Below are 56,861 nucleotides of genomic sequence, written 5' to 3'. Positions count from 1 at the left end.
CGGCTACCGCGCCTGGGAGAAGGAGGGCAGGACCCCCTCGTACCCCTTCGGGCACGGCCTCGGCTACACCGACTGGACGTACGAGTCCATCGAGGCCGAGGGCACGACCGTCACCGTCCGCGTCCGCAACACCGGTGAGCGGACCGGGCGCGAGGTCGTCCAGGTCTACCTCGCCCCCGCGGAACCCGGCACGGAGCGGCCCGCCCAGGTGCTGGCCGGCTTCGCCGGGGTCGAGGCCGCGCCCGGCGAGAGCGTCGAGGCCGTCGTGGAAATCCCGCGCCGCGCCTTCGAGATCTGGGACACCGCCACGGACGCCTGGGCGTTTGTGAAGGGTTCGTACGAGATTCGGGCAGGCCGTTCCCTCACGGACCGCCGCCTGCGCACGATCATCGAGGCGTGAACGACGCGCCCTCCTTCGGCCGGCCCCGGTCCGGAACCTGACCTCCGGACCGGGGCTCGCCGGTACTCCCGGCGGCGTCCTCCGCGACCCCGCCCTCCGTGCCCCTGTTCCCCGGGGCGGTGCACCTAGGGCCGTACGGAGAACCCGTACACCGTCGCGGACCGGTACACCCCGCCCGGCCGCAGCTCGGTGCTCGGGAAGGCCGGCCGGTTCGGGGAGTCGGGGAAGTGCTGGGTCTCCAGCGCGATGCCGTCGTTGGGCGCGAACGGGCCGCCCAGGTGGTCGGCGGTGTAGAACTGTAGACCCGGTTCGGTGGTCGCGACCCTCAGCACCCGCCCGGACGCCGGGTCGTACAGCTCGGCGACCTCCACGGGAGCGTCGCTGACCCCCTTGTCGAGCACGTAGTTGTGGTCGTAGCCCGCTCCGGTCTTGCGGGGCTCGCGGAAGTCGAAGCGGGTGCCCTCGACCGGGTCGAGTTCCCCGGTCGGGACGAGGTTCCCGTCCACCCGGGTCAACCGCGAGGCGTCGAGCCGCAGTTCGTGTCCCAGCGCGCTGCCGGAGCCGGCGAGGTTCCAGTACGTGTGGTTCGTCAGGTTCACCACGGTCGGCGCGTCGGTGACCGCCTCGTAGGCGATCCGCAGCGCGCCCCGCTCGTCGAGCGTGTACGTCGCCGAGACCTCCAGACGGCCCGGGAAGCCCTCCTCGCCGTCCGGGCTGACCCGGGAGAGCCGGACGCCGTGTTCGACCGGCTCCGCATCCCACACGCGCTTGTCGAAGCCGCCGTCCCCGCCGTGCAGCGAGTTGGGCCCGTTGTTCGGCTCCAGGCGGTACGTCGTCCCGTCCAGGGAGAAGCGCGCACCCCCGATGCGGTTCGCGTACCGCCCGACCAGCGCGCCGAGATACGGCTCGGGATGGGCCGTGTAACCCTCCAGGGCGGAGAAGCCCAGGGTCACGTCCGCGGCCCGCCCGTCCCGGTCCGGCACCTCGGCCGACTGCACGATCCCGCCGTACGTCAGCACGCGCACCCGGACCCCGGCGCGCTCCAGCGTCCAGCGGTGGACCCGGGTGCCGTCGGAAAGTGTGCCGAAAAGTTCACTCATGAGGGAAACCCTAGGTCACGGGGTTGCGTGCCGTGACCGTCCGGTAGGCGATCTCCGCGAGCCGGGCCTGTCCGTCCCTGCTCGGGTGGAACCAGTCCCAGTGGCTCAACTGGTCCGTGCCGAAGCGGTAGTCGAAGACCGCGTTCCCGTCGAAGCGGCAGCGCCGGTCCTTGGCGCACACCTCGCGCAGCACCTGGTTGTACGCCTTCACCCGGTCCTGCACCTGCCCCCGCCTGAGGGTCGCCGCCGATCCCAGTGAGTCCGCGTCGCCGAGCATCGAGGGGCAGATGCCCAGCTTCCACACCTGCTTGCCCAGCGGATTGCCGCGCCCCTCGGACCAGAGCCGCTTCAGGTCCGGCACGCTCGACACGTACACCTGGGTCCTGGGCAGAGCGCGGCGCAGCGTGCCCATCGCCTTCCGGAACTCCGCGCGGAAGTCGGCGACGGGCGTCATCGCCGAGGCGGAGGAGCGGCAGGCGTCGTTGGCGCCCGCCATCACCGTGACCAGCTCCGGCCTCCGGGCCGCCGCCTGTTCCATCTGGCCGGGAAGGTCGGCCATCCGCGCGCCGGTCACCGCGTAGTTCCAGCTCCGCTCGGCCGCCCCGGCCGTGCCGAGCAGCCGTACCGCGAGACTGTCGACCCGGGGATCGCTGCCGGTCGCCCACGAGACCTCGGGGCAGTCGGACAGCACGCTGCACGCGTCGAAACCGCGCGTGATGGAGTCGCCGACCGCCGCCATGGAGTCCGGGCTGCGGTCCCAGACCGGCGTGGGCCTCGGGGACGGCCGGGCCCCCGCCGTCCCGCCGGTCGCCGGGGAGCCGCCGCCGGCGTCGCACGCGGCGGTGCCCAGGAGAGCCGCCGCGGCGGTGGCGGCGAGGACGGCCCGCCAACGGTGGCTGCGATTCCGCATCCCCTGGTCTCCTCGTTCGTTGTACAGGGTTGGTCGGCACCGTTACCCGCGGTCGGTCGCACCACGTCGTACACGGCCGGTCGTACCGCGTTTCCGCGGCGCGGCCGACCTCGTCCGGGTGGCGGACCCGGACCCCCGGCAGGGGAGTCCGGACACGTCCCGCCGGGTGAAACCTCGGCGGTTCACGGCGCTTGGACCGACGGTACGTCACACTCCTTGCGCCGCCGCAGGGTAGCCTCGCCACGTGGCCGCCCTGCCACTGCCGTTCCGCTAAGTTACAAGATGTCTCGCTCTGTCCGGAGGCCCCAGTGACGACACGTGGAGTTCTCTACGTGCACTCCGCGCCCCGCGCGTTGTGTCCGCATGTCGAGTGGGCGGTCGCGGGGGTGCTCGGCACGCGCGTGAACCTCGACTGGATCCGGCAGCCCGCCGCGCCCGGCACCTGGAGATCCGAGTTCTCCTTCAAGGGCGAGGCCGGCACCGCCTCCAAACTGGCCTCCGCGCTGCGCGGCTGGCACCTGCTGCGCTTCGAGGTCACCGCCGAGCCCTGCCCCACCGCCGAGGGCGAGCGCTACAGCTGCACCCCCGAACTCGGCATCTTCCACGCGGTCACCGGGATCCACGGCGACATCCTCATCCCCGAGGACCGTCTGCGCGCGGCCCTGCTGCGCTCCCAGCGCGGCGAGAGCGACCTGGAGGCCGATCTCGCCAAGCTCCTCGGCAAGCCCTGGGACGACGAGCTGGAGCCCTTCCGCTACGCGGGCGAGGGCGCCCCGGTCCGCTGGCTGCACCAGGTGGTGTGACCCGCGTGACCCGCGCGGTGTGACACCCCGTCGGCACCGCCCGGACCACCGCCGAAGCACCCACGCACTGTGGCCCGTACCCCTGCGATCAGGGGTACGGGCCACAGCTCGTACGGAGGGGAACCGGCGTCAGACGGTACGGAACGCCAGGACCACGTTGTGCCCGCCGAAGCCGAACGAGTCGTTCAGCGCGGCGATACGGCCCTCGACGGGCAGCTTGCGGGGCTCACCGCGGACGATGTCGGCGGCCGCCTCGGCCTCGGGGTCGAGGTTCTCCACGTTGATGGTCGGCGGGGCGAGCCGGTGGTACAGCGCGAGCACGGCCGCGACCGACTCGACACCGCCGGCGCCACCGAGGAGGTGACCGGTCATCGACTTGGTGGCGGAGACCGCGAAGTGGTCGGCCTCGTCGCCGAACACCTTGCGCAGCGCCTTCAGCTCGGCCACGTCACCGGCAGGCGTCGAGGTGGCGTGCGCGTTCACGTGCATGATCTCGGCCGGGTCCAGATCCGTGCTGTCGAGCAGGTTCTGCAGGGCGTGCGAGATGCCGCGGCCCTCGGGCTCCGGCTGCACGATGTCGTGCGCGTCGGCCGAGATGCCCTGGCCGACCGCCTCGGCGTACACCCGGGCACCGCGCGCGGCGGCGTGCTCGGCGGACTCCAGGACGACGACGCCGGCGCCCTCGCCGAGGACGAAGCCGTCACGGGCGACGTCGTAGGGGCGCGAGGCACCCTCGGGGTCGTCGTTGTTCTTGGACATCGCCATCATGTTGCCGAACGCGGCGATGGGGAGCGGGTGGATGGCCGCCTCGGTGCCACCGGCGACGACGACGTCGGCGCGGCCCGTGCGGATCATCTCGATGGCGTAGCCGATGGCCTCGGCGCCGGAGGCGCAGGCGGAGACCGGGGTGTGCACACCGGCGCGGGCGCCCACGGCGAGGCCCACGTTGGCGGACGGACCGTTCGGCATCAGCATCGGAACGGTGTGCGGGGAGACACGGCGTACGCCCTTCTCCTTCAGCACGTCGTACTGGTCGAGCAGGGTCGTCACACCACCGATGCCGGAGGCGATGACCGTGCCCAGCCGGTCGGGGTCGACGCTGGGGTCCTCGCCGGCCTTGTCGGTGAAACCGGCGTCGGCCCAGGCCTCCTTGGCCGCGATCAGCGCGAACTGCGCCGAGCGGTCCAGTCGGCGGGCCTGCGGGCGGGGGATGACCTCGCCCGGCTCCACGGCGATCTGCGCCGCGATACGGACTGCCTGGTCGGCGGCCCATTCCTGCTCGAGAGGGCGGACGCCGGAACGTCCGGCGAGCAGACCCTCCCAGGTAGAGGCTGCGTCGCCACCCAGCGGTGTGGTTGCGCCGATACCGGTGACGACCACGGTGCGATTGGTCGGGCTCACGGGAATTCTTTCTCCAACGGATTACGAGGATTCAGCGGCGCCACCGCCGGGTGGCGGGGCATCAGCCCGGGAGAACCGGGGCGCAGGGCCCCGGCGGACCCGGACGGTCGGCCCAGGTGATCGGAAGATCAGGCCTGGTGCTTGAGGATGTAGGCGGTCGCGTCGCCGACGGTCTTGAGGTTCTTGACGTCGTCGTCCGGGATCTTGACGTCGAAGCGCTCTTCGGCGGCGACGACGACCTCGACCATGGACAGCGAGTCGACGTCCAGGTCGTCGGTGAAGGACTTGTCCAGCTGGACGTCCTCGGTGGGGATCCCGGCGATCTCGTTGACGATCTCGGCGAGACCTTCGACGATCTCTTCCTGAGTGGCGGCCATGTCAGGCGCTCCTTCGGTGTGTTTCCAGAGGGGTGGCGATTTTCCGTACGGACCGGATGATCCGGTACGGAGTGCCTAGGGGAGGGTAACGACCGTCGCGGCGTACACGAGACCCGCCCCGAAGCCGATGACGAGCGCGGTGTCGCCGCTCTTCGCCTCACCGGTCGCCAGGAGCCGCTCCATCGCGAGCGGGATCGAGGCGGCCGAGGTGTTGCCGGTGGTGCGCACATCACGCGCGACCGTGACGTGCCCCGGCAGTTTCAGCGTCTTCACCATCGAGTCGATGATCCGCTCGTTGGCCTGGTGGGGAATGAAGACATCCAGGTCGTCCGGGCTGATCCCGGCCGCGTCCAGCGCCTGCTGAGCGACCTTCGCCATCTCGAACACGGCCCAGCGGAACACCGCCTGGCCCTCCTGCGTGATGGCAGGGAACTTGATCTCGCCCTTGGAGTCGAGCGGAAGCTGGGAGACGTCACCGATCTTGAACCGGTCCCACGGAACGGTCTGCTTGATCGTGCCGGCCTTGTCGCCCTCGCTGCCCCAGACGGTGGGGCCGATGTGCGGCTCCTCGGAGGGACCCACGACGACCGCGCCCGCGCCGTCGCCGAACAGGAAGGCCGTCGCGCGGTCCTCCAGGTCGGTGAGGTCGCTCAGCCGCTCCACGCCGATGACGAGGACGTACTCCGCCGAACCCTCGACGACCATGCCCTTGGCGAGCGTCAGGCCGTAGCCGAAGCCCGCGCAGCCGGCCGAGATGTCGAAGGCCGCGGCCTTGTTCGTGCCGAGCTTGTCGGCGATCTCGGTGGCGATGGCCGGGGTCTGGCTGAAGTGCGACACGGTGGAGACCACCACGGCGCCGATCTGGTCGGCGCTGATCCCGGCGTCGGCGATGGCCTTGCCGGACGCCTCGATGGACATCGCGGCGACGGTCTCCTCGTCGGAGGCCCAGTGCCGGGTCTCGATGCCTGAGCGCGAACGGATCCACTCGTCGGACGAGTCGATCGTCTCCAGGATCACCTCGTTGGGCACCACCCGGACGGGGCGGTAGCCGCCGACGCCGAGGATGCGCGCGAACGGAGCGCCCTTGGGTGCCTTGATCTTCGACATGCTCGGGCTCCTCAGGCCGCGCCGTGCTCGGCGATGAGCTCGCGAGCCGCGTCCAGGTCGTCGGGGGTCTTCAGGGCCAGGGTCGTGACGCCGGGCAGCGCGCGCTTGGCCAGACCGGTCAGCGTGCCGCCGGGGCACACCTCGATCAGCGCGGTCGCGCCGAGCTCCCGGAAGGTCTCCATGCACAGGTCCCAGCGGACCGGGTTGGCGACCTGGCCGACCAGGCGCGAGACGACGTCGGCGCCGGAGGCGACGGCCTGGCCGTCACGGTTCGAGACGTACGTGACCGCGGGATCCGCGGGAGCCAGGTCCTCGGCGGCCTTCGCCAGCGCGTCGACCGCGGGGCCCATGTGGTGGGTGTGGAACGCGCCCGCCACCTTCAGGGCCACGACCCGCCGGACGCCCTCGGGCTTGTCCGCCTCCAGGGCGGCCAGCTGCTCCAGCGTGCCGGCGGCCACGATCTGGCCGGCGCCGTTCACGTTCGCCGGGGTCAGCCCCAGCTTCTCCAGGTGCGCGACCGTCGTGTCGTGGTCCCCGCCCAGCAGCGCCGACATGCCGGTCTGCGTGATGGTGGCGGCCTCGGCCATCGCGAGGCCGCGCTTGCGCACGAGGGTCAGCGCGGCGGTGTCGTCGAGCACTCCCGCGAACGCGGCGGCGGTGATCTCACCGACGCTGTGTCCGGCGACGGCGCCGGGGGTCACGTCACCGAGTGCCGCGGCGGACAGCAGGCCGGCGGCGACCAGGAGGGGCTGCGCCACGGCCGTGTCACGGATCGCGTCCGCGTCGGCCTGCGTGCCGTAGTGGGCAAGGTCCAGCCCGATGGCGTCCGACCACGCGGCGAGGCGTTCGGCGGCACCGGGGAGGTCGAGCCAAGGAGTCAGGAAGCCGGGCGTCTGAGCGCCCTGGCCGGGAGCGACGAGTACGAGCACTCTCACACTCTCTCTTGGGGACGGCCACGGCCGCCCGTGGGGACAGGGACGAAGAACACGAGGGGGAATTGTAGGTCCCCGACAAAAGCCTATGTTTGTGGATCGCCGTCGGCCAGACGCCCCAGGATCAGTGCGATCCGCAGCGTGAACGCCGACCGGACATCCGAGGGCGACCAACCGGTGACGTCAGTCACACGTCGGAGCCGGTAGCGCACGGTGTTGGGATGGACGAACAGCATCCGTGCGGCTCCTTCGAGGCTGCTCGCCTGTTCCAGGTAGACGCTGAGCGTCTCCAGGAGCGCCGAGCCCGCCTCCTCCAGCGGTCTGTAGATCTCCTCCACCAACTGCTCACGGGCGGACGGGTCTCCGGCGATCGCGCGCTCCGGCAGGAGATCGTCCGCCAGAACCGGGCGAGGGGCGTCCTGCCAGGCGAAACACGCCTTCAGTCCGGCCGCCGCGGCCTGCGCGGACCGGGTCGCGGCCAGCAGGTCGGGCACGATCGGCCCGGCGACGACCGATCCGGCGGCGAACGGGCCGATCAGCGACTTGGCGACGGCGAGCGGGTTGTCGCTGCCGCCCGCGATCACGACCAGCCGGTCCCCGAGCACCCCCGTCAGCACCTGGAGCTTGGCGTGCCGGGCGGCCCGCCGGATCGCCTCGACCGTCAGTTCGCTGTCACCGTCGGGCGCCGTGCCCAGCACCACGCAGACGTGTTCGGGGGAGTTCCAGCCGAGCGCGGCGGCCCGGGAGACGGCGCCCTCGTCGGCCTCGCCGGAGAGCACCGCGTTCACCACGAGCGACTCCAGCCGGGCGTCCCAGGCACCGCGTGCCTCCGCCGCCTGCGCGTACACCTGGGCGGTGGCGAAGGCGATCTCGCGGGCGTAGACCAGGAGCGCCTCGCGCAGCACGGACTCGTCGCCGGGTGCCGCCACCTCGTCGATGGCCGATTCCATGACCTCGATTGTCGTCCGCACCATCTCCACCGTCTGGCGCAGCGTGATAGCCCTGGTCAGCTCGCGTGGCGCGGTGCCGAAGACATCGGTGGAGATGGCCTGCGGCGCGTCCGGGTGCCGGAACCACTCCGTGAAGGCCGCGATACCGGCCTGGGCGACCAGCCCGATCCACGACCGGTTCTCCGGTGGCATGGCCCGGTACCACGGCAGTGTCTCGTCCATCCGCGTGATGGCCTGGGCGGCGAGACTGCCGGCCGACTTCTCCAGCCGCTTGAGGGTCGCGGTGTGCGAGTCGACGTCGTGCGCGGGGCGCTCGGTGTTGCTGGCTTCGGGTTCGGACACGGGACAAGACTGCCTTATCCGGATGTGGCCGTGCGGCGGCGGGTCGCAAGTAAGAGGGGAGCGCCCGCCGGGCCGGAGCTACCGTGGTGGGGTGATGGACGTCCGCCGCGCCGACGAGCGCTACCGCGGAGGGGACCCGGCGGCCGGGATCTCCTCGCTCCACGCCTTCTCCTTCGGCCCGCACTACGACCCCGACAACCTCCGCTTCGGCGCGGTGATCGCCTGCAACGAGGAGCGGCTCGCCCCCGGCGCGGGCTTCGACGAGCACCCGCACAGCCACACCGAGATCGTCACCTGGGTGGTGGAGGGCGAGCTGACCCATCGGGACTCGGCGGGCAACGAGTCGGTGCTGCGCCACGGGGACGTCCAGCGGCTGAGTTCGGCGGGCGGCGTCCGCCACGTCGAGCGCAACGACGGCGAGCTGCCGCTGGTCTTCGTCCAGATGTGGCTGGCGCCGGTGGAGCCGGGCGGCGACCCCGCCTACGAGACGGTCCGCGGCATCGCGGACTCCACCCCGTACGCCGTGCCCGAGGCGGGGGCCATGCTCCACGTGCGCCGGCTGACGGCGGGCGAGCGCACCGCCGTCCCCGACGCGCCCCACGTCTACGTCCACGTCGTGCGCGGTGAGGTCCGGCTGGACGGCGTGGAACTGGGGGAGGGGGACGCGGCCCGGATCACGGACGCCAAGGACCTGGAACTGGCCGCGGGCGCCCCGGCGGAGCTGCTGGTGTGGGAGATGTCGGTCGGCTGAACCCGGACCGCGGCCCCGTGCGACAGGGGCCGGTCCCGCGCCGTCCGGGTCAGGAGGCCAGGCCGGCCAGCACCGCGTCCGTGAACGGGGTCCACGCCTCGATCGCCCAGGGGCCGAAGGGGCGGTCGGTGAGCGCGACGCAGGCGGCGCCCGCGACCGGGTCGACCCACAGGAACGTACCGGCCTGCCCGAAGTGGCCGAAGGTGCGCGGGGAGGACGAGGTTCCCGTCCAGTGGGGCGACTTGGAGTCGCGGATCTCGAAGCCGAGCCCCCAGTCGTTGGGGTTCTGGTGGCCGTAGCCCGGCAGGACGCCCTTGGTGCCGGGGTACTGGACGGTCATCGCCTCCGCGACCGTGCGCGGGTCGAGCAGCCGCGGCGCCTGGAGCTCGGCGGCGAAGCGGACGAGGTCGTCCACGGTCGAGACGCCGTCCTTCGCGGGCGATCCGTCCAGCGTCGTCGCGGTCATGCCGAGGGGCTCGAGGACCGCCTGGCGCAGGTACTCCGCGAAGGGCATGTCCGCCGCCTTGGCGATGTGGTCCCCGAGCACCTCGAAGCCGGCGTTGGAGTACAGCCGCCGCTCCCCGGGCGTGAAGGTCGCCCGGTGCTCGTCGAAGGCCAGGCCCGAGGTGTGCGCGAGCAGATGACGGACCGTCGAACCGGGGGGCCCGGCGGGTTCGTCGAGCTCGATCGCCCCCTCCTCGTACGCGACGAGCGCGGCGTACGCGGCGAGCGGCTTGGTGACGGAGGCCAGCGCGAACCGGTGCCCGCCCGGCCCGTGCGAGCCGGCCACGGTGCCGTCCGCGCGGACGACCGCGGCGGCGGCGGTGGGGACGGGCCAGTTCGAGATCAGCGCCAGGCTCTGCGAGGACATGCCCCGAGCCTAAGCGGACCGGAAGGTCAGCCGCATCGAGGGGTCGGGCTTGCGGACGAACCCGAGGGCCGCGTAGAGCGGCTCGGCCTCGGCGGACGCGTTGAGGTCGACCTGGGCGACACCGTGCTCGCGGAACCAGCCGAGGAGCGCCTCCATGCAGGCACGGGCGTAGCCGCGGCGCCGGGCGTCCGGATCGGTGGCGACGCTGAAGACGTACCCGACCGTGCCGTGCGGATTGTCCGCCCGCCCGATCCGGTACTCGACCGTCCCGGCGACGAGCGCCGCGAGGGCCCCGGGGCGGTCCGGGTGGTCGATCACGAAGGCGGCGAAGGAACCCTCGGGACCGGAGAGCCTCGCGCGTACGGTGGGCAGCGACGCGGCGTGCCACGCGCTGGAGGAGCCCGCTTCGAAGACCGAGTCGATCATCACCTGGCGCAGGCGCAGCAGTTCGGAGGCGTCCTCGGGTGTGGCACGGCGCACGAGATTCATGTTCCGCACGGTAACCAGCGCCTCCCGGCCATGTCCCGGCGTTTTCGGCCGGTTCGGCTTGCCTGGAGTGCACTCCAGGGTTTTAGCGTGGAGGGCATGACGGTGATGGAGACGACAGCCGAGGCCACCGGGACCGATATCTGCGTCGCCCCTCCCGAGCGGGAGCAGCGACGCCCGGACGGACGGGACAACTACACGATCAGCGAGGTCGTCGCCTTCACCGGCCTCACCGCGCACACCCTGCGCTGGTACGAGCGCATCGGGCTGATGCCGCACATCGACCGCTCGCACACCGGTCAGCGCCGCTACAGCAACCGCGACCTGGACTGGCTGGGCCTGGTCGGCAAGCTCCGGCTCACGGGGATGCCGGTCGCCGACATGGTCCGCTACGCGGAGATGGTGCGCGCCGGCGATCACACCTACCTGGAGCGCTACGAACTCCTGGAGGCGACCCGCCGGGACGTCCGGTCCCGGATCGCGGAGCTCCAGGACACCCTGGCCGTGCTCGACCGGAAGATCGACTTCTACGGGGACGCGGGCCGCGCCCTCGCGTCGGAGCGGTCCTAGAGCCGGACAGGCCCCGGCGGCTCCCGGCCGGATCGGGGGCCGGGCGGGGGCCGCGTCCCCGGGCCGGGCAGGCGGGGGTGTCCGCGGGCCGCGCCGTACCCCTACAGCTGGGCGAGCAGTTCCGCCTTCTTGACGGAGAACTCCTCGTCCGTGACGAGCCCGGCCTCGTGCAGTTCCCCGAGGTGCCGGATCCGGTCGGCGATGTCGGCCGGGTCGCGGTGCGGCGCCGGGGCCGCGACCGCCGGCGCGGGACTCGCGGAGCGCGTGGCGGCGAGCACGGCCGCCGCGAACGGCAGCGACTCGTGGACGGGCCCGTACCCGAGCCCGAAGACGACCGCTGCCGGGTCCTGGTCGGCCTGGGCGGGGTGCGCCGGCGCGGGATCGCGCCGCAGCAGCCGCAGATGGCCCTCGAGCACCTCGGGGGAGCGCCACTCGACCCCGCACAGCGCGGAGACGGGGAAGCTCTGGTCGCCGGCCTTCCACTTCGCCGAGGACGCGCCCGTCCAGAACCAGCGGAAGGACACCGTCCTGCCGTCGAAGGTGGCCTTCCCGTCGTAGGCCTTGAAGGACAGCGGTCCCTCGGGCGGCTTCACGAGGAAGCGCTCGGCGGGCTCCTCGTCCGCGGTGAGCTGTCCGCGCAGTTCGTCCGCGTAGTACTCGGCGAGCGTCTCGCGGTCGGCCGGCAGCACCAGCCGATAGGGGTCGCACCCCTCCTTGAGCTGTCCCGCGGCCGCTTCCATCAGCGGATCGGCGCCGGGTCTCGGCACCGCACGCAGAACGACCGTGCCTCGCTTCCCGGGCGTCAGCGTCACCGCCGAGATCGCCTCCAGGGGGATTCGGCGTTCGCCGAGCGCCTGGAACAGCTTCGGTGTGCGGATCCCCCGTTCGAAGCGGATGAGCACGGAGTCTGACTCGAACTCCCAGGCGGCATGAAAACCGGCCAGTACGTCACCCATGCGGGCCATCGTATGCGGCACGCAAGCCTCCGTCGCCTCTCTGTGCGGACCGCAGTTTTTCGTCCTCTACGCGCGTCAGGCCGACGCACCGGCGGACAAACCCGTCCGGCATGCGTCATCGTCGTGCGCGCAGCGGACGGCACGGTACGCGCCGATCCCGATCTCCGCGAAGTTACGGAGACTCTCCGTGCCCGGCTCGAAGTAGCCGGCGTGCCCCTTCGCCCCCTCGGCGGACAGCACACGTGCGCCGAACCCCTTCGACACCGGGTCCGCGCCGTGCCCGAGGCCGCCGACCTCCATGTGCGGCACGTCCTGGATCCAGTCGTCCGCGTCGCGCATCGCCCAGACCCGGGCGGTGGTGCCCAGGTTCGCCGCGTTCGACGCCCGCATGCCGGGACTGCCCGCCACCGCTATGTCGGAGACCCGGGAGGGCAGCGAAGAGGCGGCCACCCCGCACAGGACCGAGCCGTAGCTGTGGCAGTACAGCGCCACCTCCGCGCTTCCCGGCAGCGCCCGCACCAGCGCGTTCAGCCGCACCGCGCCCTCCGCCGCGCGCATGGCGGTGGCCGAGTCGATGCCGAGGCCGCTGGGCGTCGTGTAGTCGGCCCACGCGATCACGGCCGTACGCGTGCCGGGGTCCGCCGAGCGTTCCGCCCTGTACAGCGAGTCCGCCATGCCCACGGGCGCCGAGTACTGCTTGTACGTGCGCTGGAAGGTGAGCAGGTCGGTGTCGACACCGGGGACCACGACCGAGACGCGGCGGGCCGTGTCGAGGTCGCCGAAGACCTCGGCGACCCGGCCCGAGCCGTTGGGGTCGAAGGCGAGGATCTTGCGGCTCTTGCGCAGCAGGGCTTCGTAGCGGTGCATCCGGCGGCCCGCGTCGTGCTGGCCGAGCGCGGACAGCCGGTTGTCGTGCATGCGCCGACGCTCGACCGTGCGCTCGTGCTTCAGCGCGAGACGGTTCGCCGCGTAACGCAGGGTCACCGGTGCCCCGTTCATGTTGCCGACCGCGAGCGGATAGCGGCGGGCGAGCTCGGAGCGCTGCCCCGCGTCGAGCGTGGTGAAGAAACGGGCCAGCAGCTCCGGATCCGAGTCCGGGTCGGGCAGCTTGTGCCCGGTGATGCTGCCGTGCTCCCACGCGGAGCGGGACGCCTGGAGCGGGGAGGGTGCCCGGTGGCTGTGGAGCGCGGTCCAGCCACTGGTGGCCAGCATCACGAACACCACGGCCAGCGCGAGCAGTGCGCGCCAGACGTTGAGTTGGGGGGTGGTGTCGAAGGAAGTCACTGAGAGGACACCCTAGGAGAAGTGAGGAGCCTCCCGTTAAACGAGTGAGAGGGATCACGTTTCCGATGGGGTAATTGGGGCAAACCGGGTTCAGTTTGAGTTAAATAGTGACGCTGTGTACGGGCATTTCTGCTATGTGTGTGCGATATGTGACGCTCCGTGCGGGGGCGTTGTGATTCCGCGGGCTCTTCGCGGAACGTCTCGCGCGGGTGTCGTCCCTGACAACGAGCGCGGGCGTGCGCGGGGTTCCGCGCTCGGGCGCGCGCCGGGTGCCGGGTGCCGGGCGGAGGTCTCCCGGGGCGGCGCGGCGCCACGAGGCGTCACCGGGCCGTCACCGCGGCGCGGTGCCCCACTTCTCCGCCAACGCGGGCCCCACGTGGTCGAGGTAGGTCGCGGTCAGCTCGCGGATCGCCGCGACGCTGGTGTCCTCTCCGGCGCCCCACAGCCGTCCCGTCACCCGCATCACCCCGCCGAACACCGCGACCGCGATGCGCGGGCGCGGGTCCGTGTCCACGTCGAGGCCCTCGCGTTCGGCGATGAGCCGGGCGATCTCCTCCTCGATCTCCTCCGAGCGGCGCAGGTGCACGGCGAGCAGCGCGGGGGTCGATTCGATCAATCGGTAGGTGCGCATGTGCAGTTCGATCGGCACCACCTCCTCGATCGCCTCGCCGATGGTGTCCCAGCTCTCCAGGACCGCGCGGCGCAGCGCCTCCAACGGGGCCTCGTGGGGCGGTCGTTCGCGCACCGCCGCGATGAAGTGCGACTCGGTGAGCCGTTGCAGGAACAGGGCGGCGTCCTCCTTGCCGGCGAAGTAGCGGAAGAAGGTGCGCTGGGAGACGTCGACGGCCCCGGCGATCTCGTCGACGGTGGTCCGCTCGTACCCCTGCGAGACGAACAGCTCGAGGGCGGCCCGCAGCAGCGCGTTCCGGGTGCGCCGCTTCTTGCGCTCCCGCAGCCCGGGGCGCGGCGCGGCGGGCTCCGCGGCCGCCGCCGTGCCGGCCGACGGCTCCGTCCCGTGGGCCGCCGACGCCGGTGCCGCCGTCGACGTACCGGCCGTGCCCGTCGTGTCCACCGTTTCCGTCATGGTGTCGTGATCTCTCCCAACCGAACTGTTCGCCCAGTTCAGCCTATCTGTGAGTGACGTGACAGTGACCGACTTGTGAATCGGTTTGTCAATTGTCAGCGGCTGTCACTAGCCTCGAAAAATGACTAGTCAGACCACCATCGACAAGACGGACCCGGGGGACAAGACTCCGGTCTCCCCGTCGAGCCAGGCTCCGTCCACGGGCCTGCGCGGCCACCCGTGGTTCACCCTCATCACCGTGGCCGTCGGGGTCATGATGGTGGCCCTGGACGGCACCATCGTGGCCATCGCCAACCCGGCCATCGCCAAGGACCTCGGCGCGACCTTCGCCGACGTCCAGTGGATCACCAACGCCTACTTCCTGGCCCTCGCGGTCTCCCTCATCACCGCGGGCAAGCTCGGTGACCGCTTCGGCCACCGGCAGACCTTCCTGATCGGCGTGGTCGGCTTCGCCGCCGCCTCCGGTGCGATCGGCCTGTCGCACAGCATCGCCCTCGTGGTCACCTTCCGCGTCTTCCAGGGCCTGTTCGGCGCGCTGCTCATGCCGGCCGCGCTCGGCCTGCTGCGCGCGACCTTCCCGGCCGAGAAGCTGAACATGGCGATCGGCATCTGGGGCATGGTCATCGGCGCCTCCACCGCGGGCGGCCCGATCCTCGGCGGTCTGCTCGTCCAGCACGTGAGCTGGCAGTCGGTGTTCTTCATCAACGTGCCGGTCGGCCTGATCGCCCTCACCCTGGGCCTGCTGATCCTGCTGGACCACCGCGCCGAGAACGCCCCGCGCTCCTTCGACCTCCTCGGCATCGTGCTGCTGTCCGGCGCGATGTTCTGCCTGGTGTGGGCCCTGATCAAGGCTCCGGCCTGGGGCTGGGGCGACGGCAGGACCTGGCTCTTCATCGGCCTGTCGGTCCTGGGCTTCGCGGCGTTCTCCTTCTGGGAGACGCGGGTGAAGGAACCGCTGATCCCGCTCGGCCTCTTCCGCTCCGTCCCGCTCTCGGCGGGTGTGGTGCTGATGGTGCTCATGGCCATCGCCTTCATGGGCGGCCTGTTCTTCGTGACGTTCTACCTCCAGAACGTGCACGGCATGAGCCCGGTCGACGCGGGCCTGCACCTGCTTCCGCTCACCGGCATGATGATCGTCGGCTCCCCGCTCGCGGGTCTGGCCATCACCAAGCTCGGCCCGCGCATCCCGCTCGCGAGCGGCATGGCGGCCACCGCGATCGCCATGTACGGCATGTCGACGCTGGAGGCGGACACCTCCAGCGGTCTGATGTCCGTCTGGTTCGCCCTCCTCGGCTTCGGTCTCGCGCCGGTCATGGTCGGCGCCACCGAGGTCATCGTCGGCAACGCCCCGATGGAGCTCTCCGGTGTCGCGGGCGGTCTCCAGCAGGCCGCCATGCAGATCGGCGGCAGCCTCGGTACGGCCGTCCTGGGCGCCGTGATGGCCTCCAAGGTCGACAGCGACCTCGGCGGCAACTGGACCGCCGCCAAGCTGCCGCCGCTCACCCCGGCCCAGCTCGACCAGGCCTCCGAGGCGGTCCAGGTCGGCGCCGCCCCGGTCACCAAGGAGACCCCGGCCGCGATCGCCGCGCAGATCACCGACGTCGCCCACGAGACCTTCATCTCCGGCATGAGCCTCGCCTGCCTCGTCGCCGCGGGTGTCGCCGTCGTGGCCGTCTTCGTCGCGCTGCTCACCAAGCGGGGCGAGAACGCGGAGGCCGGCGCGGGCGTCGGTCACATCTGACGGACCCGCGGACCCGCCGCCCGCAGACCCGCCCGTACGCGGGCGGTCTGCGGGCGTGGAACGGGGGTACCCGGTCATCGACCCGAACCGACCGCGAGGTCACGGGAGTTCAGGAGTTGATGATGGCGGGCTTCGGAAACGGTACGCGCAGGTACCCCCGTTCACGTGGCCGTACAGGCTCACGGACCGGGCCGGACAGCGCGACCCTGGGGATCATCGGCACCGTGTGCGCGGTGGCCGGCTTCTTCACGCTGGGCATCGTCCTCGGGCCGGCCGCGATGGTCTGCGGATGGCTCGCCATGGGCCGCCGCTGGACCGGATCGGGTCCGGTGCCGGCGCTGATCGCCCTGGTGCTGGGAGCAATCGACACCCTCCTGGCGGTCGTCTGGCTGGCGGGCGGCGCGGGCAACGGCCTGCTCTGACCCGGCCGGACCGGTACCGGACGAGGGCCCGTGTGCCGCCTCGCGGCGCGCGGGCCCACCGGTCCGTACGGGAGGTCCCGCCGTCCCCGGCCCACGGCTCGCCCCCGGACCGGGGCTCCCGGGCCAGGCCGGGGGGTGTTCCTCCGGCCCCGCCGGCAGGGGACGCGGCAGGATCCCCTGGCCGCCGGTCAGGGCGGTGACCTCGGCCCGCAGGGCCCGCACCTCCGCCGCGAGCGCCTCGATCGCCGCGGTCTGCCTCCGCTCCTCCACGTCGTCCTTCTCGAACCGCGAGATGAACCAGGCGGCGATGTTCGCGGTGACCACACCGAGGAGGGCGATCCCGGAGAGCATCAGGCCGACCGCGAGGACCCGGCCCATCCCCGTCGTCGGGGCGTGATCGCCGTACCCCACGGTCGTCATCGTCGTGAACGACCACCACACCGCGTCACCCAGCGTCTTGATGTTCCCGTTGGGTGAGTCCCGCTCCACCGACAGCACGGCGAGCGAACCGAACATCAGCAGGCCGACCACCGCGCCCCCCACGTAGGTCGTCAGCCGGATCTGCGAGGCCATCCGGGCGCGCCGGCCCACCAGCATCAGCGTGGAGACGAGCCGCAGCAGCCGCAGCGGCTGAAGGATCGGCAGGATCACGGCACACAGGTCCAGCCAGTGGCCGCGGACGAAGGACCGGCGTTGCGGGGCGAGGGCGAGCCGGACGAGATAGTCGACGGCGAAGGCCCCCCACACGACCCACTCCACCAGCGTGCAGGTCAGCGTCACCGGACGGCCCGCGTCGCTGTCCACGATCGGCACGGCGTACCCGAGGGCGAACGCCACCGCGAGGACGAGCAGGGGCCGCTGGGTGCGCAGCTCCCAACGGGCCTGGGCGGATTCTTCGCTCATGCCCGCATCGTAGGGAGAAAACGCACGGGGGGCGGCGGGCTCACGCCCCGCCGCCCCCCGTCGCTCCTGTCCGCCGTTACGCGTCGCCGCCCGCGGGCCCCGGGTCGGCCGCCCGCACGTCGAGCAGCTGGTAGCGGTCGACGGCCTGCTTGAGCACCGACCGGTCCACCTTGCCCTCACGGGCCAGTTCGGTCAGCACGGCGACCACGATCGACTGCGCGTCGATGTGGAAGAAGCGCCGGGCCGCGCCGCGGGTGTCCGCGAAGCCGAAGCCGTCCGCGCCGAGGGACTGGTAGGTGCCGGGCACCCACCGGGCGATCTGGTCGGGAACCGATCGCATCCAGTCGGAGACGGCCACGAACGGGCCCTGGGCGGAGGACAGCTTCTGCGTCACGTACGGGACGCGCTGCTCCTCCTCGGGGTGCAGCAGGTTGTGCCGCTCCACCTCGACGGCCTCGCGCCGCAGCTCGTTCCAGGAGGTGGCCGACCAGACGTCGGCCCTGACGTCCCACTCCTCGGCGAGGATCTTCTGCGCCTCCAGGGCCCAGGTGACGCCGATGCCGGAGGCCATGATCTGCGCGGGGATCGTGCCCGAGGTGCCCTCGCTGAAGCGGTACAGGCCCTTCAGGATGCCCTCGGCGTCCACGTTCTCCGGCTCGGCCGGGTGCTGGAGCGGCTCGTTGTAGACGGTGAGGTAGTAGAAGACGTCCTCGCCGTGCGGGTGCTCCTCGGACGAGCCGTACATGCGGCGCAGACCGTCCTGGACGATGTGGGCGATCTCGAAGCCGAACGCCGGGTCGTAGGCGATGCAGCCCGGGTTCGTGGAGGCCAGCAGCTGGGAGTGGCCGTCCGCGTGCTGGAGACCCTCACCGGTCAGCGTCGTCCGCCCGGCGGTCGCGCCCAGGACGAAACCGCGCGCCAACTGGTCGGCCATCTGCCAGAACTGGTCACCCGTTCGCTGGAAACCGAACATCGAGTAGAAGACGTAGACCGGGATGAGCGGCTCGCCATGGGTGGCGTACGCCGAACCCGCGGCGATCAGCGAGGCCGTGCAGCCCGCCTCCGAGATGCCGTCGTGCAGCATCTGGCCGGTCGGCGACTCCTTGTAGGCGAGCAGCAGTTCGCGGTCCACCGACTCGTACTGCTGGCCGAGCGGGTTGTAGATCTTCGCGCTCGGGAAGAACGAGTCCATGCCGAACGTGCGGTACTCGTCGGGCGCGATCAGCACGAACCGCTTGCCGATCTCCTTGTCCCGCATGAGGTCCTTGAGCAGCCGCACGAACGCCATGGTCGTGGCGATGGACTGCTGGCCCGAGCCCTTCTTCACGGTCGCGTACGTCTTGTCGTCGGGCAGGGCCAGGGGCTTCGACCGCACGACGCGCGTCGGCACGTACCCGCCGAGGCCCTTGCGGCGGTCGTGCATGTACTGGATCTCCTCCGAGTTCCGGCCCGGGTGGTAGTACGGCGGCGCGCCGTCCTCCAGCTCCTTGTCGGAGATCGGCAGGTGCAGCCGGTCGCGGAACCCCTTCAGGTCGGCGACCGTCAGCTTCTTCATCTGGTGCGTGGCGTTGCGGCCCTCGAAGTTCGGGCCGAGCGTCCAGCCCTTGACCGTCTGCGCCAGGATCACCGTCGGCTGGCCCGCGTGCGCCTTGGCCGCCGAGAACGCCGCGAAGATCTTCTTGTGGTCGTGACCGCCGCGCCCCAGGTGCAGGATCTGGTCGTCGGTCATGTTCTCGACCATCGCGCGCAGCCGGTGGTCGTCCCCGAAGAAGTGCTCGCGGATGTACGCGCCCGTCTCCGTGGCGTACGTCTGGAACTGGCCGTCCGGCGTGGTGTTCAGCCGGTTGACGAGCACGCCGTCGCGGTCCTGCGCGAGCAGCGGGTCCCAGGTGCGGTCCCAGACCAGCTTGATGACGTTCCAGCCGGCGCCCCGGAACTGCGACTCCAGCTCCTGGATGATCTTGCCGTTGCCGCGGACGGGGCCGTCGAGGCGCTGGAGGTTGCAGTTCACGACGAAGGTCAGGTTGTCCAGGCCCTCGCGCGCGGCGATCGACAGCTGGCCGAGCGACTCCGGCTCGTCCATCTCGCCGTCGCCGAGGAACGCCCAGACGTGCGACCTGGAGGTGTCCGCGATGCCGCGCGCCTCCATGTAGCGGTTCATCCGCGCCTGGAAGATCGCGCCGAGCGGGCCGAGGCCCATCGACACCGTGGGGAACTCCCAGAAGTCCGGCATCAGCCGCGGGTGCGGGTACGAGGACAGTCCGTGGGGCGCCTTCGACTTCTCCTGGCGGAACGCGTCGAGCTGCTGCTCGGAGAGCCGGTCGAGGAGGAACGCGCGGGCGTAGATGCCCGGGGAGGCGTGCCCCTGGAAGAAGATCTGGTCGCCGCCGTCGCCCTCGTCCTTGCCCCGGAAGAAGTGGTTGAAGCCGACGTCGTAGAGCGAGGCGGAGGAGGCGAAGGTCGCGATGTGGCCGCCCACGCCGATGCCGGGGCGCTGCGCCCTGGAGACCATCACGGCGGCGTTCCAGCGGGTCGCGTTGAGGATCCTGCGCTCGATCTCCTCGTTGCCCGGGAAGAACGGCTCGTCCTTGGTGGCGATCGTGTTGACGTAGTCCGTGCTGCGCATCTCGGGCACGGCCACGCGCTTCTCACGGGCCCGCTCGATGAGCCGCAGCATCAGATAGCGGGCCCGTTCGCGGCCGCGCTCGTCCACGGCGGCGTCGAGGGAGTCGAGCCACTCCTGAGTCTCCTCAGGGTCGAAGTCCGGGACCTGGCTGGGAAGGCCGCCAATGATGATCGGGTTGCGATCTGATCCGGAAGCCACGCTGTTCCTTCGCTGTCAGAGGGCTGTCTTCGGTGGTTTTCCCCGCGTCCGCACCGATCCCCATCGTGTACCCCGTGAGCGTGTACGTCATCTCTACCAGGGGGTAACCGAGACGTCCGTGCGAACGGCCGGGACGGGCCCGGCCAAAACGTAACGATACGCTCAGGGCGTGACGCGTTCCGCAAAGTCGTTCGGCTTTCGCACGCTCCGGGGGTTCCGAAGAGGATAAATGGGGCAGAAATGTGTGGTGCCCGTCACATGGCGTCATGATGGCCCGTCGGGAGTTGCGTCGGCACTGCCAGGATCGTCACCGTTTCGGCGGTCTCGACGGCCGGGTACTTGCGCGATCCGCTCCGCCCGTGTGGACTACGGCCAACGCTTCGCGTACGCGCGTGGCTGAGATCCCCCGGCTCCGGACGAGCGGGGGGACACCCCCATTCCGAAACATGATCAGGAGGCAAGCCGTGAGCGCGACCGCGGACCACGCGGAGGAGCGGACCAACCCGGCCGCCAGGCTGGGGTTCGAGCCCGGACAGGTGGTCCAGGAGATCGGCTTCGACGACGACGTTGACCACGAGCTCCGTGAAGGCATCGAATCGCTGATCGGCCAGGATCTGGTCGACGAGGACTACGACGACGTCGCAGACGTGGTGCTGTTGTGGTTCCGGGACGAGGACGGCGATCTCACGGACGCACTGGTGGACGTCATCGGTCTCCTTGAGGACGGCGGCAACATCTGGCTGCTGACCCCGAAGACCGGCAGGGACGGTTACGTCGAGCCCAGCGACATCAGCGATGCCGTACGGACAGCCGGCCTCTCCCAGACGAAGAGCATCTCCGTCGGCAAGGAATGGTCGGGCACCCGCCTGGCCACCCCCAAGCGCTGAACTGCAGCCCCGTCTGCAAGCAGAGCATCCGTGAGGCCCCCGCCCAGCCACCTCGGCGGGGGCCTCACGCATGCCCCGGGACGCCCCGGCGGGGCTCCCGGCCGTCTTCGCCGGCCGGCCGGGGCGGGCGGACTCCCGCGCACCCGGGGGACCGCGCGGGGGGTCGCGCCGTCACCGGGGGGCGATCACTGCGTACGCTGGTCGTCACCCGAACAGACCCTTGGAAGGGAAGCGAGTGACTATGGCCGTCGAGGTCGGCACCAAGGCACCGGACTTCGAGCTGAAGGACAACCACGGCGCGACCGTGAGGCTGTCCGACTTCCGTGGCGAGAAGAACGTGGTGCTGCTCTTCTACCCCTTCGCTTTCACCGGCGTGTGCACCGGCGAGCTGTGCTCCCTGCGCGACAACCTGCCGCAGTTCACCGACCGCGACACCCAGCTCCTCGCGGTCTCCAACGACTCCATCCACACCCTGCGCGTCTTCGCCGAGCAGGAGGGACTGGAGTACCCGCTGCTCTCCGACTTCTGGCCGCACGGCAACATCTCGCGCGCGTACGGCGTCTTCGACGAGGACAAGGGCTGCGCCGTGCGCGGCACGTTCATCATCGACAAGGAGGGCGTCGTCCGCTGGACCGTCGTCAACGGGCTGCCGGACGCGCGTGACCTGAACGAGTACGTCAAGGCGCTCGACACCCTGTGATTCTTCGGTTCCAGGGCCTGCAAGGCACGGGAACCCGTCACTAGGATCGAACCGTTGATCCGATACCAACGCACCTACGGGGCTCCCCGCCCCTGAACACCATTGGGAGGACTCGTGGGAGTCAGCCTCAGCAAGGGCGGCAACGTATCGCTGTCGAAGGAGGCCCCGGGCCTGACCGCGGTCATCGTCGGTCTGGGATGGGACGCCCGGACCACCACCGGCGTGGACTTCGACCTCGATGCCAGCGCCATCCTCACGAACACGGACGGCAAGGTCAGCACCGACCAGAACTTCGTGTTCTTCAACAACCTGAAGAGCCCGGACGGCTCGGTGGAGCACACCGGTGACAACATCACCGGTGAGGGCGAGGGCGACGACGAGCAGATCAAGGTCAACCTCGCCGCCGTTCCCGCCGACGTCGCGAAGATCGTGTTCCCGGTCTCCATCTACGACGCCGAGAACCGCCAGCAGTCCTTCGGTCAGGTCCGCAACGCGTACATCCGCGTGGTGAACCAGGCCGGCGAGGCGGAGATCGCGCGCTACGACCTCTCGGAGGACGCCTCGACGGAGACCGCGATGGTCTTCGGCGAGCTCTACCGCAACGGCGCGGAGTGGAAGTTCCGTGCCATCGGCCAGGGTTACGCCTCGGGCCTGCGCGGCATCGCGCAGGACTTCGGCGTCAACGTCTGAGCCGGAGCCCTCGGGCATCCCGGTCCGGTGCCGCACCGTCTCGGTGCGGCACCGGACCGGCCGTACCACATGAAGACCGCACCTCGGGAGGACCAGCATCATGGGCGTCACGCTCGCCAAGGGGGGCAATGTCTCCCTCTCGAAGGCCGCACCGAACCTCACACACGTGATGATCGGGCTCGGCTGGGACGCGCGCTCCACCACCGGAGCCGACTTCGACCTCGACGCCAGCGCCCTGCTGTGCAGCGGCGGCCGGGTGCTCGGGGACGAGTGGTTCATCTTCTACAACCAGCTCAAGAGCCCGGACGGCTCCGTGGAGCACACCGGCGACAACCTCACCGGTGAGGGCGAGGGCGACGACGAGTCGATCCTGATCGACCTCGCCAAGGTCCCCGCCGTCGTCGACAAGATCGTGTTCCCGGTCTCCATCCATGACGCGGACAACCGCGGCCAGACCTTCGGCCAGGTCAGCAACGCCTTCATCCGCGTCGTCAACCAGGCCGACGGCCAGGAACTCGCCCGCTACGACCTTTCCGAGGACGCCTCCACCGAAACCGCGATGATCTTCGGCGAGGTGTACCGCTACAACAGCGAATGGAAGTTCCGGGCGGTCGGTCAGGGGTACGCGTCGGGTCTGCGGGGCATCGCGCTCGACTTCGGGGTCAATGTTTCCTAGACCCACCTGTATCAGCTGAAGGCGGCCCCTTAGACTTCGTGGTCAACAGTAGGTAAAGCCGAGTACGGCGCGGGGGATGCGTACTCCCCGGGCCACCGCTTGGGGGTGCCCCCACGACACGATGATTGGGTAGCCAGTGCTTCTGAAAACCTTCGGCTGGTCGTTCGCGATCACCGCGCTCGGTCTGGCCGCGGCGGCCGTCTACGGGGGGTGGACCGCCTTCGGCATCGTGGCGATCCTGGCCGTCCTGGAGATTTCGCTTTCCTTCGACAACGCGGTCGTCAACGCCGGAATCCTGAAGAAGATGAATGCCTTCTGGCAGAAGATCTTCCTCACGGTCGGTGTCCTGATCGCCGTCTTCGGCATGCGTCTGGTCTTCCCTGTCGTGATCGTCGCCATCAGCGCCAAGATCGGCCCGATCGACGCGGTCGATCTCGCGCTGAACGACAAGGACAAGTACCAGCAGCTGGTCACCGACGCCCACCCGTCGATCGCCGCCTTCGGCGGCATGTTCCTGCTCATGATCTTCCTCGACTTCATCTTCGAGGACCGGGACATCCAGTGGCTGCGCTGGATCGAGCGGCCGCTGGCCAAGCTCGGCAAGGTCGACATGCTGTCGGTCTGCATCGCCCTGATCGTCCTGCTGATCACCTCCATGACCTTCGCGGTCCACGCCCACCAGCACGGCGGCGGCCACGCCGACAAGGCGCAGACGGTGCTGGTCTCCGGCATCGCCGGTCTGATCACGTACATGATCGTCGGCGGACTCTCCGGCTACTTCGAGGACAGGCTCGAGGAAGAGGAGGAGCGGGAGCACGAGGCCGAGGAGGAGGCCGAGCGCACCGGCAAGCAGAAGCCGGCCATCGTCCTCGCCGGCCAGGCCGCGTTCTTCATGTTCCTGTACCTGGAAGTCCTGGACGCCTCCTTCTCCTTCGACGGGGTCATCGGCGCCTTCGCCATCACCAACGACATCGTGCTGATGGCGCTCGGCCTGGGCATCGGCGCCATGTACGTCCGGTCGCTCACCGTCTACCTGGTCCGCCAGGGCACCCTCGACGACTACGTCTACCTGGAGCACGGCGCCCACTACGCGATCGGCGCGCTGGCCGTGATCCTCATGGTCACCATCCAGTACGAGATCAACGAGGTCATCACCGGCCTCGTCGGCGTCGTCCTGATCGCCTGGTCCTTCTGGTCCTCCGTGCGCCGCAACAAGGCGCTCGCCGAAGCCGAGGGAAAAGCCCCGGCCTCGGACGAGAAGGCTGAGGTCTCGTCCGGGGTGTGACACCCACCCGCCCGAGGAACGCTCTGAACGGGGCGGCCGTGGAGGACGAGTCCTCCGCGGCCGCCCCGCCGCACACCGACAGACGTGGGGGGCCGAATGGGCATCTGGCAGGACATGTGGCGCGGGCGCTCGACGGACTTCGATTCCGGCAGCGCGGCTTCCAACGCCATCGAAATGACCAAGCGCAACCACACGGTCTCGCTCACCAAGCAGGGCGCGGCCGGCGGCAACCTCCGCATCAACCTGTCCTGGCGGATGCGCACCTCCGACATCGGCGGGCCGCAGCGCGGCAGCCTGCTGCGCAATCCGCTGCGCACCTTCAAGCCGGAGATGGTCCAGGCGCACACCCAGAGCATGGTCAACGTCGACCTCGACCTCGGCGTCATGTACGAGCTGACGGACGGCACCAAGGGCGTCGTCCAGCCGCTCGGCAGCTTCTTCGGCGAACTCAACGCCCCGCCGTACGTGAAGCTCAGCGGCGACGACCGCTTCGGCTCCGGCTCGGGCGAGACGGCCTTCGTCAACCTCGACCACCGCGACGACATCAAACGCCTGCTGGTCTTCGTCTACATCTACGACAAGACCCCGGCGTTCGACCGTACGCACGCCATCATCACGCTCTATCCGAGCAACGGCCCGCGCATCGAGATCGGCCTGGAGGAACGCCATCCGCAGGCCCGCTCCTGCGCCGTCGTCATGATCGAGTGCAACAAGGGCGAGGTGACCGTGCGCCGCGAGGTCAAGTTCGTGTACGGCTTCCAGGCCGAACTCGACCGCCTCTACGGCTGGGGGCTCCAGTGGGGTCGCGGGTACAAGTCCAAGGCCGACCGTTAGCGGCCGGCCGGGCCCGGCCGGCCACCGGTGTCCCCGCCCACCGGACTCAGCGGCTCATGAACTGCGGCCCCTGCGGGGGCAGCCGGAAGTCGGGGTCCGGCCCCGACCCCACCGCCTGCGGGAAACCGTAGGCGGGCTGTGTGGCGGGCGCGCTCTGCGGCTGCGGATAGCCGTAGGCGGAAGGATCCGTCTGCGGTCCGGCGGGCTGGGGATAGCCGTAGGCCGGCCCGGTCGCGGCCGCCGCGGCGGGCTGGGGATAGCCGTAGGCGGGCTGCTGCGGGACGGGGGCCGGCTGCTGTGCGACCGGGGCGGAGTGCTCCGGCGGCAGCGGCAGCGAGGTCTCCGGAGCCGTGGCGGGCGAGGCCCAGGCGGCCGTCTCGGGCGCGGCCCCGGACTCGTCCACCGAGATCCCGAAATCGGTCGCGAGCCCCACCAGACCGTTGGAGTAGCCCTCGCCGAGCGCCCGGAACTTCCACCCGTCACCGCGCCGGTACAGCTCGCCGCAGATCAGCGCGGTCTCCGCGCCGGTCTCGGGCTTGATGTCGAAGTACGCCAGAGGTTCACCGTCCGCGACGGCCGCGTCGTACAGCAGGATGCGCAGATCGCGTACGTGGTCGAAGGTGACGTCGTCGGCCGATGCGACCAGGAGAATCCGGCCGACACCGGGCTCGACACCCGTCAGATCCGTCTGGATCGTGTCGGTGAGGCCCTCGGCGCCGCGCTTCTTGCCGAGCCGCCACACCTTGCCCGACGGATGGCGGGGCTGGTTGTAGAAGACGAAGTCCTCGTCGGATCGCACACGACCGTCGGGGCCGAGGAGCAGCGCGGAGGCATCGACATCGGGAACACCCTGACCGGGGGTCCAGCGCAGGACGGCGCGCACCGCTGTGGCGTCCAGCGGGACGTTCGACCCTTTCAGCATCGCGTGCGTCATGCGGTCATCCTGCCTTGTCGGTCCTGGTCACGACAATGTGGGGTCGTTCCGGAACCGGCCGGTGATGGACACCGCGGAGTTACGCGAACTTCACGCGGGGTGGGAATCCCTGACACGGAACCGTACGTACTATTACCGGCCACATCAGATTCGGCCATCTAGCCGCCGCGGGGGAGTCCCATGCGTCATTTCAGTCATGTCACCCCGGAGGAGCGGCAGCGTCTCTTCCACCAGGAACCCGGAGCCTTCACGTCCGACTCCCCGGCCAGGGTGCTCGCCGCCGCCCTCGGCGCGACGCTGTACAGCCCGGCGACCCGGCCGACGCTCGCCGACGACATCGTCAAGCAGGCCGCACGCGGCGTCGTCTCGATGGTGCTGTGCCTGGAGGACTCGATCGACGACTCCGAGGTCGTGGGCGCGGAGGAGAACCTGGTCCGCCAGTTCACCGACCTCGCGACCCGCCCGGACACCGGCGAGACACCCCTGCTGTTCGTACGGGTCCGCTTCCCGGAGCAGATCCCCGACCTCGTGCGGCGCCTCGGCCCCGCCGTCCGGCTGCTGTCCGGATTCGTGATGCCGAAGTTCACCGAGGAACGCGGCACGCCCTTCCTGGAGGCCCTCACCGCCGCCGAGGCGGAGAGCGGCAGACGGCTCTTCGCCATGCCCGTCCTGGAGTCGCCCGAACTGCTCTACCGCGAATCGCGGGTGGAGACCCTGGAGGGCATCTCCCGCGCCGTCGACAAGTACCGCGACCGGGTGCTCGCGCTGCGCCTCGGGGTGACGGACTTCTGCTCCTCGTACGGGCTGCGCCGCGCCCCCGACATGACCGCGTACGACGTCCAGGTGGTCGCCTCCGTGATCGCCGACGTGGTCAACATGCTGGGGCGCGCCGACGGCACCGGCTTCACCGTCACCGGGCCCGTGTGGGAGTACTTCCGCGTCCCGGAACGCATGTTCAAGCCGCAGCTGCGCCGCAGCCCCTTCCTGGAGGGACAGGCGGAGGAACTGCGCGAGAAGCTGCTCGAACACGCCATGGACGGGCTGCTGCGCGAGATAGCCCTCGACCAGGCCAACGGCCTGATGGGCAAGACCTGCATCCACCCCTCGCACGTGCCGCCCGTGCACGCGCTGTCCGTGGTCAGCCACGAGGAGTTCAGCGACGCCCAGGACATCCTCAGGCCGGAACGCGGCGGCGGGGGTGTACTGAGGTCGGCGTACACGAACAAAATGAACGAGGTGAAGCCGCATCGCGCCTGGGCCGAGCGCACCCTGCTGCGCGCCGAGGTCTTCGGGGTCGCCCGCGAGGACATCGGCTTCGTCGAGCTGCTCACCGCCGGACTCCCGGCGTGAGCCGGCCCGTCCGGACGACGCGCAACCCCGACAGCAAGGAACAGATGAACACCCCAGCGCATGACCCGAACCACCCCGGCGGCAACGACCCGGACGGCGCGACCGGCCCGGACCACGCGCGGGACGCGGTGTGGACCGGGACCTGGGTCGCCGAGCGGCTCGGTGTCGAGCTCGTCGGCGACGAGGAGCTGAGCGGCCTGCTGGGGCTCGCGCTGCGGCGCAACCCCAAGCGTGCCCATCTGCTCGTCTCGAACGTGCTGGGCAAGCACGTGCCGCAGTCGCCGGCCGTCGTCCACGGGTACGGCGTCGAGCTCGGCCGCCGGGTGCGCGAGCTGCTGGGCACCGAGGAGGCCCGCGCGGCCGTGGTCCTCGGGTACGCCGAGACGGCCACCGGGCTCGGCCACTCGGTCGCGGACGGAGTGGGTGTCGCCCCGTACCTCCACTCCACCCGCCGCCCGGTCACCGGGGTCCGGCAGGCGGGCGGCTTCGAGGAGTCCCACTCGCACGCCACCTCGCACCTCCTCCTTCCCGAGGACCCGGGCCTGCTCGCCGGCTCCGGCCCGCTGGTCCTCGTCGACGACGAGTTCTCCACCGGCAACACCGTCCTCAACACCATCAGCGACCTGCACCGGCGCTACCCGCGCGAGCGGTACGTCGTCGTGGCCCTGGTCGACATGCGCTCACCGGCCGACCACGCGCGCTTCGAGAAGTTCGCCGGGGACATCGGCGCCCGCGTGGACCTGGTGGCGGCCGCGTCGGGAACGGTGCGCCTGCCCGAGGACGTCCTGGCGAAGGGGACGGCCCTGGTCGCCCGGCACGAGGCGGCGACGCCCGCCGCCCCCGCCCCCGGAAGCGCCGGCCGGGCCGTGCGCGTCGGCCTCGGCTGGCCGCACGGCCTCCCCGACGGCGGACGGCACGGGTTCACCCCCGGACACCGAATACGCCTGGAGGCGGCCCTGCCCGGCATGGCGGGGCGCCTCGCCGACGCCCTGCCGGACGACGCCCGCCGCGTCCTGGTCCTCGGCTTCGAGGAACTGATGTACGCGCCGCTGCGACTGGCCCACGAGCTGGAGCGGACGGTCCCCGCCGAGGTGCGCTTCTCCACCACGACCCGGTCCCCGGTGCTCGCCCTGGACGACCCCGGCTACGCCATCCGCAGCCGCATCGCCTTCCCCGCCCACGACGACCCGGACGACGGCCCCGGCGAGCGCTACGCCTACAACGTCGCGGGCGCCGGCTTCGACGCGGTCGTGGCGGTCGTCGACTCCACCGCCGACACCCCCGAGCTGCACGCTCCCGACGGTCTGTTGGCACAGTTGGCGGCGCACGTCCCGCACGTCCTGCTCGCCGTCGTCCCCAGTCACGTCCCCGTACGGCCGTCCACCGAAAGGCCCTTCATGCTGCCCGAGCCCCTCCGCGGCCCCGCCTTCTCCTCGTACGCCCCCGACGAGGTCGGCTGGCTGCTGCAGGACCTGTCGGACGTGACGCTGGAGGCGCCGACCGAGGAGCGCGAGGAGGCCATCCAGAGCGGCGGCGCCCACTACGCCGAGTCGCTGCCGGTCGAGTACCAGCCGAGCGCCGCGTACCAGGAGCTCTTCCACGCGGCCCTCACCGCCTCCGCCGCCCGGATCGCCGAGGCCGTCGGCGCCGTGACCGAACTCGTGCTCGCCGACCGGTCCCCGCGTCCCGTCCTGGTCTCCCTGGCCCGCGCCGGCACCCCCGTCGGGATCCTGATGCGCCGCTGGGCCCGGCACCAGCACGGCCTCGACCTGCCGCACTACGCCGTCTCCATCGTCCGCGGCCGGGGCATCGACGCCAACGCGCTGCGCTGGCTCGCCGCCCACCACGACCCGGCCGACGTCGTCTTCGTCGACGGCTGGACCGGCAAGGGCGCCATCACCCGGGAACTCGCCGACGCCATCCAGGAGTTCGAGGAGGCCGAGGGCATCACCGGCTTCGACCCGGAGATAGCGGTGCTCGCCGACCCGGGCTCGTGCGTGCGCACCTACGGCACCCGCGAGGACTTCCTCATCCCCTCCGCCTGCCTCAACTCGACCGTCTCCGGGCTGATCTCGCGTACGGTCCTGCGCTCCGACCTGGTCGGCGAACACGACTTCCACGGCGCGAAGTTCTACCGCGAGCTCGCCGGTTCCGACGTCTCCGTCGAGTTCCTGGACGCCGTCTCCGCCCACTTCACCGACGTCGCCGAAGCGGCCCGCGACCGGGCGAAGGAACTCCTCGCCGCGGACCGCGAACCCACCTGGGAGGGCTGGGCGGCGGTCGAGCGCATCAGCGAGGAGTACGGCATCCACGACGTGAACCTCGTCAAGCCGGGCGTCGGCGAGACCACCCGGGTGCTGCTGCGCCGGGTCCCCTGGAAGATCCTCGCGCGCGCCGGAGCGGGCGCCGACCTCGACCACGTCAGGCTGCTCGCCGGACAGCGCGGGGTGCCCGTCGAGGAGGTCGGGGAACTCCCGTACACCTGCGTCGGGTTGATCCATCCGAAGTACACGCGCGGCGCGACCGGTGCCGACGGCAAGGCGGTGACGCTCTGATGTCCCTGCCCAAGGCACTCGTCGCCAGCGACCTCGACCGCACGCTCATCTACTCCTCCGCCGCCCTCGCCCTCACCATGCCGGACGCCCGCGCGCCCCGGCTGCTGTGCGTCGAGGTGCACGAGAACAAACCCCTCTCCTACATGACGGAGACGGCCGCCGCGCTGCTCACCGAACTCGGTGACATCGCGCACTTCGTGCCCACCACGACCCGCACCCGCAAGCAGTACCAGCGCATCAACCTGCCCGGCCCCGCCCCCGAGTACGCGATCTGCGCCAACGGCGGACACCTGCTCGTCGACGGGGTCTCCGACCTCGACTGGCACGCGCACGTCAAGGAGCGGCTCGCCTCCGAGTGCGCGCCGCTCGAGGAGGTGCGCGAGCACCTGGAGGCGACCGCGGACCCGCTCTGGGTGCGCAAGCACCGCGTCGCCGAGGACCTGTTCGTCTATCTGGTCGTGGAGCGGGAGCTGCTCCCCGAGGAGTGGGTCAAGAGCCTGGCCGTGTGGGCGGAGAACCGTGGCTGGACGGTCTCGTTGCAGGGCCGCAAGATCTACGCCGTGCCGAAGCCGCTCACCAAGAGCGCGGCCGTGCGCGAGGTCGCCCGCCGCACCGGAGCCGTCCTCACCCTCGCCGCGGGGGACTCGCTGCTCGACGCCGACCTGCTGCTCGCGGCGGACCGCGGCTGGCGTCCGGGCCACGGTGAACTCGCCGAGGCCGACTGGACGGCGCCGGCGATCACCGCCCTCCCGGAGCGGGGTGTCCTGGCGGGGGAGCGGATCCTGCGGGAGTTCGTGAGCGCCGGGGGCGGCCGGGGACAGGTCTGAGGGACCTCCGGAACCCGGGTCCGGTTCGTTCCCGTGGCCGTCGTGCCGGATGTGTCCAGGGATGAAGCATCCCTGGACACACCCGGCACGGACCGTCCGGCCGCCGAGGAGCCCGGCCCGGGACGGTTCCGTTTCCGGAACCCCGGCCCGAACCGTCCGGCCGGGATGCCGAACGGCGTTCGGAGCGCGGGCCGACGTGCCGAACTCCGCTCCTTTCCCGGTGATTCGGGATTCCGTGGGGATTCCGTCCGCGATGTGTGCCCGGTTCGGCACATGGTGGAACATGTGCGGAACTCGGTCCCGGTAGGGCCCAATTGAGGGCGGCCGGGGCCGTTTCGTCACGACACGCCGGGTCCGATCCGGACGAAGCTGAAGAGTCGGTAAGAAATCCCCGCGGTCAGCCGCAGCAGCCGCCGCCGCAGCACCCGCCTCCGCCGCCGCTCGAACGCGGCGCGGGCGTCGGCGCGGACGCCGAACCACCCCTGGCGACGGCGACCGCCGACAGCAGTTTGACGGTGTCGTCGTGCCCGGCGGGGCAGGCCGCGGGGGCGGCCGACTCGGCCATGGGACGGCTCAGTTCGAAGGTGTCGCCGCAGGTCCGGCAGCGGTACTCGTAGCGAGGCATGCGCACAGGTTAGCCGGAGCGGGCCACTGTCCGGAGGGCTCCGGGGCCCTCGTCGCGCGTGGCGGGCCGGGGCTCCCGGGACGGGGGTGGCGGCTGGGTGAAGAGGGCTGCCGAGGGGCGTCCGTTGACCTCTGAACTTTTTTGTCTCGTTGCTGATCGAAGGGATTGCATTGGTCGCTGATAATTTAATAGGGCCGCGACGAGCCGCAAGGTCGGGGAGGGGGGCTCGCAGCCGCGAAAGCGGCCGCTGCAACTACCCGCGCGCGCAATTCCGAAGTGCGGAGGGAGACGCAGTCGTGACCAGGACATGGCATCGCACCGATGCCCTGAATCCCCTGCCCTTGGGCCGCCCGGACGCGGGGGTGCGCCATGGCTAAGGCATCCGGACCGCAGCGCGGCCGCGGCAGCCGTCGCAAGCCCGCGGAGCCCTCCAAACTGTCCCGGCTGACCGCGCGGCTCGCGCCGTTCGCCCGGCGCCTCAAACCCGCGTACCCGCGCCCCGGACGGACCGGCCTGCGGCGCTGGCTCCCCTCCTGGCGGCAGTGGCTCGGCGCCGTGGCCCTGTCCATAGGCCTGAGCGGCACGCTGCTCGTCATCGCCTACGCGGCGACGGACATACCCAAGAACCTCAACACGTACGCCACCCAGCAGGACAACGTCTACTTCTGGTCGGACGGCACCCCGATGGCCCGTACCGGCTGGGTGCGGCGCCAGGACATGCCGCTGAAGGACATACCCGTGGACGTGCGCTCGGCGGTCCTCGCGGCGGAGAACGAGAGCTTCTACAGCGACCCCGGCATCTCCGCCAAGGGCCTGGCCCGCGCCCTGGTGAAGACGGTCGGCCAGGGGGACACCCAGGGCGGCTCCACCATCACCCAGCAGTACGTCAAGAACGTCTACCTGACCCAGAACCGTTCGCTGACCCGCAAGTTCACCGAGGCCATGATTGCCCTCAAGCTCGACAACAGGATGAGCAAGGACGACATCCTCGAGGGCTATCTCAACACCAGCTGGTTCGGGCGCGGCACCTACGGCCTCCAGCGGGCCTCGCAGGCCTACTACGGCAAGGACGTGAGTCACCTCGACGCCAGCGAGGGCGCCTTCCTCGCCTCGCTCCTCAAGGGCGCGGGCCTCTACGACCCCACCCTGAGCAAGGCCAACCACAAGCGCGCCGAGGAGCGCTGGTCCTGGATCCTCGACCGCATGGTCGACTACGGCAAGATCTCGGCCGCCCAGCGGGCCAAGTACACGAAGTTCCCCGAGCCGATCAAGCAGACCGGGAGCTACGACACCGGAAAGCAGAGCGACTACCTGGTCGAGCTGGCGACCCAGTACGCCAAGAAGGCCGGGCACATCTCCGACCGGGACTTCGACCTCGGCGGCTACCAGATCTACACGACCTTCGACCGCAAGCGCGAGGCCGCGCTCACCGACACCGTGACCAAGGCCCGCAAGGCGGCGAAGAAGGCCGACCCGGGCAACGCGAAGGCCGCCCACTACGGTGCCGCCTCGATCGCCGACGACGGCCGGATCCTCGCCGTCTACGGCGGTCCCGACCACCGCGAGCAGGGCTACAACGAGTCCAACGCGACCACCGTCCCGGCCGGTTCGGCCTTCCTGCCCTTCGTCTACGCCGCCGCCCTGGAGAACGGCGTCCACAAGACCCGCGAGGGCGCGGCCACCCCGGTCACCCCCGAGACCCTCTACGACGGCAACGACGGCGTCCCGGTCAGCACGCCCGAGGGCCCCTACTGGGACCGCAGCGGCAAGAAGGTCGCCGCCCACAACGAGGGCAACAAGAACTACGGCCGGATCACGCTGCGCACGGCCCTCGCCTCCAACGTGAACACCCCGTTCATGCAGCTCGGCATGGATGCCGGCCTGGACAAGGTGCGTTCGACCGCCGAGGCGTCGGGACTGCTCTCCTCCAGCATCGGACCGCAGGTGCCGGGCATGTCCCTCGGCACGGCCACGCCCAGCGCGATCCGCATGGCCAGCGCCTACGCCACCTTCGACGCCGACGGAAAGCACTACGAGCCGTACTCGGTGCACCGCCTCACCCGCAACGGCTCCAAGGTCCGGCTGGACATGCCCGCACCCCATCGCGCGATGCGCGCGGAGGTGGCCCGCCAGGTCACCGAGGCGCTCTCGGACTCCTTCCGCACCGGCCACCCGGGCGCGGCCCCCGTCACGGCGAAGGTGGCCGGCAAGCGGGGCGCCACACTGGACGACAAGGCCGCCTGGTACGTGGGTTCGAACGATTCCGTGTCGACGGCGGTGGTCCTCTACCGTATCGACCTGACCAAGAGCCTCGAACCGCTGCCGCTCAAGGGGATCGCCGGCGCACCCGTCGCCGACGTGCCGTACGGCATCTGGTCCGGTGCCATGAGCCCGCTCCGCTGATCCCGTCGGCCGGCCGTCCGGCCCGGCCCCCGCCGACGGCCACCCGGTGGCCGCGCCAAGCTCCTTCCGTCCCCCTCGCAGAATGTGCCCCGTATGAACTCGAAGCACAGCCGGCGCCGACGCCGTGAGTCCGATCCCGGTTCCGCCGCCGCGAACGCGCGCCAGGGCTTCGCGGCCATGACGGCCTTCCTCGTCGTCACGTCCATGGCCGCCACCTACCTGGCCCTCAACACCGACCACACCACGCCGGCCGCGTCCGCCCGCGCGCACGGGCCCGGCCCCGCCAAGGCCAAGAAGGAACCGGCGTGGGACGGCAAGGTCCATGTGCTGGGCGACGGATCCACGTCCTACACCGGCCCGCAGAAGGGCGAGTTGAAGGCCGTACCGCTCAAACCCGGTGAGAAACCGCCCCAGTTCGTCGTCTTCTCCTGGGACGGCGCCCTCCAGGGCGACGACCAGCTCTTCTCGCACTACCGGGAGCTGGCCAAGGAGTACAACGCCCACATGACGTTCTTCCTGACCGGCATCTACCTGCTGCCCAAGGACAAGAAGAACCTCTACGAACCCCCGATGCACTCGCCGGGCTCGGCGGCCATCAGCTACGCCACCGACGACCACATCCGCACCACGCTGGAGGAGCTCGGCAAGGCGTGGAAGCAGGGCAACGAGATCGGCACCCACTTCAACGGCCACTTCTGCGGCGACAAGGGCGGCAAGGACTGGAGCGTCGCTGAGTGGGAGAGCGAGATCAACCAGTTCTTCTCCTTCATGGAGAAGTGGAAGACCAACACCGGCGACACCGACATGCAGGCGCTGCCCTTCGACCCCGCGAAAGCCATCAGCGGCGGGCGCGCGCCCTGCCTCGAGGGGCAGAAGAACCTGCTCCTGGCGATGAAGGCCACGGCCAAGAAGTACAACTGGCGCTACGACGCCAGCTCCGCGGGCGACTTCCAGATATGGCCCAAGAAGAAGGAGGGCATCTGGGACTTCCCGCTCCAGATGCTCCCCTACGAGGGAGGCAAGTACCAAGGCCTGTCCATGGACTTCAACTTCCTCTACAACCAGTCCGAGGGGGAGACCGAGGGGGACCCGGCCCAGTACCCGCAGTGGGAGCAGCAGACCGTCAACTCCTACATGGCCGGTTTCAACCGCGTCTACTACGGCAGCCGGGCACCGCTGTTCGTCGGGAACCACTTCGAGGACTGGAACGGCGGCATCTACATGAGGGCCATCGACCAGGTCATCAAGAACGTGTGCACGAAGAAGGGCGTTCGCTGTGTGTCCTTCCAAGAGCTGTCCAACTGGCTCGACGTGCAGAAGCCCGAGACCCTGGAGCGCCTGCGCGGCCTGGACCCCGCCCAGTCGCCGGACTGGTCGACCGTGGTGAAGTAGGGCCCGCCGCCGGGCCGGTGATCCACCGGCTACGCATTGAGATCAACTTACCTCCGACATAAGGGACTTGGTTGCACCTGACGCGAACTCCCCCCGGATTCCGCACAGTTGAGTGGGACATGTAAAGATTCCCTTCCCTGGAGTCCGACCGGGGATCAAGGAGAATCACCAGTGACACCGAAGAACTTAAGCCGCAGTTGTTCCGTCGTGGGGGCGATCACCCTCTCCGCCCTCCTGCTGCCCCTGTCCGCCGCCCACGCGGCGGCCCCCGCACCCCGGGTGACCGCGTCGACGGCCGACGCCTTCGGCCGCGTGGCCGACGCCGTGTTCACCGACCGCACGGCCGCCCTGCTGGACGAGGCCCCGACGGCCCGTACGGCCCTCAGGGCGACCACCGCGGGCGTACAGGTGCCCGACACCCTCGCCCGCACCGAGAACACCGCCGTCTCCTCGCTGCACGGCACCCGGTCCCGCCTCGCGGCCCTCGGCGAGGCCTACAGCGCCGCCGACACGAAGGTCACCGTGAACCGGACCCGGGTCACGGGCCGGCTGGCCACCGTCTGGGTCACCGAGGCCACCACCCTCACCTACCGGAAGATCCGCGGGGACGAGCCCGCCACCACGGGCTTCCGCGCCCACCACGTCCTGACCTTCGCCGCGGGACCGCACGGCGGCTGGAAGCTGACGGGCGAGCGCTCGACGGACAAGGGCCCCCGGCAGGTCAACCAGCCCGTCACGACGACGCTCCGCGCGACCCCGATGGCCGTCGTCGACGCCCCCCGGGCAGCGACCACGTACCCCGCGCCCGCCAACCCCAAGACGCTCACCGGCGGCCCGTACGACTACGCGGCCATGGCCACGTACGCCGAGACGTACTGGAAGAACTACAACCCCGCCTACCGCAGCTTCAACTCCGTCGGCGGCGACTGCACCAACTACCTCAGCCAGTCCCTGAAGGCGGGCGGCTGGGCGACGGTCGCGAGCTCCGGCGAGGAGTACGGCACCTGGAACTACACGGCGTCCACCCAGACCGACACCTGGGTCGGCGTCAACGAGTGGTCCTGGTTCACCCAGACCGCCAAGCGCTCCACGCCCCTGGCGAACGTCTACCAGATGGACATCGGTGACGTGATGCAGATGGACTTCGACAAGGACGGGTCCAAGGACCACTCCATGATCACGTCGTACCGGAGCGCGAGCGGGGTCCCGTACGTGACCTACCACGACACCGACACCTACCGCCGGTCGGTGTCGAGCCTCCTCGCGGCGTACCCGAACGCGGCGTACTACGCGTACCGCACCTGATCACGGCCCGGCCGGCGCCTGACCGGCCCCCGGAGACCCCGCGGGGGTGAGCCGGGGGAAAGGGGCTCGCGCGAGGGTTCCGAGGACGCCCCGGGCGTCCTCGGAACCCTCCCCGGGGCTTCTCAGGCGCCGCCGCGCTCCTCGCGGATCTGCGCGACCACACGGGCCACCGTCTGCCGCACGGCCTCCGTCTCGGTCAGGAAGTGCCAGTAGTCGGGGTGCCGGCCCTCCAGCGTGGCCACGGCCCGGTCGAGCCGGGCGACGGAGTCGTCGAGCGGACGGGCCTGCCGCGGGTCGGGCGTCGTACGGCCCGCCATGGCCAGCCGCTGCGCGTCCCGGATCGCGAACCGGGTCCGGTCGATCTCCTGCTGGGGGTCCTTCTGCACCGCGTTCAGCCGCCGCAGCCGGTCACCGGCCGCGGACACGGCCTCGTCGGTGCTGTTCAGCAGCGCGCGCACCGTCGACAGCAGCGAGGTCGCGTCCGGCCAGCGCTGCGCCTCGCGCGCGGCCCGCGCCTCCCGCAGCTTCGCCTCGGCCTGCCGCACGCTCTCCGCGGCCTGCTCCGGCACGTGCTGGAGGTCCTGCCAGCACGCCGCCGAGAACCGCCGCCGCAACTCGCTCAGCACCGGCTCCACCTGCTCCGAGCGGGTCGTCAACGCCTGGGCGCGGGTCCGCAGCGAGACGAGCCGGTGATCGATCTCGGCGGCCCGCTCCGGCAGCCGCTCCGCCTCCGAGCGGACCGCCGCGGCCTCCCGCGAGACCCGCTCGGCACGCTCCAGCGTCTCCGGCACGCCGTGCCGCCCGGCGCCCTGGTTGAGCTTGGTCAGCTCGGGGGCGAGAGCGGCGAGCCGGGCGGCGAGATCGTCGGCCTTCAGCCCCGACCGCCGTACGGAGTCGAGGGCGTTCGAGGCGGCGAGCAGCGCCTGCCGGGCGCGCTCGACGGCCGGGGCCAGCCGGGCGAGCTGGGTCTCGGCCTTGCCGAGCAGCGGCGCCAGGCTCTGCTCGAACCGGTCCAGATCGGCCTTCACCCGGACCAGTTCGTCCTTCGCGGCGACGAGTTCACCGCGGGCCCGCGCGGCGACCGACGCCTCCAGCTCGTCCCGGTCGAGATCATGGGCGTCGACGGCGGTGATGTACTTCTGGCTGGCCTCGTCGATCCGCCGCCCCAGTGCCGCGAAGTCGGAGACCACGCGCCGGGCGGCCGGGGAGTCGTCCACGGCCGTGATGGTCTCGATCGAGATCCGCAGGTCGCGCTGGGCGGTGTCGAGTTCGTAGAACGCCGCCGCGGCGGCGTCCTTGGCGGCCTGCGCCTCGGCCCGCTGACTCTCGGACCGCCCGCCGAACCAGCGCCGGGTGCCGCCTCCCGCGAAGGCCGCGGGCAGGGCGAGGGCGGCCAGCAGGGGCAGCGCGACGAGCGTGAGCACGTCACGGGTTGCGGAGGGACGGACGGAGGGACGGGGAGTGCGTTCCACCCGGGCCGAGCGTGCCCACCGGGCAGGCGGCACCGGTCGCTCCGCGGGGCCGGGCCGCTGCGCCGGCGCGCGTCGTTCCGACGGCACGGGGCGTCCGGACCGCTCCGGCGGAACAGGCCGCTCCGGCGGAACAGGCCGCTCCGCCGGTACGGGCCGCTCCGCCGGTACGGGCCGCCCGGATCGTTCCGGCTGGCGCGGCCACCCCGAGTCCATCGATGCCGTAGACGCCGTAGATGCCGCAGAAGCCGCCGACGCGGTCGATGCCGTCGGCGACGTCGGGCGTGGTGGCGGGAGAGCCCGCCGGAGGCCGCCGAGGGGGCGTGCAGGCCGCGCGGGTCCCGCGAACGGCGAATACGGCCGCGAAGGTGTCGCCGTCACATCCCTCTCCCGTGCTGTCATCCGCCCTGCCGGCTGTCATTCTCCCACCGGTTGAAGACGAACACACGGGCCGGTCAGTTCGCTGTTCGCACCGTGATCTTTCCGTCGTCGGTGTGCGCGGAGACCCGGTGGGAGCTGGAACCGTCGCGAGGCACGTCCACGTGGACCGAGCCGTCCCCGCTGCCGGCTGTCACCCGGTAGACGGCCCGGGGCAGCACGATCGAGACGGAGCCGTCGCCGCTGCGGGAGTCCACCAGGTCCGGCACGGCGCCGAGTTCGAGCTGTACCGAGCCGTCGTCGGTACGGGCCCGGACGCTGCGTGCGTCCACGCCGACGGCCCGGATCGAGCCGTCTCCACTGCGCAGATCCAGCGCTCCCGAGGAGTCGCTGACCCGCACCGCGCCGTCCGCCGTACGAATGCTCAGCGCCTCCGTGAAGCCCTTCGCGCTCACCCGGCCGTCCCCGTCCTCGACCTTCACGGCCACCCCGCGCGGCACGACGATCCGGTGCCGGGCCGAGCAGTCGGCGACGACACCCGAGCACTTCATCCGCAGCACCAGCCGGTCGCCGTCCTCCATCGCCCAGGTGACCCTCGGGTCCCCGCCGAGGGCGACATGCCCCTGGAACCACCGGGTGACCTGGACCTCACCGGCCTTCGCGGAGTCCGACACCACCAGATCGAGCGCGGAGTCGTCCGAGTCGACGGTCAGGGTCCGCCCGTGCAGCCCGAAGGACCGCTGCTCGGGCTCCTTGTCGTCCCCGGCGGACGCGCCGCACGCGCTGGCACCGGCGACGAGCCCGAGCACGAGAGCGGTGAGGGCGACGGCGCGGGCGCGGGTGGTGCGCGCGGCGCCGTGCCCACGGCTCCGGCCGGTGCCGGTGCCGCGGGCGCGTATGCGTGTACGTGTACGTGTGCGGGTCATGATCGGTCTCCCCCTGGGACGGTCTGCGAGGACTTCGGCACTCGGCACTCGGGACCCGGAGACCCCGAAGCCCGGAACTCCGGGACGACATCGGAACCTCGGGCCTTCTGCACTCCGACCGGAGCCGGTCGGAGAAGCCTCTTCGACGGTAGGCAGCCACGGAGCCCGGCACGATCCGGGCCACTCCCGGACGGAAGGTGGGGATAACCCCCGAGCCACCGGCCCGAGCCCCTCCGCCTCCACCACCCGACCCGGCGGGGCCCTTCCGCCACCACCTGGCCCGACAGGGCCTTCCGCCTCCGTCCGGCCCGGCGGGGCTTTCCGGCCCGGCCCCCTCGTCGGCTCCGCCACCCGCTCGCCCGATACGGGTTTGCGGGGCATCCCCCCGGGCAATGTAGGCTGTCGACTCGTCCTGGGCGCGTAGCTCAGCGGTAGAGCGCCGCCCTTACAAGGCGGATGTCGGCGGTTCGAAACCGTCCGCGCCCACCAGGAAAAAGGCCCCCAGCCGATCATGGCTGGGGGCCTTTGACATCCCGATCTGACATCAGTGCCGTGGTTACTCGCGCTGTAGCCGCCGCGTGAGCAGCCGATCCATGTGACTGACGGCCTCGCGCTGCGTGTCCTGGACGACGTGCGCGTAGACGTTCATCGTGACGGCGATCTGGCTGTGCCCCAGGATCTCCATCACGACGCGGGGCGCCACACCGGCCGCGGTGAGCAGGGTCGCGCACCCGTGCCGGGCGTCGTGCAGCCGGATGACCCGAAGGCCCGCGTTCCCGGCGACCCGGGTGAAGGAGCGGTAGACGTTGCGCGGCTCGATGGGCCGCCCCGTACGCGTGGTGAACACGTAGTCACTGTCCTCCCAACGATCACCTGCCCGCTCGCGCATCGCGGCCTGGCGCATCCGCTGGTACCGCAGAGGGGCCACGCACATGGCCGGCAGCTGGAGCACCTGCCGCCGCCCCTTGGGATCGTCCTCGCACGCCACCCCTCCGGCCCGTTGCCGCTGCTTGCGGACCCTGATCTCGCGCTGCTCCAAGCTCGGTTCACCCTGAAGGGCCTTCCAGCGGGTCGGGGCGCGCGATCTATGGTCTCGTCTCGACTATGCCCAAGATCTCCAAAATCACCGCATCCCGGGTACAGGAGTTCGGTCCGGTGACCGACCGGCGCGAGGACATGGACGGTTACACGGTCGAGTTCGTATCTTTCGCCGCGGACACCGACCTCGATGGCCCGCTCAAAGCCCTGCCCGGGAGTCAGTGCCCCTGCCCTCACTGGGGCTACGTCTTTGCCGGACACGTGCGCTTCGTCTTCGACGACCACGAGGAGGTGTACGAGACCGGTGATGCGTTCTACACCCCGCCTGGCCACCGGCCCTACGTCGATGCCGGCACCGAACTCCTGCAATTCAGCCCGACCGAACAGCTCGCCGAACTTGAGCAAGCCATCGCGGAGTGGATGAGCCAGCAGCAAGGCGGCTGAGGAATTGGTGGGGGCGACCAGCACGGTGGAACGCCGAATCCAGGGATAGAACGGGTCTGCTGCACGATCGGGTGACATCTTGACCTGCACCAGACCCGGTCGACGGCGTACGGGATGGGAGCTGGGGCGGGTGGTGGGCTGAGGAACAGCTACGGCCTGGGGGCTAGATGTTCGCGTCGAGGAATGCTTGCAGTTGGGGCTTGTTGACGGCTCCGACCTTGGTGGCTGCGACCTGGCCGTCCTTGAACAGCAACAGGGTAGGGATGCCTCGGATCCCGTACTTCGGCGCCGTCTTCTCGTTGTCATCGATGTTGAGCTTGAACACGGTGAGCTTGTCCTCGTACTCCGAGGCGATGTCGTCCAGCAGTGGAGCGATCATCTTGCACGGCCCACACCAGGCAGCCCAGAAGTCGACCAACACTGGACCCTCAGCGTTCAGTACCTTTGCGTCAAAAGACGCGTCGCTCACCTGCTTGATCAGGGAGGACATCTGTCTCCTCGGTGCTTGAAGGCGCGCCCTCTCGTAACAGAAAGAGCTTGATCAATCACTCACGGTAACGCAACCTTCGACCCTTGTGCTTACTGGCGGGGGGTGATCGACCAGCACTTGCGCCAACCGCGTGGCGGTCCGCCGTGGACCCAAGTGGCATCGGTACCGCCGGCCAAGGAAGCAGGCGCGGAACGCCGCCACATGATCAAGGTCACGACGCATGCCACGGCCGTGCCAGAACGGGCGGGGAACAGCGGGGTGCGGCGGGTACTGGCGTGAGCCGGGAACGAGAACGGCCCCTGACCAAACTTACTGGTCAGGGGCCGATTCCCGTTAGGGCGGCGGCGCCAGGATTCGAACCTGGGAAGGCGAAGCCGGCAGATTTACAGACTGTGCGTGGGGCGCGGCCTGCCGACGCCGCCCCAGAGTTATCCCGGGGCCGTCTGCGGGCCGTCCGAGCGTGGCCGGCGTCGACGGATGACGGCGGTCGACAACAGTGCCGCCCCTGCTCAGAGGCGGCACAGCGGGCACTTGCGCAGGTGCCCGTCGGCGTAGGTGAGTCGAGGAACTCCAGGGCATCCAAAAGAGGGGGCGGATCCTGCCAGGTGGTGTCAGTCCGTCCGTCGGCGGGCGCGGCGGGTGCGGATCAGGGTGGCGGTGAGGAGCCCGGTCAGTGCCACGGCTGCCGTACCCGCGGCTACGACCCAAGCCGTCGTACCGGAGCCGTCGGCTGCACCGGAGCCGTCGGCTGCACCGGGGGTGATGGGAGCGGTGATGGGAGCGGTGTTGTTTCCGGGTTTGGCGTCGCCCCGCAGCGGCCTGGCCTGGGCGTCCACGACACGGATCCTGCCGCCGGTGAGCCTGGACGGGTCGTCGATCCGCAGCTCGAAGGGATAGGCGATGTGGAACCCGTCCCGGAGCAGGGCTACCTCGAAGTCGGAGGTGTACACATCGTATTCGCACGTATATGTCTTCACCGGCCTGCGGTCGGTGATCTTGCACTTCTCCGGGTCGCTCAGCACGGTCACGCCCTTGGGGAGCCGCACTTCGACATTGGCGAACGGATCGTCGTTCTCGATGCTGTGTTGGGCCCAGACGCTGGCGCCGTGGAAGTCCAGGGCCAGGTCGGCTGTGACCCTCTCGCCCTTCCTGCCCTTGAGCGCGGCGCCCGTCACCTCGAAATCCCACGGGTTGTCCATGGGCACGAACAGAACGCCGTGCGTGTCTTCGAACAGAGGGCTGTGCGTGCCGCCGGCCCGGCCGGCGGCGGGCGGCACGCTGCCGGTGCGCCGCGCGAGGGTCAGCTCCTCGCCCCGGCCCCGATGCCGGTCCCGCCACTTGCGGTTGGACCAGCCCCTCTGCTCGACCTCTCCCACGGTCATGTCCACGTCTCCTGAGCTGGCCAGACTGCCCGCCTTCAGGGGGATGGGTGCCAGGTCGACGGACTCGCCGGACTCGACCCGCGCCTCGATCAGGCACAGCGCCTGGCGGGAGCCCCGGAACTCCGGGGAGGACGGCTCCTCGGTGCCGTACTCGCAGTTGCTGTACTCCGTCGCGAACGAGATCCCCTCGGACACCTTCATGGAGACGGCGACCTGCCGCAGTGCCCGCTCGCCGTGATAGGTGAGCCCGCTCCGCACGCGGAACGTCGTCCCTCCGTGGATGAGCTTGCCACCGTCCTGTTCCAGACGGTCGAACGTCAGCCGGTCCTCGTCCTCCGCGCTCTCCGCCGGGAGGACGCGACTGCTGCCCGCGGGCACCAGCCCCGCATCCCCCCGCCCGGGCTGGTGCGTCCCCGGCACGCCCAGGAGCAGCCCTCCGCCCAGCACCGCAGCCGTCACCGCACATACCCGACCGAACCCGATCCGTCTGATCACGTGTCCCTTTCGAACGTGGCCCGGGCGGAGCGGGGCAGGCGCCGCGAACGTGCCGGCGAGCCCGGGCGCAAGGCCTTTGCCTGTGAGGACAAGTCCGGCGGGCCCAGGGTTGTGCCGGGCTTCATGGCGGATTCCGAGGGGCTGCCACGGCCTGGCCCGCGGCGCAGCGCGTCGGGCACCATCGCGGGCGTCCGCCCGCGGAAGGCCGGTCGAGGCCGATCTCCTTGGGGGCACGGGTCGGGAGGCTTCTGACATCCATGGCTGACATCGACGACGCCGGACGGGTGCGTACACCAGCGCCTCTGTCCGGCCGTCGCACCATCAGCCGACAACGGCCGGAGCGAACTTGGATCGAACTCCTAAAGCGGTGCTCCCCGAAGTCGGCGCCATGGGTTCACGACGCTGGAAGTGGGCGACTCCGCAACGCCCCTTCCAGCTCTGCTCGTATCGTGCACGCATGCGCAATGAGCGGCACGACGAGCCACTGTCCAAAACAGAGCTGGAGTTGTTTCTCCAGTATCTGCACCGGTTCGCCAACCACGACGTGGATCAGTTTGCCGACATGCAGGTGGGCGATCCCGAGTACCCCGTCTATGTGAGCTTCTCCAGGTCACCCGGGGAGGGATTCGACCCCGAGGTCTACCGGCGGCCGTAGCGAACCCTGGCCCTGTCGAATGCGTGTCGACGCCTGGCCGACAGGGCGCCACGGTGGGGGAGCGGTGCAGGTGAGAGGGGGTGATCCGTGCGACGCACCGAGCGCCTTCTAAGCCCTGGGCTACTCGGAACGTGCCACAGTCGTGCCACATCGGGCGGTCAACCACGGTTAATGACGGTTCGCCGCGGTCGAGATGCACGAGTGAGCTGGGCTGTTGCTAGAGCCCGTGTGACCTGGGCGCGAGAGGTAGCTCGTCCCTCCGCCCTTACAAAGCGGCGGTGTTCGGTAGCGGCCAGGGGCTGCCGTCGTCAGCCAGTTCATTGAATCTGGTGTTCGGATCTTGGCGCTGGTTCCTACAATCACCCCATGCCAGGACATGGGGGGAAGGCGAGGACGAGCGCGGGGCGCCCGTCGGGAAATGGGGCGTTCGACGAGACGAACTGGTGGTGGGTTCCGGCCGGCGTCGTAGTGGGGTTCGCTGTGAGCTGGGGCATCGCTGGGCTCATCGAAGGTGGCTGCAGGCGGGGGCCGCGCGGCGGCTGTGTGGCCGCAGACGGCTACGAGTTGTACACGTGGGCGCTTTTTCTTCTGGGTCTGCCAGCGATGGTGTTGGTGCTCGTAGGAGTGGCCACCAGCTCCTGGCCGCCCGCGCTGAGCCTTGCCGGCGGCGGTACGGTTGGTGGGCTCTACGCACTTGCTCAAGGTCTGACGGAACCGTACGTGACCAGTGCGGGCGTCTTTTTCGCGCTTGCCGTCGCGGCGCCCACTGCGACCTGGTGGCGCCGACGAACCCGCGATGGCGGACAGCAGTGATCACCGTTGAGGAAACCTCAGTAGCCTGAGGCAGGCAGTCCCTTCGGCGATCTTGGAGGCTCCGTGATCCATGCCGCCCTCACCGAACCGGACCGGCTGTGGTCGGCGCAGGAGGACTTGTTGCGCCCCAGTCCGGTGCCAGCCGCGGCAGGGATCTATGGCTGGCACTTCGAGCGGGCGTCCAGTAAGGAACTGAGAGCCCAAGCCCGACAGCGTGCACGCGAGTTGGACGTCAGCGCATAGACCGTCCATCTGCCTGACATCACCAGCTGACATCAACGACGGCGAACGATGGCACACGGCGATGGCTGGAGCCGGATGCGCGAGCGACCAGCGGGCCCGTTTCGGCAGGTGATGTCGAGCTGGGAGCGAACTTACAAGGCGGATGTCGGCGGTTCGAAACCGTCCGCGCCCACCAGTCTCAGGACACGAACAAGGCCCAGGTCAGCCGGTGTGCATCCGGTGATCTGGGCCTCTGTCGTTTCCGGCCGGTCGGGGCCGCCGTGCCACTCACGTGCCAGATGGACCGCGCGGAGGCCGCTTCACCTTCCTGATCTGGCCGTCGCCGGCCGGTCGCCGCCGCGCCGCCTCACCTGTCTTCGCCGCCGGCCGCACGGCGCCGCCCGTCCGTCGCCGCACGCAGCGGCCACATTCCAACACGGGCACGGGGCGAACGGTGATCCCCAACGGTGCAGGTCAAATACGTGTTGGGTCACCGAAAGAGGCCGGATCGTGGTGGCGGTGGCATGCGGGCCGACGCTGCCAGATGCGCCGGCGTTCGTACGGCCCGCTGATCCCGCACCAGGCCACCGGCCGGACGGCGACCGCGCCTATGCGAGGAGAAACCCCGCTATGGCTGGGGCGGTCGGCTCCATGGCTCTAGGCAGCCACCATGGGGCGAGCCTCGAAGATCATGGCCCCAGCGTCGTGCTTTAACGGGCAGGTCCACAGACTGCCCGACGCGCCGGAAGCTTACGGGGACATGACCGATCGCCCCATGGCAGCTCCCGCCCAAAGTCGTTCCACCGACCTTGGCGTTGCAGGCAGACGGCTGAATCATAAGGTTGGCGGCGCAGATCACCGCTGGCCAGTCTTGGAGCAGTGCATGTCCTCGTTGGATGAGTTGCAGGCCCTACTGGGGGCTCCTGCCCATCGGCAACCGAACCCGGCCGACTGGGACGAAGTCGAGCAGCACATAGGGTCCGCGCTGCCCAGCGACTACAAAAGGTTCCTGGACGCCTATGGCAGCGGGGTCATGTCCGGCGAGCTCGTTGTCTTCCACCCCACCGGATCGAGCCCGCTCCTAGCGCGCATGCGCAAGACGCACCAGACGTTCACCGAGCGCCGAGACAGGGCCCTGAGCCGCGGCGACTCCGGGCACATTCCGTACCCCTTTCACCCCGCACCTGGTGGGCTGATCTCCTGGGGATACGACTACAGCGGCGACGAGCACTTCTTCCTGCCCTGCGACCCGGACCCAGATCGCTGGAAGGTCGTCACGATGGTCCACGAGGAGGGCTGCGAGACCTTCGATGGTCCGTTCTCAAGCTTCGCCCTCACGTTCGCACGGCAGCTGCTTGACGTAGACCGCTACCACGGCATCGAACCGGAAGACCTTGAGTTCCTGGAACCTGAAGACCTGGAGGAATTGGTCGCCAACGGTGAGATCGGCCCCGTACGGCCGACCTTCAAGCCGTTCTGATGTGGCGCTGCGGGGCTCCTGTCACCTGACACCAATTAGCTGACACCAACAGGCCCGGACAGCAGCGATCGGCGTTGAACCTCAGCGGGTTGAACCACGGCCCGATGTAAGTCGGCTGCGGGTACGCCTGCGCGGGTACCTCCTCGCCGCTCCGGTCTCCGCCGGCTGGGCGTTCATAGGCCACCGGTGGATGTCCGAGCCGTGGTCGGCGGCCATAGGGCTCCTGCTCTTCATGCTTGCGACATGCGTGCTCTACGGCGAGATCCGCGCCCGGCGACTCCGCCGCCGCGTCATCCACCGTATGCCCGATTGAGCGGAAGACATCGGGCAGTAACAGTGGGACCTGGGGAACGCCCGCTCTTCCGCCCTGATCAGCCGCGGGAACCGCGCCTCGCCCGGCAGAGGCCCGAAGCTGTACAGCACATAAGTACAGCAGCCACAGCAACCGACTACGGCCAACAGCCACTCTGAGAGACCAGGCCGCGACCTCTATGACCCGCCTTCGGCCGATCCCTGTCGAGCTACGGATCAGAAGGTCGTGTGCCGCGGCCGTGCCACATCGTGCGGTCAACCACGGTCAACGACCGTTCACCACAGTCGAGATGCGCCGTTCACCTGGTCTGTCGCTACAGCCGGAGCGACCTGGGGAACTTCTCTCACGACCACGACCGCCCTTACAAAACTACGGTCCGTCCCCCTCCGGTGCAGTCATGTTCGGGTCGGTGACCAGAGAGGTGTTCGCGGGAGCTGCTTCAGATGATTCGGGCGTTTTGGCCTCAAGGCTAGGGCGTTGTTTCTACGCTGATTCCTTTCAGAGCCGTGTGGATCGGGGATCAAATGGATGCTGAGATCGTGCAGTTGGTCGGGCAGGCGGGGCCGGCCGCGACGGCGGCGGTGACGGCATACGGTGTGGCGGTGTTGACCCGCGTGCAAAATGCTGCGGCCGACGCCACGGTCGGTCTCGGGCAACAGATCCTTCAACTGCTCTGGCGCCGCCGGGACGAAGCGGGTCGGGCGGAGCTGGAACGCGTGGTGGGCGAGGCCGCCGACGAGCAGGACGAGGCGTACTCCACGGCTGTGCTGAGCCGACTCCTCAGGCACGCGTTGCGGGACGATCCCGTGCTCCGGGAGGAGCTGGCCTCCCTGCTGCCTGCTCCCGCGCCGGGCACGGTCAATGTCACGGCGTCGGGTGAGCGGTCGATCGCCGCTCAGCACATCGGTACCGCGATCACGGGTGACGGTCACGCCGCGCCACGGCCGTGAACGGCGACGAAGACACGTCTTGGTCGGGGATCGAGGCGGTCGGACCGCGGTCGATCGCCGCCGGGCAGATCGGCAATGCCTACACCGGTGATGTGCTGCCGGCCGAGGCACTGCACGCTCCAGGCAGGGTCACTGCGGCACCGGGTACCTCCAATCTGCCTCCGGCCGCCTTCTGCCTGGGGCGGGAGGACGAACTGGACTGGCTACGGCGCATCCTGACCAGCAGGCACGAGAGTGCGATCACGCAGAGCGGGACGCTGCACGGTCTGGGCGGGATCGGCAAGACGACGCTCGCCCTGCACTACGCCCACCGCCACCGCGGCGACTACGCCCTGATCTGGTGGATCAACGCCTCGTCCCCCGACGAGATCGAGACCTCCCTCACCAATCTCACCCGCACCCTGGTACCCGACTGGTCCGCCACCACAGACCGGCAGGCGCAGTTGGCGTGGGCGATGCAGTGGCTTGCCTGGCATCCGGGCTGGCTGCTGGTCTACGACAACGTGGAGAACCCCGATGACCTCACCCCCTACGCCGGTGCACTCCACCAAGGTCATCACCTCGCCACCAGCCGCCGCGCCACTGGCTGGCCCGACGGCGCCCCCACCCTGACCCTGGGCAACCTCGACCCCGACGACGCCACCAGCCTGCTGTGCCGGCTCGTGTTCAAGGGGACGGCTCCCACCCCCCGCCAGCAGGCAGAAGCCCGCTCTCTTGCCGCCGAGCTGGGGTACTTCCCTCTGGCGATCAAGCAGGCCGGCGCCTACTTGGCCCAGAACCGCGCCATCAGCCCGGACTCCTACCGCCGCCGCCTGGACACCAAACTCGCCAAGACCGCCCACGGCACCGATACCGAACGCACCCTCACTCGCATCTGGAACGTCACCCTCCACACCTTGGAGAAGGTTGATCCAAGGGCTGTCGAGGTGCTGTATACCGCCGCCTGGCTGGCCCCCGACGACATCCCGCACAGCCTGCTCACGCCGCCCGGCACCGATCCGGACGACATCGCTGAAGCCGTCGGAATCCTTGCCGCCTACAGCATGGTCACTGACACCGGTACCACTTTGAGTATCCACCGCCTAGTCCAGACCGTCCTGCGTAGCACTCAGAACGCCGACGACACTCAGTTGCCCTGTCGCTTGCAGGGACGCGACCGCGCTGAACAAGCGGTCCTCCGCAGCCTGACCCCCCTCCCCGCCCAAGACGCCTCTGCCGAAGAGCAGTGGGACGCGCTGACGCCTCATCTCGTTGCTCTGGCGGGCACCAGGCAGGCTGAACACGACGACAGCCCATTGACCAGCCTGTACGAGATCGCTGGCCATCGGCTTCACCAGCAAGGCCACACGGCGCGCGCTATCCCCTTACGCGAAGCCACCCTCGCCCAGTACGAGCTGGCCCTGGGCGACACCCACCCCAACACCCTCGACAGCCGCAACAACCTCGCCAGCTCCTACAGTGCGGCGGGAGACCTGGGCCGCGCCATCCCCCTGTACGAGGCCACCCTCGCCCAGTACGAGCTGGCCCTGGGCGACACCCACCCCAACACCCTCAACGGCCGCAACAACCTCGCCAGCTCCTACTACGCAGCGGGCGATCTACGGCGCGCCATCCCCTTGTACGAGGCCACCCTCGCCCAGTACGAGCAGACCCTGGGCGACACCCACCCCAGCACCCTACGGTGCCGTAACAACCTCGCCAGTTCCTACGAATCCGCGGGGGACCTGGGCCGTGCCATCCCCCTGTACGAGGCCACTCTCGCTCAACGCGAGCAGACCCTGGGCGACACCCACCCCGACACTTTGCAAAGCCGCAGTAACCTCGCCTACGCCTACAAGGCAGCGGGCGACCTGGACCGTGCCATCCCCCTGCACGAGGCCACTCTCGCTCAACGCGAGCAGACCCTGGGCGACACCCACCCCGACACCCTGACCAGCCGCAACAACCTCGCCAGCTCATACAGTGCGGCGGGGGACCTGGACCGTGCCATCCCTCTGTATGAGGCCACTCTCGCTCAACGCGAGCAGACCCTGGGCGACACCCACCCCGACACTCTCAACAGTCGCAACAACCTCGCCATCGCGTATCACGCGGCAGGCCATCTGCGGCAAGCTATCCCACTACTGGAAGCCACCCTCGCCCAGTACGAGCAGGTTCTGGGTGACACCCATCCGGACACTCTCAACGGCCGCATCAACGTCGCCGGTGCCTACACAGCGGCAGGGAATTGTGACCGTGCCATCCCTCTGCTGGAGGCCACGCTCGCCCAGTGCGAGCAGGTCCTGGGCGACACCCACCCCCACACCCTCAGCGGCCGCATCAACCTCGCCGGCGCCTGCAAGGCAGCGGGGGACCTGGGTCGCGCCATCCCCCTGTACGAGGCCACCCTCACCCAGTACGAGCAGACCCTGGGCGACACCCACCCCGACACCCTGACCAACCGCAACAACCTCGCCCACGCCTACAAGGCAGCAGGCGATCTGGGCCGCGCCATCCCCCTGTATGAGGCCACCCTCACCCAGTACGAGCAGACCCTGGGCGACACCCACCCCGACACCCTGACCAACCGCAACAACCTCGCCCACGCCTACAAGGCAGCAGGCGATCTGCAGCGTGCTCTCCCGCTCTACGAGGCCACCCGGGCTCAGTACGAGCAGGTCCTGGGCGACACCCACCCCCACACCTTGCAATGCCGCAACAACCTCGCCGGCGCCTACTACGCGACGGGCGATCTGCGGCGAGCTGTCTCACTACTGGAAGCCACCCTCGCCCAGTGCGAGCAAGTCCTGGGTGACACCCACCCCCACACCCTCAACAGCCGCATCAACCTCGCCGTCGTGTATCACGCGGCGGGCCATCTGCGGCGAGCTGTCTCACTACTGGAAGCCACCCTCGCCCAGTGCGAGCAAGTCCTGGGCGACACCCACCCCCACACGGTGCAATGCCGCAACAACCTCGCCAGAGCCCGTCAATAAGCAGAAGCGGTACAGCACGGAGGTACAGCAACCTAGGTGATCGAGGTTGTACCTCGCCGGCCACACACGGCTGATTGCAGTCCGAGAACCACCGGTGGCCCACCAGCCGATAGTTCGGGACGAAGAGGTCGCGCCAGAACCGTGCCAGGTCGTACGGGGAACCACGGGGAATGGCGGGGACCAGGTCGTCGGCCCGTCGGCTGCCGTAGCCGCTCCGCCGCAGGTCAACCCAGCAACCGACCGGAAAGAACCAAGCTTCCCAAGCTGGGAGCGTGAGTTCGATTCTCGTCACCCATCTCGCGCAGAGACCGAGACCAGAGACCCGCAATTTCCTGGAAGGCTCCCTCAAGGGCGGGTGATCGGCTTGTCGAGCGGCACGAGGTTGCTGGCGCTGAGCAGATCCCCGCTGACCGCAGAGCGGACCGTTCTGCGTAGCTCTCCGATACCCGGGTCGGAGACGGACACGGTCAGGGTGTAGGCCGGCTGCCCTGTGATCGTGTTCCTGGAGTCGATCGGCGCCAGAAGTCCCTTCATGACACTGGCGCCCTGGTAGCCGGGGCACAAGGCCTGTACCGGCAGGGAGACCTCAGCGCTTCCACCGCCAACCGCGTCAATGCGCATCGCGTTGTCGCGGTTGGCGGTCGTGGGATGGTTCCAGGTGACCGGCAGCCCGTGCGCGCCGCCTACCAGCCCGTGCGGACCCTCGATCTCCACCGCGACTCCGTCCGTCCCTAGCGTCCGGGACAGGACCAGCGACTGCTTCCCGCGGGGTGCGAAGAGAAGCTGGATGGTGAAGTGGCCCGGGCTGTCGGACATCTGCTGGTATCCGTAGGCGCCGAGGGCGAGCTGCGGACCGACCTGCGGGGTGTCGGGGGACGGCGGCGAGGAGGCGTCTGCAGGCAGCGCGAAGTGGTGGAAGCCCTTGACTCCACACTCGTTGCCGTCGGAGAACCCGCCTCCACTCAGTGCCGTGGCACTCATGGAGCCCGATGAAGCGGGCTCCGCCGACACGAACAGCTTCTGCTGGTAGGCCAAGCAGAGGAGGACAACTGCAGCGACCACCGACAGAACTGCGCCCCGCACCCTGTGATTCATTGGCCCCCCTCCGGGACAGCGGGAGACTACTGGATCTCATCGACCGCGCAGGAAGCGGGGGACGAGGCCAGCCTTGCAGGTAGTTGTGGTGCCGCCGTCGGTCGAGTTCGCCAGGGCTGGGCCGTCCCTGGGCCGTCCGAGGGGCGCCGAGGGCGACCGACGGCGACCGACAGTGACAGGTGGGCCACCGAGAACGGCAGTGGAACCCCAGGTCACAGCCCCTCGGCGGAACACGTTTCCCCGGGGGCTGGCCGTCAGGCAAGATGGGGCGCTTCTTTCCGCCGGTCAGCAGCGCTGCCCGGCACGTCCTGGGGGGACCTTCGTGATCATCGCAGTCTCGGGCGGGCATGACGCGGTCTACCAGTTCCAGACGAGCCTGCTCACGCTGATCTTTGGCATGGCGCTCATCAGTGTCGGTCGGACTCTGCGGCGAACGGGACGGCTACCCGCGTATCTCGACTTCCGGCACAAGGCGTTGGGCTCGCTGGTGCCACAAGAGGGCAAGAGGGCCGGCGTTGGGAAGCTCGGTGCATGCGTCATCGCCATGGGCGGGTTCTTCCTCTTCGGTACCGCATGCCTCCTGCTCGGCGCGCTGGGCGTGCTCGGTCCCTGAAGGCAGGCCCTTCAGGAGCCCACGCCGGTCTGGTAAGCGGCACAACAAGCCAAGGTGGAGCGCTCGCCCAAGTAGCTTCGGGACGAAGCGGTCCCCATGCCACAGCCGTGCCACATCGTGCGGTCGGCCACGGTCCGCCACAGTCGAGATGCGCGGTTCACCCGGGCCGCGGCTACAGCAGGAGCGACCTGGGGAACTCCGCGCTGACCACGTCCGCCCTTGCAACGCAGTCATCCACCGATCGAGCGATTGTGGGCACACCGCCGGCCTTGTAAGTTCCGCTTACAGATCGGTTCGGCTCAGAGGGGGCGGGCGGGATGCCGGGATACGGTCGCGCGGACAGCGAGTGGGACTCGCTGGTCGGCGCGGGGCGAGAGTTCCTTGTTGAGCGAGCGAAGCTCGGCAAGGTCACCTCGTACACCGAGCTCAACGTCACCTTGGCCAGACGAACAGGCTGCAGGGCCTTCGACTTCGAGCGTGCAGACGAGCGGGCCGCCATGGGCCACTTGCTGGGGCTGATCGTGGAGCGAGATCAAGCGGACTCCCCCTCCGCCCCTCCCCTCATGCTCTCGGCCCTGGTGAACTATTTGGACGCCAACGATGCTGGACCGGGCTTCTATCAGTTGGCCAAGGAGCTCCAGCTTCTGCCCATGAGCGCATCGAAGGACGAAAAGTTCAGCTTCTGGATCCAGCAGATGAATCGGCTCTACGAACGTCACGGGGCTCGCCCGGCTGTGACGTGACACGGGGCGGCGAGAGCCCCGCTGACATCCAAGACCGACATCAACGGCTGTGAACAGGCCCAGTTGCCGGCAGACGCGCACAGTCCCAGCGCACGCGTCGAGGCCCACGGCGCCAGAGCTTGGAGCGAACCTACAAGGCGGATGCCGGCGGTTCGAAATGCGCCGCATCAGCTCACGGGTGGTGGCGCTGCCGTTCGCTGGGACGGCAGGGTCCGCGTCGTCCGTCGGGCGGACAGCGCGCCCGGGAGCTGCCCGGCGGAGTCCTGGAGCCGGACGAGGAACCGCAGACAGGCGTAGCGCGCGAGGTCCTCGAAGAGACCGGTATCGAGGTCGCCGTCGGACAACTCGGCGGCGTCTGCAAGAACATGAAGCCGGGAGCCGTGGCCCTGGTCGTCCACTGAGCTTCCGCCGACTTGAAGCCGCAGCTCAAGGGCTTGTGTAACCGGTTCCCCGGGTGCTCGTGGCGGTCGTGGGCGGCTGTCTGAGGAATGGATCGTCTGCCTGTTCTCTTCGGCCCTCCGGACCGGTGCCCGAAGGCGTCCGGAATCTCGGCGGCTTCTTCCCGGACTTCGACGCCGGTCGCGGAGAAGTCTCAGCGGCCCAGACCGGACAGCCCGTCACCCAGGACGCTTGCGCCCAGGAGAAGCAGTACGAGCACCGTGATCACAGTGCTGTTGGTGACCATGAACTGCCTGACGCCGTCCAGGAACGTTGCGGCGCGCTGCCCTCCGGCGAGATGCATGCCGACGGCTCCCAGCACGGTGCAGGAGGCGATGAGTACGAATACGGCGACCGCCACGGCGAGGCCGACGTCGTGGGCGCCCGCCTCGACGATCGAGGCTGTGGCCGACGCCGTCAGGACGAGGTTCTTGGGGTTGGCGCCCGACAGCAATGCACCGAGGAGCAACGCCCTTCCGGCCGTGGCGTCGTCGAGCGACGCCATCCAGCGTGGTGGCTCTGCCTGCTCACCGGCGCGCGGGCGCTGCCACCACTTACGTACCCCCAGGACGATGAGAGCTCCTCCAGCCAGTACCCGTCCCCAGTCCGCGATCGCCGACGATGTGCTCTCGGGGTCGTCGGCCCCGCCGAAGAGCACCGCGACGAGCGTCGCCGTGACCGTCAGGCCGGTGATCCACCCGACCGCGAACAGCAGACCGTTACGGCGACCCCGCGCGCCGGACAGGATCAGGACGATTCCAATCAGAGGGAAGGGGCTGAGCGCGACCGCCAACGCCGCCGGCAGCATGGCCCCTACCGCCTGGATGAGCACCCGATCCCCTTTCCCTCCGGTCCGAGCACGGATCAACGCACCCCTTCAGCGGCCACACCGGACTGCCGCACGAGCGACGCAGCCTCCGTGGACCGCTGCGGCCCGCTGCTTTTCACGGCTCCTGATGCTGCCCGAGCCGGAGTCCTGGCACCTTCCGGACTCGCCGACATCACGCGTCTGCGGAACGACCCGCTTCACGAGCCCCCGTCGACCGGGCCTGTCGCAGTTGCTGCCGAAGCCACCCGGAGGGAAGCGAACACAGTCGTCCGTCCGGCAGGACGCTCCACCTGGACGCCGGGAAACACGCCCGCTCCACGGTGTGCAGGTCGACGGCGGACGGAAGGGGAGCCGGGGCGGATGGTCGGCGGAGACCGGCAGGCCGGTGACCTGTAGCAGCTCCGGTCCAGGCCCTCCACCGAACTCGATCCGCACACTGCGGGCTACATTCACCAGATGGACATCAAGGAGCAGGTGAGCTGCGCGTTCTGTATGGAAACCACCGACGTCGGCCTCTCCGGCGACGGCGTCACACTGGAGATCACGCGGGCGGGAGAACAGAGCACGCAGTTCGTCTGGGCCCACCTGAGCTGCCTGGACGAGCGACTTCACAAGCAAGTCACCCGAGGCCCATGGCTCGACGACTAGAAGCACGCCCCTCCCGTGCCCGATCGAGCAGGGAAGCCCGGGGAACACCGGCCGATCACGGCACACGGACACGGAAGCGGCCCCCGTGCGAGTTGCTTCGGGACGAAGAGGCCGCCAGGTCAAGGCGCCGCGCAGCACCAGCGACGCCCCGGCCTGTCCCGAGTGCGGCCGGTCCATGAGGTCTGGCGGCCTCGTACTCCTCGAGCGACAGGACGACGGCCGGCGGACCTGTCGGCCGCTGTGACGATGTGCCAGGCGGCACGTCCGGCGGAACTGGGCGGATCGGCCGGGCGAGCCCTTGGGCGAGGTCGGTGCGCGCGGTGATTCCGCGGCGGAGGCGGGTGGTGAAGCGCTGTCGGAGGCCGCCCGTATGGTTCTCGAAGAGGACGGTGTCCACGTAGGCGCAGGGGCGGGGCCGAGCACCGGATCGTCGGTGGAGTGCGAAGGCTCCGGCCGCGTACGCAGCCGGAACCCAGGGACGGGACGCGATGATCGGGATCGAATTCCGGAGTGACGACATACCGGAGGCGGACAGGTTCGACTTCTGGCGGGAGATGGTCAGCCGGACGCGGTCGCCCTGTGACATCACGAGCACCCACATCACCGACTTCTGGGCGCGCCACCGCCTGATGGAGCTGGGGCCCGTGACCGTGTGGCCGACCTCGTTCAGGCCCGCGCGCTACCGGCGAAGCCCCAGGCTCGTACGCCAGTCCGACCCCGAGCTGTACCACCTGACGCTGCTGCTCGACGGGCGGATGGCGCTCGACCACGTGGGACGGACCGATGTGTTCGGGCCCGGTGACCTGCACATCGCCGACAGCTCCCAGCCGTACGACCTCAGGCCGGTGGACCAGGAGGACCCCGGTGCGGTCCGGGGCATCGGCGTGGACCTGCCGAAGAGCCTGCTGCCCCTGCCGGCGCACCGGGTCCGGGAGCTGCTGGGCCGGGCCCTGCCGGGGAGCGTGGGAACCGCTGTCCTCCTCACGGAGTTCCTGCTCGGGGTGGAGCGCCAGGCCGACCTGCTGGAGCCCCGCGACGCGCCCCGGCTGGGAACGGCCACGATCGACCTGGTGTCGGCCTGGCTGGCCCACCTCCTGGACTCCGAGGCCGCCCTGCCGCCGGAGAGCCGTCAGCAGGTCATGGCCCGGCGTGTCCATGCGTTCATCCGGCGGAACCTCCACGACCCGGAGCTGACACCCCCCGCGATAGCCGGCGCCCACCACATCTCGCTGAGCTACCTGCACCGGATCTTCCCTCCGCACAACGACGGCGAGACCGTCGCGGCCTGCATCCGGCGTCTGCGGCTGGAAGGGGCCCGCCGCGACCTGGCCGACCCCGCGCACCGGACCACGGCCATCCACACGGTCGCCGCCCGCTGGGGCATCCCCCGCGCCTCCGACCTCACCCGCTCCTTCCGCGCCGCCTACGGCCTCTCACCCAGGGAGTACCGGCTCCAGGCCCTGACCGGTGCGCGGAACGAGGGAGCTGTGGACGCAGCGCCAACCATCCGTGGAGGCAGTGCCAACACGGGGTGAGGGCGCTGCGGCAGTCTCGACGGGTCGACACCGCACCCGCAGAGAAAGCCCGATGAAGAAGAGACCGAGGAACCGCGCCCTCACCTCCCTGTCCGCCGCGACCCCGGCCGGCGCGAGCTCCCCCGCCCTCGGACCGGCCGACGCGGCGGCGGCCGCCCGGACCGTGGAACAGCGGCGATCCCTCCGAAGGCGCCACCGTCCGCATCCGGCTCCGCGCCGTCAAGGGCGAGGCCTTCTCGTGCGCTTCGCCCGC

At 70.0% G+C, this 56,861-nt stretch carries 49 protein-coding genes, 2 tRNA genes and 2 pseudogenes (1 of these 53 running past the window's edge); 29 read left to right on the top strand and 24 right to left on the bottom strand.

Annotation, left to right across the window (positions count from 1 at the left end; translation table 11 throughout):
* Positions 1-400, top strand: partial view of a glycoside hydrolase family 3 protein gene (locus tag CW362_RS08110; RefSeq protein WP_103548681.1) — the 3' end only. It extends 2,063 nt beyond the left edge of the window; only the last 400 of its 2,463 coding nucleotides appear in the window; its start codon lies off the left edge, out of view; its stop codon occupies positions 398-400.
* 125 nt (positions 401-525) lie between these two features.
* On the opposite strand, the gene CW362_RS08105 is transcribed toward CW362_RS08110, so the two are convergent.
* Both CW362_RS08105 and CW362_RS08100 read right to left on the bottom strand, forming a co-directional pair.
* Complete coding sequence (locus CW362_RS08105; RefSeq protein WP_103548680.1) at positions 526-1,500, bottom strand: aldose epimerase family protein; 975 nt, start codon at positions 1,498-1,500, stop codon at positions 526-528.
* 10 nt (positions 1,501-1,510) lie between these two features.
* Entirely contained in the window at positions 1,511-2,410 is a 900-nt protein-coding gene (locus CW362_RS08100) for an SGNH/GDSL hydrolase family protein (RefSeq protein WP_103548679.1), read from the bottom strand.
* 308 nt (positions 2,411-2,718) lie between these two features.
* On the opposite strand from CW362_RS08100, the gene CW362_RS08095 reads away from it, so the two are divergent.
* Entirely contained in the window at positions 2,719-3,213 is a 495-nt protein-coding gene (locus CW362_RS08095; protein WP_103548678.1) for a DUF3145 domain-containing protein, read from the top strand.
* A gap of 129 nt (positions 3,214-3,342) precedes the next feature.
* On the opposite strand, the gene fabF is transcribed toward CW362_RS08095, so the two are convergent.
* The 5 genes from fabF to CW362_RS08070 all read right to left on the bottom strand — a co-directional run bounded on the left by fabF (position 3,343) and on the right by CW362_RS08070 (position 8,322).
* Positions 3,343-4,614 (bottom strand): beta-ketoacyl-ACP synthase II, encoded by a 1,272-nt coding sequence (gene fabF / locus CW362_RS08090; protein ID WP_103548677.1) that lies wholly within the window; start codon positions 4,612-4,614, stop codon positions 3,343-3,345.
* 128 nt (positions 4,615-4,742) lie between these two features.
* Positions 4,743-4,991, bottom strand: a complete 249-nt coding sequence (locus CW362_RS08085) for an acyl carrier protein (protein WP_103548676.1) — start codon at positions 4,989-4,991, stop codon at positions 4,743-4,745.
* A 75-nt stretch (positions 4,992-5,066) separates the two neighbouring features.
* The gene (locus CW362_RS08080; protein WP_103548675.1) at positions 5,067-6,098 is read right to left on the bottom strand and encodes a ketoacyl-ACP synthase III; all 1,032 of its coding nucleotides are present in this window, start codon (positions 6,096-6,098) and stop codon (positions 5,067-5,069) included.
* A gap of 11 nt (positions 6,099-6,109) precedes the next feature.
* Complete coding sequence (locus CW362_RS08075; RefSeq protein WP_103548674.1) at positions 6,110-7,027, bottom strand: ACP S-malonyltransferase; 918 nt, start codon at positions 7,025-7,027, stop codon at positions 6,110-6,112.
* 89 nt (positions 7,028-7,116) lie between these two features.
* Positions 7,117-8,322 (bottom strand): PucR family transcriptional regulator, encoded by a 1,206-nt coding sequence (locus CW362_RS08070; protein WP_103548673.1) that lies wholly within the window; start codon positions 8,320-8,322, stop codon positions 7,117-7,119.
* A 94-nt stretch (positions 8,323-8,416) separates the two neighbouring features.
* On the opposite strand from CW362_RS08070, the gene CW362_RS08065 reads away from it, so the two are divergent.
* The gene (locus CW362_RS08065) at positions 8,417-9,073 is read left to right on the top strand and encodes a pirin family protein (protein WP_103548672.1); all 657 of its coding nucleotides are present in this window, start codon (positions 8,417-8,419) and stop codon (positions 9,071-9,073) included.
* Positions 9,074-9,122: 49 nt separating this feature from the next.
* On the opposite strand, the gene CW362_RS08060 is transcribed toward CW362_RS08065, so the two are convergent.
* Both CW362_RS08060 and CW362_RS08055 read right to left on the bottom strand, forming a co-directional pair.
* Positions 9,123-9,944, bottom strand: a complete 822-nt coding sequence (locus CW362_RS08060; protein ID WP_103548671.1) for a serine hydrolase domain-containing protein — start codon at positions 9,942-9,944, stop codon at positions 9,123-9,125.
* 9 nt (positions 9,945-9,953) lie between these two features.
* Positions 9,954-10,433 (bottom strand): GNAT family N-acetyltransferase, encoded by a 480-nt coding sequence (locus tag CW362_RS08055; protein WP_103548670.1) that lies wholly within the window; start codon positions 10,431-10,433, stop codon positions 9,954-9,956.
* A 96-nt stretch (positions 10,434-10,529) separates the two neighbouring features.
* Between CW362_RS08055 and CW362_RS08050 the strand changes: the two genes are divergently transcribed.
* Positions 10,530-11,000 (top strand): MerR family transcriptional regulator, encoded by a 471-nt coding sequence (locus CW362_RS08050; RefSeq protein WP_162683997.1) that lies wholly within the window; start codon positions 10,530-10,532, stop codon positions 10,998-11,000.
* Between the two features lie 101 nt (positions 11,001-11,101).
* Here the strand turns inward: CW362_RS08050 and CW362_RS08045 are convergent, their stop codons facing one another.
* The 3 genes from CW362_RS08045 to CW362_RS08035 all read right to left on the bottom strand — a co-directional run bounded on the left by CW362_RS08045 (position 11,102) and on the right by CW362_RS08035 (position 14,324).
* Positions 11,102-11,956: a DUF4429 domain-containing protein gene (locus CW362_RS08045; protein ID WP_206300893.1), complete on the bottom strand. Its 855-nt coding sequence runs from the start codon at positions 11,954-11,956 to the stop codon at positions 11,102-11,104.
* Positions 11,957-12,031: 75 nt separating this feature from the next.
* Positions 12,032-13,240, bottom strand: a complete 1,209-nt coding sequence (locus CW362_RS08040; protein WP_103548667.1) for an alpha/beta hydrolase — start codon at positions 13,238-13,240, stop codon at positions 12,032-12,034.
* A 331-nt stretch (positions 13,241-13,571) separates the two neighbouring features.
* Positions 13,572-14,324 carry a TetR family transcriptional regulator gene (locus CW362_RS08035; protein WP_103548666.1) on the bottom strand — a complete coding sequence of 251 codons (753 nt, stop codon included), beginning with the start codon at positions 14,322-14,324 and terminating at the stop codon, positions 13,572-13,574.
* A 121-nt stretch (positions 14,325-14,445) separates the two neighbouring features.
* Between CW362_RS08035 and CW362_RS08030 the strand changes: the two genes are divergently transcribed.
* Positions 14,446-16,065 carry an MFS transporter gene (locus CW362_RS08030; protein WP_103548665.1) on the top strand — a complete coding sequence of 540 codons (1,620 nt, stop codon included), beginning with the start codon at positions 14,446-14,448 and terminating at the stop codon, positions 16,063-16,065.
* A 119-nt stretch (positions 16,066-16,184) separates the two neighbouring features.
* A complete protein-coding gene (locus CW362_RS44360) occupies positions 16,185-16,487 on the top strand; it encodes a small hydrophobic protein (protein ID WP_103548664.1) in 303 nt (100 codons plus the stop codon).
* Positions 16,488-16,670: 183 nt separating this feature from the next.
* On the opposite strand, the pseudogene CW362_RS08020 reads toward CW362_RS44360, so the two are convergent.
* A pseudogene (locus tag CW362_RS08020) lies at positions 16,671-17,390 on the bottom strand (potassium channel family protein); the annotation flags it as partial.
* A 76-nt stretch (positions 17,391-17,466) separates the two neighbouring features.
* Positions 17,467-20,214 carry a pyruvate dehydrogenase (acetyl-transferring), homodimeric type gene (gene aceE / locus CW362_RS08015; protein WP_103548663.1) on the bottom strand — a complete coding sequence of 916 codons (2,748 nt, stop codon included), beginning with the start codon at positions 20,212-20,214 and terminating at the stop codon, positions 17,467-17,469.
* A 464-nt stretch (positions 20,215-20,678) separates the two neighbouring features.
* Here aceE and CW362_RS08005 point away from each other — a divergent pair, with 464 nt between their 5' ends.
* From CW362_RS08005 to CW362_RS07980, 6 genes are all read left to right on the top strand, one after another.
* On the top strand, positions 20,679-21,101 hold the full coding sequence (locus CW362_RS08005; protein WP_103548662.1) for a DUF3052 domain-containing protein: 423 nt from the start codon (positions 20,679-20,681) through the stop codon (positions 21,099-21,101).
* A 241-nt stretch (positions 21,102-21,342) separates the two neighbouring features.
* On the top strand, positions 21,343-21,801 hold the full coding sequence (locus CW362_RS08000) for a peroxiredoxin (RefSeq protein WP_103548661.1): 459 nt from the start codon (positions 21,343-21,345) through the stop codon (positions 21,799-21,801).
* A 114-nt stretch (positions 21,802-21,915) separates the two neighbouring features.
* On the top strand, positions 21,916-22,491 hold the full coding sequence (locus CW362_RS07995) for a TerD family protein (protein ID WP_103548660.1): 576 nt from the start codon (positions 21,916-21,918) through the stop codon (positions 22,489-22,491).
* Positions 22,492-22,591: 100 nt separating this feature from the next.
* Positions 22,592-23,167 carry a TerD family protein gene (locus CW362_RS07990; protein ID WP_103548659.1) on the top strand — a complete coding sequence of 192 codons (576 nt, stop codon included), beginning with the start codon at positions 22,592-22,594 and terminating at the stop codon, positions 23,165-23,167.
* Positions 23,168-23,303: 136 nt separating this feature from the next.
* Positions 23,304-24,452 carry a DUF475 domain-containing protein gene (locus CW362_RS07985; RefSeq protein ID WP_103548658.1) on the top strand — a complete coding sequence of 383 codons (1,149 nt, stop codon included), beginning with the start codon at positions 23,304-23,306 and terminating at the stop codon, positions 24,450-24,452.
* A 96-nt stretch (positions 24,453-24,548) separates the two neighbouring features.
* Entirely contained in the window at positions 24,549-25,286 is a 738-nt protein-coding gene (locus tag CW362_RS07980; RefSeq protein ID WP_103548657.1) for a TerD family protein, read from the top strand.
* Positions 25,287-25,332: 46 nt separating this feature from the next.
* On the opposite strand, the gene CW362_RS07975 is transcribed toward CW362_RS07980, so the two are convergent.
* Positions 25,333-26,220, bottom strand: a complete 888-nt coding sequence (locus tag CW362_RS07975) for a TerD family protein (protein WP_103548656.1) — start codon at positions 26,218-26,220, stop codon at positions 25,333-25,335.
* A 180-nt stretch (positions 26,221-26,400) separates the two neighbouring features.
* Here CW362_RS07975 and CW362_RS07970 point away from each other — a divergent pair, with 180 nt between their 5' ends.
* Genes CW362_RS07970 through CW362_RS07960 form a run of 3 tightly spaced genes read left to right on the top strand, consistent with a single transcriptional unit; the run spans position 26,401 to position 30,952 of the window.
* Positions 26,401-27,570, top strand: a complete 1,170-nt coding sequence (locus CW362_RS07970; protein ID WP_103548655.1) for an HpcH/HpaI aldolase/citrate lyase family protein — start codon at positions 26,401-26,403, stop codon at positions 27,568-27,570.
* A 44-nt stretch (positions 27,571-27,614) separates the two neighbouring features.
* Positions 27,615-30,125 carry a phosphoribosyltransferase gene (locus CW362_RS07965; RefSeq protein WP_103548734.1) on the top strand — a complete coding sequence of 837 codons (2,511 nt, stop codon included), beginning with the start codon at positions 27,615-27,617 and terminating at the stop codon, positions 30,123-30,125.
* Positions 30,125-30,952 (top strand): HAD family hydrolase, encoded by an 828-nt coding sequence (locus CW362_RS07960; protein WP_376451785.1) that lies wholly within the window; start codon positions 30,125-30,127, stop codon positions 30,950-30,952. Before CW362_RS07965 ends, CW362_RS07960 begins: the two co-directional genes overlap by 1 nt.
* Positions 30,953-31,349: 397 nt before the next feature.
* On the opposite strand, the gene CW362_RS07955 is transcribed toward CW362_RS07960, so the two are convergent.
* A complete protein-coding gene (locus CW362_RS07955; RefSeq protein ID WP_103548733.1) occupies positions 31,350-31,577 on the bottom strand; it encodes an FmdB family zinc ribbon protein in 228 nt (75 codons plus the stop codon).
* Positions 31,578-31,946: 369 nt separating this feature from the next.
* Between CW362_RS07955 and CW362_RS07950 the strand changes: the two genes are divergently transcribed.
* From CW362_RS07950 to CW362_RS07940, 3 genes are all read left to right on the top strand, one after another.
* Positions 31,947-33,980, top strand: coding sequence for a transglycosylase domain-containing protein (locus CW362_RS07950; RefSeq protein WP_103548654.1), 2,034 nt, complete (start codon positions 31,947-31,949; stop codon positions 33,978-33,980).
* A 93-nt stretch (positions 33,981-34,073) separates the two neighbouring features.
* A complete protein-coding gene (locus CW362_RS07945) occupies positions 34,074-35,372 on the top strand; it encodes a polysaccharide deacetylase family protein (RefSeq protein ID WP_420856864.1) in 1,299 nt (432 codons plus the stop codon).
* Between the two features lie 171 nt (positions 35,373-35,543).
* The gene (locus CW362_RS07940) at positions 35,544-36,677 is read left to right on the top strand and encodes an amidase domain-containing protein (protein WP_103548653.1); all 1,134 of its coding nucleotides are present in this window, start codon (positions 35,544-35,546) and stop codon (positions 36,675-36,677) included.
* A gap of 122 nt (positions 36,678-36,799) precedes the next feature.
* Here CW362_RS07940 and CW362_RS07935 read toward each other — a convergent pair whose 3' ends face one another.
* Positions 36,800-38,149 (bottom strand): hypothetical protein, encoded by a 1,350-nt coding sequence (locus CW362_RS07935; RefSeq protein ID WP_103548652.1) that lies wholly within the window; start codon positions 38,147-38,149, stop codon positions 36,800-36,802.
* A gap of 452 nt (positions 38,150-38,601) precedes the next feature.
* Positions 38,602-39,450 carry a DUF4097 family beta strand repeat-containing protein gene (locus CW362_RS07925; RefSeq protein ID WP_103548650.1) on the bottom strand — a complete coding sequence of 283 codons (849 nt, stop codon included), beginning with the start codon at positions 39,448-39,450 and terminating at the stop codon, positions 38,602-38,604.
* A gap of 414 nt (positions 39,451-39,864) precedes the next feature.
* On the opposite strand from CW362_RS07925, the gene CW362_RS07915 reads away from it, so the two are divergent.
* Positions 39,865-39,939 (top strand) — tRNA-Val (locus CW362_RS07915).
* A 67-nt stretch (positions 39,940-40,006) separates the two neighbouring features.
* On the opposite strand, the pseudogene CW362_RS07910 reads toward CW362_RS07915, so the two are convergent.
* Positions 40,007-40,489, bottom strand: a pseudogene (locus tag CW362_RS07910) (tyrosine-type recombinase/integrase); the annotation flags it as partial.
* Between the two features lie 65 nt (positions 40,490-40,554).
* Here CW362_RS07910 and CW362_RS07905 point away from each other — a divergent pair.
* Positions 40,555-40,932, top strand: coding sequence for a cupin domain-containing protein (locus CW362_RS07905; RefSeq protein ID WP_103548649.1), 378 nt, complete (start codon positions 40,555-40,557; stop codon positions 40,930-40,932).
* Between the two features lie 163 nt (positions 40,933-41,095).
* Here CW362_RS07905 and trxA read toward each other — a convergent pair whose 3' ends face one another.
* From trxA to CW362_RS07895, 3 genes are all read right to left on the bottom strand, one after another.
* A complete protein-coding gene (gene trxA / locus CW362_RS07900; protein ID WP_103548648.1) occupies positions 41,096-41,422 on the bottom strand; it encodes a thioredoxin TrxA in 327 nt (108 codons plus the stop codon).
* 339 nt (positions 41,423-41,761) lie between these two features.
* Positions 41,762-41,844 (bottom strand) — tRNA-Tyr (locus tag CW362_RS43205).
* Between the two features lie 189 nt (positions 41,845-42,033).
* Complete coding sequence (locus tag CW362_RS07895; protein ID WP_162683996.1) at positions 42,034-43,263, bottom strand: hypothetical protein; 1,230 nt, start codon at positions 43,261-43,263, stop codon at positions 42,034-42,036.
* A 493-nt stretch (positions 43,264-43,756) separates the two neighbouring features.
* Here CW362_RS07895 and CW362_RS07890 point away from each other — a divergent pair, with 493 nt between their 5' ends.
* The 4 genes from CW362_RS07890 (at position 43,757) to CW362_RS07870 (ending at position 50,707) form a co-directional block, all read left to right on the top strand.
* Positions 43,757-43,954: a hypothetical protein gene (locus CW362_RS07890; protein ID WP_103548646.1), complete on the top strand. Its 198-nt coding sequence runs from the start codon at positions 43,757-43,759 to the stop codon at positions 43,952-43,954.
* 1,918 nt (positions 43,955-45,872) lie between these two features.
* The gene (locus CW362_RS07880) at positions 45,873-46,469 is read left to right on the top strand and encodes an SMI1/KNR4 family protein (RefSeq protein ID WP_103548644.1); all 597 of its coding nucleotides are present in this window, start codon (positions 45,873-45,875) and stop codon (positions 46,467-46,469) included.
* Positions 46,470-47,306: 837 nt separating this feature from the next.
* Positions 47,307-47,732 carry a hypothetical protein gene (locus CW362_RS07875; protein WP_103548643.1) on the top strand — a complete coding sequence of 142 codons (426 nt, stop codon included), beginning with the start codon at positions 47,307-47,309 and terminating at the stop codon, positions 47,730-47,732.
* On the top strand, positions 47,729-50,707 hold the full coding sequence (locus CW362_RS07870) for a tetratricopeptide repeat protein (protein ID WP_103548642.1): 2,979 nt from the start codon (positions 47,729-47,731) through the stop codon (positions 50,705-50,707). Before CW362_RS07875 ends, CW362_RS07870 begins: the two co-directional genes overlap by 4 nt.
* Positions 50,708-51,052: 345 nt before the next feature.
* Here CW362_RS07870 and CW362_RS07865 read toward each other — a convergent pair whose 3' ends face one another.
* Positions 51,053-51,688: a hypothetical protein gene (locus CW362_RS07865; RefSeq protein WP_240657715.1), complete on the bottom strand. Its 636-nt coding sequence runs from the start codon at positions 51,686-51,688 to the stop codon at positions 51,053-51,055.
* A gap of 436 nt (positions 51,689-52,124) precedes the next feature.
* On the opposite strand from CW362_RS07865, the gene CW362_RS07860 reads away from it, so the two are divergent.
* The 3 genes from CW362_RS07860 to CW362_RS07850 all read left to right on the top strand — a co-directional run bounded on the left by CW362_RS07860 (position 52,125) and on the right by CW362_RS07850 (position 53,559).
* On the top strand, positions 52,125-52,415 hold the full coding sequence (locus tag CW362_RS07860) for a hypothetical protein (RefSeq protein ID WP_103548640.1): 291 nt from the start codon (positions 52,125-52,127) through the stop codon (positions 52,413-52,415).
* 317 nt (positions 52,416-52,732) lie between these two features.
* The gene (locus CW362_RS07855) at positions 52,733-53,158 is read left to right on the top strand and encodes a hypothetical protein (protein ID WP_206300892.1); all 426 of its coding nucleotides are present in this window, start codon (positions 52,733-52,735) and stop codon (positions 53,156-53,158) included.
* 119 nt (positions 53,159-53,277) lie between these two features.
* A complete protein-coding gene (locus CW362_RS07850; RefSeq protein ID WP_420856863.1) occupies positions 53,278-53,559 on the top strand; it encodes an NUDIX hydrolase in 282 nt (93 codons plus the stop codon).
* Between the two features lie 191 nt (positions 53,560-53,750).
* Here CW362_RS07850 and CW362_RS07845 read toward each other — a convergent pair whose 3' ends face one another.
* Positions 53,751-54,428: a GAP family protein gene (locus CW362_RS07845; RefSeq protein ID WP_103548639.1), complete on the bottom strand. Its 678-nt coding sequence runs from the start codon at positions 54,426-54,428 to the stop codon at positions 53,751-53,753.
* Positions 54,429-54,881: 453 nt separating this feature from the next.
* Between CW362_RS07845 and CW362_RS07840 the strand changes: the two genes are divergently transcribed.
* Positions 54,882-55,073: a hypothetical protein gene (locus tag CW362_RS07840; RefSeq protein ID WP_103548638.1), complete on the top strand. Its 192-nt coding sequence runs from the start codon at positions 54,882-54,884 to the stop codon at positions 55,071-55,073.
* Between the two features lie 488 nt (positions 55,074-55,561).
* Positions 55,562-56,608, top strand: a complete 1,047-nt coding sequence (locus CW362_RS07835; RefSeq protein ID WP_103548637.1) for an AraC-like ligand-binding domain-containing protein — start codon at positions 55,562-55,564, stop codon at positions 56,606-56,608.
* Positions 56,609-56,861 lie beyond the last annotated feature (253 nt).

It is taken from the genome of Streptomyces populi, from assembly GCF_002911015.1.
Lineage (GTDB): Bacteria > Actinomycetota > Actinomycetes > Streptomycetales > Streptomycetaceae > Streptomyces > Streptomyces populi.
The sequence above is the reverse complement of the archived record's forward strand: the minus strand, read 5'-3'. Positions and strand labels throughout refer to the sequence as shown.

What these genes read in the sequence shown, in the direction of transcription:
- CW362_RS07960 (WP_376451785.1), top strand. Translation starts at nt 30,125, where the DNA reads ATGTCCCTGCCCAAGGCACTCGTCGCCAGCGACCTCGACCGCACGCTC.
- CW362_RS08045 (WP_206300893.1), bottom strand. Translation starts at nt 11,956, where the DNA reads ATGGGTGACGTACTGGCCGGTTTTCATGCCGCCTGGGAGTTCGAGTCA.
- CW362_RS08100 (WP_103548679.1), bottom strand. Translation starts at nt 2,410, where the DNA reads ATGCGGAATCGCAGCCACCGTTGGCGGGCCGTCCTCGCCGCCACCGCC.
- CW362_RS07945 (WP_420856864.1), top strand. Translation starts at nt 34,074, where the DNA reads ATGAACTCGAAGCACAGCCGGCGCCGACGCCGTGAGTCCGATCCCGGT.
- CW362_RS08085 (WP_103548676.1), bottom strand. Translation starts at nt 4,991, where the DNA reads ATGGCCGCCACTCAGGAAGAGATCGTCGAAGGTCTCGCCGAGATCGTC.
- CW362_RS07840 (WP_103548638.1), top strand. Translation starts at nt 54,882, where the DNA reads ATGGACATCAAGGAGCAGGTGAGCTGCGCGTTCTGTATGGAAACCACC.
- CW362_RS44360 (WP_103548664.1), top strand. Translation starts at nt 16,185, where the DNA reads ATGATGGCGGGCTTCGGAAACGGTACGCGCAGGTACCCCCGTTCACGT.
- CW362_RS07855 (WP_206300892.1), top strand. Translation starts at nt 52,733, where the DNA reads ATGCCGGGATACGGTCGCGCGGACAGCGAGTGGGACTCGCTGGTCGGC.
- CW362_RS07905 (WP_103548649.1), top strand. Translation starts at nt 40,555, where the DNA reads ATGCCCAAGATCTCCAAAATCACCGCATCCCGGGTACAGGAGTTCGGT.
- CW362_RS07990 (WP_103548659.1), top strand. Translation starts at nt 22,592, where the DNA reads ATGGGCGTCACGCTCGCCAAGGGGGGCAATGTCTCCCTCTCGAAGGCC.
- CW362_RS08055 (WP_103548670.1), bottom strand. Translation starts at nt 10,433, where the DNA reads ATGAATCTCGTGCGCCGTGCCACACCCGAGGACGCCTCCGAACTGCTG.
- CW362_RS08035 (WP_103548666.1), bottom strand. Translation starts at nt 14,324, where the DNA reads ATGACGGAAACGGTGGACACGACGGGCACGGCCGGTACGTCGACGGCG.
- CW362_RS07835 (WP_103548637.1), top strand. Translation starts at nt 55,562, where the DNA reads ATGATCGGGATCGAATTCCGGAGTGACGACATACCGGAGGCGGACAGG.
- CW362_RS07965 (WP_103548734.1), top strand. Translation starts at nt 27,615, where the DNA reads ATGAACACCCCAGCGCATGACCCGAACCACCCCGGCGGCAACGACCCG.
- CW362_RS08060 (WP_103548671.1), bottom strand. Translation starts at nt 9,944, where the DNA reads ATGTCCTCGCAGAGCCTGGCGCTGATCTCGAACTGGCCCGTCCCCACC.
- CW362_RS08065 (WP_103548672.1), top strand. Translation starts at nt 8,417, where the DNA reads ATGGACGTCCGCCGCGCCGACGAGCGCTACCGCGGAGGGGACCCGGCG.
- CW362_RS07955 (WP_103548733.1), bottom strand. Translation starts at nt 31,577, where the DNA reads ATGCCTCGCTACGAGTACCGCTGCCGGACCTGCGGCGACACCTTCGAA.
- CW362_RS07980 (WP_103548657.1), top strand. Translation starts at nt 24,549, where the DNA reads ATGGGCATCTGGCAGGACATGTGGCGCGGGCGCTCGACGGACTTCGAT.
- CW362_RS08050 (WP_162683997.1), top strand. Translation starts at nt 10,530, where the DNA reads ATGACGGTGATGGAGACGACAGCCGAGGCCACCGGGACCGATATCTGC.
- CW362_RS07865 (WP_240657715.1), bottom strand. Translation starts at nt 51,688, where the DNA reads ATGAGTGCCACGGCACTGAGTGGAGGCGGGTTCTCCGACGGCAACGAG.
- CW362_RS07880 (WP_103548644.1), top strand. Translation starts at nt 45,873, where the DNA reads ATGTCCTCGTTGGATGAGTTGCAGGCCCTACTGGGGGCTCCTGCCCAT.
- CW362_RS08030 (WP_103548665.1), top strand. Translation starts at nt 14,446, where the DNA reads ATGACTAGTCAGACCACCATCGACAAGACGGACCCGGGGGACAAGACT.
- CW362_RS07975 (WP_103548656.1), bottom strand. Translation starts at nt 26,220, where the DNA reads ATGACGCACGCGATGCTGAAAGGGTCGAACGTCCCGCTGGACGCCACA.
- CW362_RS07970 (WP_103548655.1), top strand. Translation starts at nt 26,401, where the DNA reads ATGCGTCATTTCAGTCATGTCACCCCGGAGGAGCGGCAGCGTCTCTTC.
- CW362_RS08105 (WP_103548680.1), bottom strand. Translation starts at nt 1,500, where the DNA reads ATGAGTGAACTTTTCGGCACACTTTCCGACGGCACCCGGGTCCACCGC.
- CW362_RS07925 (WP_103548650.1), bottom strand. Translation starts at nt 39,450, where the DNA reads ATGACCCGCACACGTACACGTACACGCATACGCGCCCGCGGCACCGGC.
- CW362_RS07890 (WP_103548646.1), top strand. Translation starts at nt 43,757, where the DNA reads ATGCGCAATGAGCGGCACGACGAGCCACTGTCCAAAACAGAGCTGGAG.
- CW362_RS08080 (WP_103548675.1), bottom strand. Translation starts at nt 6,098, where the DNA reads ATGTCGAAGATCAAGGCACCCAAGGGCGCTCCGTTCGCGCGCATCCTC.
- trxA (WP_103548648.1), bottom strand. Translation starts at nt 41,422, where the DNA reads ATGTCCTCCCTGATCAAGCAGGTGAGCGACGCGTCTTTTGACGCAAAG.
- CW362_RS08000 (WP_103548661.1), top strand. Translation starts at nt 21,343, where the DNA reads ATGGCCGTCGAGGTCGGCACCAAGGCACCGGACTTCGAGCTGAAGGAC.
- CW362_RS07875 (WP_103548643.1), top strand. Translation starts at nt 47,307, where the DNA reads ATGGATGCTGAGATCGTGCAGTTGGTCGGGCAGGCGGGGCCGGCCGCG.
- CW362_RS07950 (WP_103548654.1), top strand. Translation starts at nt 31,947, where the DNA reads ATGGCTAAGGCATCCGGACCGCAGCGCGGCCGCGGCAGCCGTCGCAAG.